The organism is Serratia symbiotica, assembly GCF_000821185.2.
Taxonomy (GTDB): Bacteria; Pseudomonadota; Gammaproteobacteria; order Enterobacterales; family Enterobacteriaceae; genus Serratia; species Serratia symbiotica.
Genome location: NZ_CP050855.1, coordinates 2,240,731 through 2,295,552, shown reverse-complemented (window position 1 = coordinate 2,295,552; position 54,822 = coordinate 2,240,731). Strand labels below are relative to the sequence as shown.

The window sequence follows — 54,822 nt, the reverse complement described above, 5'->3', positions numbered from 1 at the left end:
TAGGCCCCAGCAGACGCATGGCGTAACGCTGCGCACAGGCTTTCAGCTCGGCGAACTGTTCCGGTGATGAAGAGAGTATGATGGCGGTTTTACAGCCCCGTTGGCCTAATGCCTCCAGCAGGGGTAGATTGCGTTTGGCGTGGGTGCAGAGGATCGCCAGATCGGGGGGCAGTGGCAGGCTGGCGATGTCTGGATAGGCCATCACGCCGCACACTGCTATATAACGCGGCGTTACAGGCAGTACCGGGCCGTTGAAGCCGCCCGCCAGCAAGTTGCTCATCATCAGGTGGCCGGCACGGCCGGGCTGCTGTGAAGCGCCGAGAACGGCGATAGACTTGGGATGTAATAGCGCCTCTAACCCTCGCTGGCTCATGCATGGTTCCTTTTGGCAACGTTAGGCCTGATTTTAGCCGCTTTGCTGCGGCTTTACTGTGACCGCTACCTCCGAGCGAATAGGTTCCTCACCAGATATTGTTAATGGAAATGGCAGAAGTCTCGGACGTAGTTGCTGGGCCTCAGCGGATAAGCGCCTATCCCAGTGGGCGTACATTGTTGCTGCCAATTTGCTCACGGATAGCGCGTAACAAGCGGAGCGTACCGGTATTACGTGAGGATGGTGAGCATGGCCCAGGGTCAAAATGGCAAATAAAACAGTCTAATGGGATAGGTTCTTAGCCTCCCAGCCGCGCGTTAGACAAGGCCGACAGCGGCGATCATGGGTAATTGCGGGATACAAGCCTACATTTTCTGCGTTAAACTAACGCATTGAACCAAGGGTCAAACGGCACTTTCTGCATCGTGCCGTTGAGTATATCGGCCATTCTTCCCGCGCGGAACACCATAATGGTGGGGATGCTGCGGAAGTGAGCGTTCAGCTCTGGCTCGGCTTCGGTGTTGACGCTCACGAAGCGTACTTTGTTAACACACTAGTGGTGCAAAGCTGCGGCATGGTCTGCACCAGGGTGCCCAGAAGCCGACCACCACGGGCAGGTCGCCCTGTCTCAGTTGATCCAAGGTGGTAGCGGTGGCGTTTATCACGCCACCGCCGAAGAGTCCATGGCCGCAGCGGCCACACTTTGCGCCGTCCGCCAGGTGATCTTCAGGTACAGGGTTAGTGACATGGCAAAGTGCACAAATTGTATTCATGTTGGTCTTAAATATTAAAAGCGTATCACAGGCCGGCTGCATTCAGTAACGCAGAGGGTTTTTAATATGGCGGATTGTTGGCAAAAGCAATGGGCTGGACAACGAGGATTGTTCAATAGATATGACAGTTGGGAACTTTTGGCGCAAGTTGGTAGTTTCATGCAGTAACATCAGGTACTCTTCGCGCCCAGCGCGTAGGTGGAGAAGACAATGAACGACGCATTCAGTGGTAAGAACGGTAAAGTTAAAGTGATGTACGTCCGCAGCGATGATGGCCGTAACAAAAATAAACATTCGGCTGGCAAAGGTCGCTCGGTAAACAGCGCACGCTTAAGCCGTGAGGATCAAGCCAAAGTGCGTAATGGCCATGATCGTCGTGGAGCAGGTTTCCACCGCAGTGAAGGTGATCACTCTCGTCGTCCGGCGCTGTCTCGCTCCGCAGATCGAGGGAGTTATGATTCACCATGGAAAACCGTTTCACGCGCACCAGATGAAGAGCCTGCGTTTGATCATGGCGGCATCAGCGGCAAAAGCTTTATCGACCCGGAACAGTTGCGCCGGCAGCGTGCGGAAGAAACCCGCGTCTACGGTGAGAACGCCTGTCAGGCGCTGTTCGCCAGCCGTCCAGATGCCATCGTTCGCGCTTGGTTCATACAGTCGATCACTCCGCGTTTCCGTGAAGCGTTGCGCTGGATGGCGGCTAACCGCAAGGCTTACCATGTGGTGGATGAGGAAGAACTGGTCAAGGCTTCCGGTACTGAACACCACGGTGGCGTCTGTTTTTTGATTAAAAAGCGTCAGGGGTTGGATGCGCAGACCTATCTGAAAAACCCCCTGGCTACCGACTGCGTGTTGGCGCTGGAAGAGGTGGGCAACCCGCATAATCTGGGTGCTATCGTGCGCTCATGTGCCCATTTCGGTGTCAATGGCGTGTTGCTGCAAGATCCTGCAGTGTTGGAATCCGGGGCCGCAGTGCGCACCGCAGAAGGCGGTGCGGAGCATATAAAGGCGATCAATGCTGATGACTTTCTATCGGTGCTGGATATCTTTCGCCAGGCGGGTTATACCATCGTCACCACCTCCAGCCACAAAGGTACTGCGTTAGCACAGGCCAAGTTGCCGGCCAAAATAGTGTTGGTGTTGGGGCAAGAGCGTGATGGTTTGAGTGACAGCGCTTGGCAGCAGGGGGACATGAGTATTTCCATCGGCGGCACCGGTAAGGTGGACAGCCTGAACGTGTCGGTTGCCACTGGCATTTTGCTGGCTGACTGGTGGCGACAGAATCAGGCGTAATGCTCAACGCTGGATGAAAAGCGGGTGCCTCAGGGTACCCGTTTTGCTTGGATGTTCAGTGAACGCCTCCGCCCTCTGCGTTTCCGGGGCTGAATGGTGGTTTTGCCAGCCACACCAGTACCAACAGGATCATGAAAACCCCGGCAGACAGCCAGAAAATTTCATTGGCTGAGATGATAAGCCCCTGTGTGGTGATCTCTTTGGCAATATAGGCTGATGCCTGCTGCCTGCTTATGCCGATCTGTGCCAACCGTAGATATATTTCCTGCGATTGTGGGTTATAAGGGTTTACAAACTCCGTTAGCTGAGAATGGTGCTGAGATTCGCGCTGAGTCCACAACGTGGTGGTGATCGAAGTGCCGATAGAGCCTGCCAGAGTACGGGTAAAATTCGACAGGCTTGATGCCGACGCCATACGTTCTGCCGATAAGCCGGACAACGTAATGGTGATCAATGGCATAAAGAAGCAGGCGATAGCGAAGCCTTGGACAAACTGCGGCCAGGCTGAGGCACTAAAGTCCATTCCCGGTTCAAACGTATAGGCGCGCCAGTAGAAGCACACAGCATACATAATGAAGCTGAAGGTCACTAGCCGTCGCATGTCCAGCCGGTTGCCGAACTTACCGATAACCGGCGACAGCAACATCGGTATCAGCCCAACAGGTGCAGAAGCCAACCCCGCCCAGGTAGCGGTATAACCATAGACTTCTTGCAGCAACTGCGGCAACAACACGATAGTACCAAAGTACAGCATATAGGCCAGGCTGCTGCACAGACAGCCGATGGTAAAGTTGCGCGACTTGAACAGCGACAAATCCACTATCGGGTGATCGTCCGTTAGCTCCCAGATTATCAGGAACAGCAGCGCCACCACCGCAATCACGGCGAGGGTGATGATCTCGGTTGAGTTGAACCAGTCCAGATCCTTACCTTGATCGAGCATGACCTGTAGCGACCCTATGCCGACAATTAACAGCCCCAGGCCGACGGCATCAATGGGCATGATCGCGGTTTTGGTTTCCCTGCCGCGCAGCGTTGACAACGCCGCCATGATCACAAAGATGCCAAATGGAATGTTGATGAAGAAGATCCAACCCCAGTGGTAGTTATCGCTGATGTAACCGCCGAGGATCGGCCCGAATATCGGTGCGATGATTACCGTCATTGACCACAACGCCAAGGCCATTGCCCGTTTAGCGGGGGGATAGTTGTTTAGCAGCAGGCTTTGCGATAACGGGATCAATGGCCCCGCCATTAAGCCTTGGATCACGCGGAAGAAAATCAGCATCCCCAGGCTATTAGAAATACCACATAGCCAGGAAGCGAACACGAACAGCGTGGTGGACCAGAGGAACAATCGCACTTCACCGATGCGTTTCGCCAGCCAGCCAGTTATTGGAATGGAGATGGCATTCGCTACGCCAAACGAGGTGATCACCCAGGTGCCCTGAGCGTTGGAAGAACCCAGGTTACCCGCGATGGTGGGGATCGCTACATTGGCAATGGTGGAGTCCAGCACCTGCATGAAGGTCGCCATAGCGAGTGCGACCGTCATCCAGGCAAGTTGGGTGCCTTCAAGCGGTTTCCGTGGCAAGGTGGCCTCCCGCACGCTTAGCCAGCATTCGCATGGATCACCTTGGCAATCATTTGGTTAACCGGTACCAGATCCAACGCCAGCGCGTTGCTTTGGTACCGTGGCTTGTCGCGCACCACAGTGGACAGTACGTGGCCATCTAGATCACCGGTGTCAACTTTCACTCGTGTTGACAGGCCGATACGCAGCGGATGATCGGCGATTTGCTTCGCGTCTAATTCGATACGTACCGGCAGGCGCTGCACCACTTTGATCCAGTTACCGGTGGCGTTCTGTGCTGGCAACAGTGAGAAGGCGCTGCCAGTACCCATATCGATACCAGCCACTTTGCCGTTGTAGATTACATCGTCGCCATACACATCGCTGATCACGGTAACCGGTTGGCCGATACGCATATTAGCGATCTGGGTTTCTTTGAAGTTGGCATCCACCCAAATATGATCGGCAGGTACCACCGCCATCAGCGGAGCGCCTGCGGCGATTTGCGCGCCGATCTGTACGCTACGGCGTGAGACGTAACCGGTGATAGGGCTCAGCACTTTAGTTCGTTGCATTGCCAACCAAGCATCGCGCATCTGCGCGGCGGATTGCAGGATGGCCGGTTGCTGCTCCAATGGGGTGTCCAACACCATTGCTTGATTGGCGTTGTATTGCTCAGTCGCCACCTCCAGCGCTGCTTTGGCACTGTCCACTGCATCGCGAGCGTGTTGCAACTCTTCGCGGCCGATGGCATCAACGTTGCCCAATACGACACGGCGCTTCAGATCGTTCTCTGCCTTGCTCAGATCGGACTTTCGCAGGGCGATATTGGCCTGAAACTGCTTGCTGTTGATGATCAATTGGTGGGTTTGACGCACGCTGTTGGCTAGACCCGTTTTGGCACGTTCAAACGCCTGCTCGGCATCGGTCGGATCGAGCGTTAACAGCACATCACCCTGTTTTACGTAGTCGGTATTATCGACATTGACACTGTTCACGCTGCCGGATACCTGAGCCATGATCTGTACCTGGTTGCCGGAGACATAGGCGTCATCGGTTTCCTGATAATGACGAAACACCAGGAGCCAGTACATAAAATAAGCTATCCCAACAATAATGAAAATAACCGTTAGCAACAGCAGCCAAAATTTGCGTTGCTTCTTTTTGCCGTTCGCCTGCTGCGGGTTTTGAGTCTCCGCACTAACGCTCATGGTGTTCTCCCTATGGTGTTCTCCAAATTCTCTCTACCCGCCATAATTTGAAGTTACATCTGTATTGGTTGTGCTTATTCACCTAATATTGTGAGGTAATATTATCGGTAGGGGTGTATCTGTCCAGCAGTAATATGGTCAATAGTGGATGGGATTGCATAAATGAGTCCCTGAACAGCAATGATAAATTAGGATAATTGCTCTTTGATTTCCATTTTATCCAGATGTGCTAACAATTTACGTGTCAGTCAGTTGTTCCAACTATTTTTGCTCATGCTCATGCAAGGTGGACTACAGGAAATGCAGGCATTCATACTGTAGCGTCAACAGTTGACTGAGAAACTTTTCTCCCTGTGGTGTCAGGCTTAAATACAGGCAATGGCGGTCATTATTGCCTTCTCGGCGCTCAACCTAACCGCGTTTTTCCAACTCGCCGGCAATACGGGTGGCATGGGCGCGCGAAGAGCTCGAGGCAGAGCTTAGTTCAGAAGGTTGGATGCTGTGGTTTTTTTGCACATCCAACGTGATCAGCGCTATAAACAGCGTTTTATTAATCCCCTGTGCTTTCAGTATATTATTACGATTTTCCAGCAATTTTCCGTGTATGAGCATGCATAACCGAGTCAGCAGAATTTCCTAATGTGGGAAGTCTTTTTGTCGCTCGGCATGTAAATTCAACATGTGTTCAATGGGAGTAAATGAGCTTTCCATAATTTAGATCCTCATTAATTTCTTTCAAGATAATAACAATGGCTGATAATAATATAAATCGATACGATGGTGCAGTGCTGGTCCGTACAGTGAGTGGTGCGCATCCATCACCATCACCATCACCGTCAGTGCGCAGACCCATAGTGACATACCGGCGCTCAACAGGGCGGTAATAACGAACTGGCGAGCGCCTGCATAGATATAGATAATGCAGAAGAAGAAGAAGAAGAAGAAGAAGAGGCTTGCGAGCGGGCTAAATCCCAGCTTGACCGCGCTGAGGCCAAAAGCAAAGGCCACGGGTAGCTAGCCGATGACGAATGGCACACTGTCTACGATGCCGTTGGTGAAGCGGAAATGGCGACAGCGTGGTATAGCTTGGTTTTGTATTTTCATTAGGTCGCGGGTAGATAAAACGTTCATCATTCATGTATATACCCGTCATACTTTAGGTTACCTGTGCGTTAGCTTTCCTCGCTTACCCCAGTCACTGACGGGGGTATGTGCCTGGGAATTAATGGACCACATCCCCCAAGGTTTAGCCTGCGGCCTTGTGCAAGCGCTGTTCAAATCGGTTCCTGACCGATTTGTCACTGTGTTGCTGCTTTCCTGAAACTCGAATTATTTAAGGTATAGAACATGACCAAGTCGAGAGTCAGGATTATACCCTGGATTATCAATAAAATTATTAAGTTATTATTTACATAGTAATTAATAGCCTGGTTTGATAGGCGCTAAATTGTCGTTTGCCGGGGTAGGTGCTGTAGGTATAGGTATTGCGAAGATAGGGGCGCTGCTGCACCCCGGTTTGCTTAACTTTCTGTGGCTTCTGTGGCGGTTTTCAACCAACCGTCGAAGGTCGCTTGATGCGCTTTGATCCAGCCATTGACGTGGTTCAGGATATCAGCTTCTGAAGCCTGGCCCTGGTGCATACGCAGGTTCTGCGCGTTCACGTCGGCGATCGGTAACGTCATGATGGCAAATAGCTTGGCTGCCGCCGGGTTGGCTACCGCCCATTGCTTGTTGGCCACGATGCGCATGGTGTTGACTGGGAAACCGTAGTTGGCACCGTTAGGCAACTTGGTGTCGATGTTTTTTTGCTCGCTCGGCAGAGAAGAGAAGGGGACTTGTAGCCAGACTACGTCGCGGCCAGGCACCAGCTCATCACTTACCCAGTAAGGCGTCCAAGTGTAGTACAGCACTGACTTGCCTTCTTTGTAACGGGAGATGGTATCGGCAATCATCGCCGCATAGTTGCCTTGGTTATGCTCAACGGTGTTACTCAGGCCGTAGGCCACGATATGGTGGTTAATCACTGCTTCACAGCCCCAGCCAGGGGTGCAGCCGGTCAGATCGGCTTTACCGTCGCCGTTGGTGTCGAACAACTTGGCGATTTTGGGTTCCTTGAGCTGCTCGATGTTAGTGATGTGGTAGGTATCGGCGGTTTTCTTGTCGATCAGGTAACCTTGTGCAGCACCATTGACGTAGACGCCTTCGCGGTAGAATTTGTCGTTGCCGCCGGCTGCTTTGTATTGGTCGGCATGTAGTGGCTCCCAATTGACGGCGATAAAGGTGGCGTCACCGGAGGCGATGGAAGTATAGGCAACGTTGTAATCCACCTCACGAGGGGCTTTCACCTCGTAGCCCAGTTTTTCTAGCGCCTTGCTGACCAACAACGTCTGGAAGGTTTCTTCAGAAATGGTGCTTTGTACCGGTTGTACCGAAATACCTTTTCCTGGCAAATCAGCAGAAGCAGCAGCCTGTGAACCAATCAGTGTAGTAAGGGCGATCATCGCCCAGATCCCTGTGGTGCGCATAGTTTTTCCTCAGTTTTTAATGTTAGCACAGTGGCTCGCCGGGGCCGAACGCCGCCAGCGGCAAAAAAATCACGTTTTTTTAATAAATGGACGGGTAAGCAGCCCAACGGGGTTGTGGGCATACCAACGGCCAATACTTTTACTGCGACGATCGCGTCCCAGTGACTGGGTGAGACGGTCAAGAATGATCGCCAGGATCACGATGCCCACGCCACCCACGGCGGCCAGCCCCATATCCAGCCGGCCGATGCCACGCAATACCATCTGGCCCAGACCGCCGACGGCGATCATTGAGGCGATCACTACCATCGACAGCGCTAGCATCAGCGTTTGGTTAACGCCGGCCATAATGGTTGGCATCGCCAGCGGTAGCTGCACTTTGAACAGCAGTTGACGTGGACTGGCACCGAAGGATTGTGCAGCTTCGATCAGCTCTTCCGGCACCTGATTGATGCCGAGAATGGTCATGCGCACAATCGGCGGCAGCGCAAAGATAATGGTGACCACTACCCCCGGCACGTTGCCGATACCGAACAGCATGACGATCGGCACCAAGTAGACGAAGGCCGGGGTGGTTTGCATGGCGTCGAGCAGCGGTCTGATCACCTTGGCGGCGTGTTTGCTCCGCGACAGCCAAGTGCCGAGTGGCAAGCCGATGGCGATACAGAACAACAGCGCGGTCAGCACCAACGCCAGCGTGACCATTGCCTGTGACCAGGCACCGATAGCACCGATGGCGATCAGTGACACTAGGGTGAGGGCACCCATGCCGACGCTAGCGACCTGCCAGGCGATCAGTGAGAACAGCACAATGGCGATCGAGGCTGGCATGCCCAGCAGCAAGTGCTGAAAGCCATTGAGGATATAGTCCACTGGCACGCGGATGCCTTGGAACAGCGGACGAAAGTGCAACACCAGCCAGTCGATGCCTTGGGTCACCCAGGAGCCGAGTGGCAGCCAGGTGTTATGGAACGGATCAAGCAGGTTAAAGTGCTCAGGCTGAATCGGTGCACTGTTGAGCCAGTCAGAGCTTGGTGCGGCGAGGTCAGGCGCAGGTGTGGTGCCTGGATCGGTGGGTGCAGTAGCCCATGGATCTTGCGCTTGTAAGGTATCACTCATTCGTTGGGGTCTCCTTGTCCAAAGCCTGTAGCAGCATGGCCTTGGAAATGATGCCGAGATAGTTATGTGCGTCGCAGACTACCGGCACCGCACAAGGTGCCTGGGCCACCAGAGAGATCAGTTCGCTCAGCGGCATGTCGGCTGGTACCGGGGTAGGGGCTTCAAGCAAGGCATCGTCCAGCGTCTGGCTGGCGGCTAGCGCCTTCTTTAGCGAATCTATCGACACCACACCGATAAATTTATTCCCGCGTTCAACAACATAACCATAATCACGGTCTTCATCACGCAGCAGTTGCAGCGCAGAGCGTGGGCCAAAACCGGGGGTTTTGCGCATCAGTGTGACCGGACGGCGTTGGGCGATATCTTTGGCGCTGAATACATGGCTGATATCCACGCCACGGAAGAAGGTGCGGACATAATCGTTGGCTGGATTATTCAATATTTCATCCGGCGTGCCGACCTGAATAACCTCCCCATCCTGCATGATCGCAATACGATCGCCAATGCGCATTGCCTCGTCTAAATCGTGGGAAATAAATACGATAGTGCGTTGATGCTGAGCCTGTAATTTAATTAGCTCATCCTGCATTTCGGCGCGGATTAATGGGTCGAGCGCCGAGAAGGCTTCATCCATCAATAATATGTCTGGATTATTAGCCAGCGCACGGGCTAATCCTACGCGTTGACGCATGCCACCGGACAACTCATCTGGATAGGCATGGGCATAATTCTCTAACCCGACCTGACGTAGCGCTTCTAACGCTTTTTTCTGCCGTTCTTGTGGAGGAATATCAGCTAATTCCATACCGAAGGCAGTATTATTAAGCACGTTCATATGTGGCATCAACGCGAATGATTGAAATACCATGCTGATTTTATTACGTCGCACGGTGCGTAGCGCGGTGTCGGATATTTTCGAAATATCCTCATCATCGATTAGTACCTCGCCGCGAGTGGGTTCTATCAGACGATTGAGAAGGCGTACCAGAGTGGATTTCCCTGAACCGGATAGCCCCATGATGACAAATATTTCGCCTTCTTCAATGGCCAGACTGGCATTTTTTACGCCGAGCGATAATCCAGTTTTTTCAAGCAACTGATCCTTTGTCAGACCTTTGTCTAACAGTTTAAAAGCGCGCTCTGGGTATTCGCCAAATATTTTATATAGGTTCTTGACTTCTAGTTTAATTTTCATGCAATTTGCTGTGTCCTCCAGTGTAATTAAAGCGATATGAAATATCCTAATAAAAATAAGTGTGCCCTATACCCTAACACAGTGAGTTTCTGAAACAACCCTCAATGTCTAGATGAGAGAGATATAAGTGGTTTACATCAAGTTATCGATTGGTTATAGTAGTTTGGCCGATTGTTAGGCTATTGCTGTTTATTATTTGCGATAATGGATTGCTCCCAGTTAAAAATAATGTATCCGACCAAGTGGCATTATTTTCCCGTATTGGCTCGTTTTGATATGAGAGTGTGATGCGCATCGGCCAGGCTTCACCTGAAGAAATTCTAAGGTGCTACCCTACCATAGGCAGGGGGGATGTAATATTGCCCGTGATCAGCTTGTGATCGCCCACAGGTGTGGACATGGCTGTTCAATTGCTGCAATAAAATTGCTAAGCTTTAAAATTAAAGCCGCATTAATACCATTAAAACCACAATATATTTTACATAATTCTCTTAACATCATCGCAACCCCACCATCATTAAAAACTCCTTTCTAACTTTGAGCATAATCACAGCAGTTTATTTGCGGTAGCTGAAAAAACGAATAAAAGCCAGGTTATGAGCACAGCAGATGATCCTTACCTCGTCGCCAAAGCCAACGTTGCTTAAATTCCCCGGTGGGAGAAATGCTGGACAGTAATAAAGTAGGGATTATGCCATTACCGGCCTTTATTCTGGCCAGTATCCTCAAAACCTACCCCATTGGACTTTTACCGGCGGAGAGTATTGCCCCGATAGCCCCTCAGAAATCCCAGTCCTCATCCTCGGTATTGACTGCTTTACCAATCACATAGGATGAACCTGAACCGGAGAAGAAGTCGTGATTCTCATCGGCATTTGGCGACAGTGCCGACAGGATCGCCGGGCTGACCTCCACCATTCCTGGTGGGAACAGTGCCTCATAGCCGAGATTCATCAGCGCCTTGTTGGCGTTGTAATGCAGGAAGGTTTTGACGTCTTCCGTCCAGCCTACACCGTCATACAGATCTTGGGTGTAACACACCTCATTGTCATAAAGATCATGCAACAGGTCGAAGGCAACGTTTTTCACCTGTTGGCGGCGTATAACATCTACCCTCTCCAGCCCTTTCTGAAATTTATAGCCGATATAGTAGCCGTGCACCGCCTCATCGCGGATGATCAGGCGGATCAGATCGGCGGTATTGGTCAACTTGGCACGGCTAGACCAGTACATCGGCAGATAAAAGCCCGAATAGAACAGGAAAGATTCCAGGAATACGCTGGCGACTTTCATTAACAGCGGATCATCGGCGTGATAATGCGTCAAAATGAGGTTGGCCTTTTTCTGCAACGCGTGGTTTTCCTTGCTCCAACGGTAGGCATCGTCCACATCCGATGTTTGGCATAGCGTGGAGAAAATCGAACTGTAAGAACGCGCATGGACCGCTTCCATAAAGCTGATGTTGGAATACACCGCTTCTTCATGCGGCGTAAGCGCATCGGCCATCAATGCTGGCGCGCCTACGGTGTTCTGAATGGTGTCCAGCAACGTCAACCCGGTGAATACGCGGAGGGTCAGTTGCTGTTCCTTCGCTGTCAGCGTGGCCCAGGAGGGAATGTCGTTTGACAATGGCACCTTCTCTGGTAGCCAAAAATTGGCGGTGAGGCGGTTCCACACCTCCAGATCCTTGTCGTCTTCGATGAGGTTCCAGTTGATGGCGTGCACTGATGGTATCGGTTTAACGCTAGTCATAAGTTGCCTCACAGTGCGCAGGACACGCAGCCCTGCACCTCGGTGCCTTGTAGCGCCATCTGGCGCAGGCGAATGTAGTAAATAGTCTTGATACCCTTGCGCCAGGCGTAGATCTGCGCACGGTTGATATCGCGGGTGGTGGCGGTGTCGCGGAAGAACAGAGTCAACGACAGCCCCTGATCGACGTGTTGGGTGGCGGCGGCATAGGTATCGATGATCTTTTCCGGGCCGATGTCATAGGCATCCTGATAATACTCCTGGTTGTCGTTGGTCATGTAGGGTGCGGGGTAGTACACCCGGCCAATTTTGCCCTCCTTACGGATCTCAATGCGCGAGACGATCGGATGAATGCTGGAGGTAGCGTTATTGATATAGGAGATTGATCCAGTGGGCGGCACCGCCTGTAGGTTCTGGTTATACAGCCCGTACATCATCACTGACTGGCGTAGCGCCAGCCACGCGGCGCGGTTTGGAATCGCGATGTTGGCGGCGGCAAACAGCTCGCGCACTCGTTCGGTTTGCGGTTGCCATTCTCGCTCGGTGTATTTTCTGAAATATTCGCCACTGGCGTAGCGTGAGTTCTCAAAGCCGCCGAAGGTGCTGCCGCGCTCGATCGCCAGCCGATTAGAGGCACGCAGAGCGTAGTAAGCCACGGTATAAAAGTAGATATTGGTGAAGTCGATGCCTTCTTGCGAACCGTAGAAGATACGTTCACGTGCCAGATAGCCATGCAAGTTCATCTGGCCAAGACCGATAGCGTGCGAACTGTGGTTGCCTGCGGCGATCGATGGCACCGAACGGATGTCGCTCATGTCTGCCACCGCAGTCAGTGCACGGATGGCGGTCTCGACTGCTTTGCCGAAGTCCACTGCATCCATGGTTTTGGCGATGTTCAGTGAACCGAGGTTACAAGAAATATCCTTGCCGATGTGGTCATAATTTAGATCTTCATGGTAGGTACTGGCGCGATTGACCTGTAGGATCTCCGAACACAAATTGCTCATATTGATGCGCCCGGCTATCGGGTTCTCGCGGTTGACCGTATCTTCAAACATCATATACGGATAGCCGGATTCAAATTGGATCTCTGCCAACACTTGGAAAAACTCGCGCGCATTGATGCGCGATTTGCGGATGCGCTTGTTGTCCACCATCGCGCGGTATTTTTCGCTGACGCTGATCTCCGAGAACGCCACGCCGTACACCTGCTTGATATCGTAAGGTGAGAAAAGGAACATTTCTTCATTGTTTCTCGCCAGTTCAAAGGTGATATCCGGGATCACCACCCCCAGCGACAACGTTTTGATGCGGATCTTCTCATCGGCGTTTTCTCGCTTGGTGTCGAGGAAGCGCAGAATGTCCGGGTGGTGGGCGTGGAGATATACCGCCCCGGCTCCTTGGCGTGCGCCCAGTTGATTGGCATAGGAGAAGGTGTCCTCAAGTATTTTCATGATGGGGATAACGCCAGAGGACTGATTCTCGATACGTTTGATCGGTGCGCCCGCTTCGCGGATGTTCGTCAGCAGAAAGGCCACGCCGCCACCGCGTTTCGATAGTTGCAACGCAGAGTTCACCGCCCGGCCGATCGACTCCATATTATCTTCGATACGCAGCAGGAAGCAGGAAACCAACTCACCACGCTGCTGTTTGCCACAGTTGAGGAAGGTGGGTGTCGCTGGCTGGAAACGACCGGATATCATCTCCTCCACCAGATCCTGTGCTAGCATAGTGTCGCCCGCTGCCAGCGTCAGTGCCACCATGCACACTCGATCTTCGTAACGTTCGAGATAACGTTTACCGTCAAAGGTTTTCAGCGTGTAGCTGGTGTAGTACTTGAAGGCACCTAGAAAGGTCTCGAAACGAAACTTTTTGGCGTAGGCCAACTGGAACAGTTGCTTGATAACCGGGAAGTCGTACTGCGCCAGCACCTGCGGATCGTAATAGCCTTCCTCAACCAGATAGCACAACTTTTCCTTCAGATTATGGAAAAACACGGTGTTTTGATTGACGTGCTGCTGGAAGTATTGCCGGGCTGCTAGCCGATCCTTATCGAACTGGATCTGGCCTACGGCATCGTAAAGATTAAGCATCGCGTTGAGAGAGTGATAATCCAGCGCGCTTGCGGCGGGCGTGGTCAGTTGTGTCGTTGCCAAAATGCGGTTACTCCTTGTCGAACGTTTTCAACGTCTTGCACGGTGCCGAGCAGTTCAAAGCGGTAAAGAAAAGGCACCTGACACTTTTTAGCGATGATATCGCCAGCCATGCCGTATGCAGCGCCGAAATTGATGTTCCCGGCGGCGATAACGCCGCGCAGGTATGAGCGATTTTGCGGATCATTGAGAAAGCGGATCACCTGGATCGGCACAGCCCCTACGGCGCTGCCGCCGCCATAGCTGGGCACGATCAATATATAGGGGTGTTCCACCAGTAACTTGTGGCGGGTGCCAGCCATCGGAATGCGTATTGCTGGCAATCCCAGCTTCTCAACGAACCTATGGGTATTCCCCGAACTGCTGGAGAAATAAACCAGTGGATGCATGGCTGGCCTTAGGAGACGAGAGCCAAGGACTTGATCTTGTCTGGACGGAAACCGGACCAGTGGTCGTCACCGGCAATAATTACTGGAACCTGCTGATAACCTAAAGCGTTAACATGATCCAGCGCCTGTTGATCCTCGGTCAGGTCGATCACCTGATAATCTAACCCTTGTTTATCAAATGCGCGATAAGTGGCGTTGCATTGAACACAGTCTGGTTTGCTATAAATAGTAATACACATGATTCGTATTTACCTTTTGGCTAAAGGACAGGTATAGAAGTCTGATAACGGTGCATTGTTCGGCGTTTCTGGCGGTGTCACCAACCGAACCAAGGATCTCTACGCTTGATAAATTAAATACTATATGTGGATTTTTATTTTATCAACTTCACTATATGTGGTGTTTTTCGTGGGTGCTTGATTGAGCATGCCCCTTTCCAAGGGGGAGACGCACATCGATTATGCGTGAAAATGGGTGCTGCGCCAGGCGGTGTTCGATCATTGACCATGCCGGCATCGCAGCCCCAAAAGCCCGAAATCTAGGTGGCCTATATTCAAGCCCGACAACCTGGAGTTGCAGCTTTGGGTGCGATCCTCAGGACTGGGGCATTTGAACGCGTCTCTAGGTGACATGCCTCTTATTTTACCCCACCAAACCTCACAGCCCGTGCCTTGCTACGCGTTCCAATGACCGCCAATGGCGTTTGCCGGCAATTGCTGGACGCAGCCTAAAAAATTCTACGCCTGCACTGCCGTGGGCATAGACCTATGTACGGTGTTCACACGTGCTGTACATTTGGTTACTCAGTGAAACCAATCACTCACGGAACAGGGGTATTGATTCATCTATGCTTTGTTCAACGGCTCCACCGGGGCTTATCGAAACAACACAATGAGGAATCCAAGATGAAAAAAGTATTAGCGATGATCGTTGCTGCCACTATGGGTCTGTCGTCTGCTGCTTTCGCTGCTGATATCGCAGCTTCTGCTCCGGCAACTACTGCTCCAGTGGCTGAGCAAGCGCCAGCTCCTGTAAAGCATCACCATCATAAAGCTAAACACCACAAAAAAGCGCCAGTCCAGAAAGCTCAGGCAGCTAAAAAACACCACAAAAAATCCACCAAGAAAGCGACACCAGCCGCTTAATTGAGTGAAGCATGAGGAGCCGACTGGCCCGACATAATTTAGCCAGTCTTCAGACACCCGGTTCTCCGGGTGTCTTCTTTTGGGGTTATGTCGTGATGATCCATCGCTATCTGTTTGAAGTGATTTTCAGTGTTGTCACTCTTTGTGGGTTGATCGCTGGCTGGGAACTGTTTTTGGCTGGTAGCTTCCAGTGAATGTTACGCGATGGCGGTTTCATCCAGGTGCTGCCAAGCCAAAGCGGCTTGTCTTTCCCTGCAACTTATCATTACGCCCATCGGCCACTTAGCCACTCGCGTCATCTCTTCTATTATGGTTTTCAACCTAGATTTGGCGGCGGCGTATGTCGATGATTTTGAACAGTGATTCTGGTATTGGGCATCACCGGGTGATTAAATTTAAAGGTACGCTGATAAACCCTATGCGCGTGCTGTCGGCAATAGTTCCGGCTTATTCCGAAACCCAAGCAGATACCTAGAAAATTACTTTTTCATCAGATAACTACGGTAATGTTGCCCAGCGGTACAGAATGGGAGGAGGGATCGATGTATTTATGGCCAGATGAAGAGGCTAAGGGCCTATCCCATTAGGCTATTTTTATTTTATTTGCCATTTTGAACCTGGGCAGTGCTTACCCTCCTCACGGACTTCCTGTACGCGCCGGTTGTTGCGTGCTGTCGGTGTCTAAACTGGCTACGACTATGCACGCCTACTGGGATAGCCTCTTAGGCGGTGGGTTATCCAGGGGTAAACGTGAAATAAGATGAAATTTCATCATGTTACTCGCTGATTGGCGCTATAACCTAAAACGCCAACCGAGGAATGTTATCGCATGAGGGCTGGCTTTCACCAGCAGAACCAGCCAACTGCCAAAGGGCAGCGGCGCACGCCAAGCAATCTTGTGGCCCCACAAGGCGGGTGCCAACGTAGCGCATAGCCCCGCAGCCGCAGCAAGGCTCACCAGCAGTGGCAGTGCGCCCCAGCCAATCCAAGCCCCCCAGCGCCGCTAACAGCTTAAAATCACCCTGGCCAACTCCCGGCTGCTGCCGTGTTGATAGATAGCGTTGATCAGCCACAGCGACAGGTAGCCCAGGGTGGCCCCGATCACCGCATCATGCATCGGTGTGCAGCCCTGAACCAGGTTGAACAGCATCCCGCTCCACAGCAGCGGTTGGGTCAGGCGGTCTGGGATCCACTGATACTACCAGTCAATCAACACCAATGCGATAAGCAGCGTTGCGGCTGGCAACAAGCCCGGCCATTGCGCCAATGCGATGTCGAAAGGCAGTGCCGCTAACCCCGCTCCTATGGCTGTCACCATTGCTCCACTCCATGGCCAACCAGAGGGGGATGGCGCAAGTTTAGTCATCAGCCAGGCCGCGATCACCGCTGCTGGCCATAGGGTAGCGATAAACAGTAAAGGATGCAGATAAGGGTGATGCCTCAATTGGTTGAATCTGATGTACAATACGGGCTTTTGAGGGTGCATTGTCCCCGTTGTGATTCTGCTCTGGTCTACCGTCATGGTCAGAACCCTAAAGGCCAAAGCCGTTTCCGCTGTCGTGAATGTCGCTCCGTATTCCAGCTAACCTACACATATCAGGCCAGGATACCCGGTGTTAAAGAGAAATCGTTGATATGGCCTTCAACGGCTCCGGGGGTCGCGATACCGCAAGAACGCTGAAAATTGGTATCAACACCGTTATCCGCACTTTAAAAAACTCGCGCCAATGCGAATAACGTCCTCGTCAGTCACCCATGCTGATGTCGCTCTTATCTGCGAACTGGTATGCGGTGGGGGGACATGAAAAAGGCCGCAACCCTTGTGAGGTGGGGCCTTGATAGTCTTGAGTAGACTTTGCGCTGGCTGAAAGTGCCACCAAATACTAACTCTCTGATTCATTGGGCTGTGTAGCAAGAATCAATGTCGCAGAAGTATGGCACATATCCTATGAGTATTAAATCAAGAAATGGGCTTAACGACGTGTGTGCAATGTGGATGATCTGGAATTTTTGGTGATTTGTCCCACTTGCCATCCTCATATGAGGTGACTAGAAGTTTAAGCAAATGGCTAACGTCATGAGATCTTCCAGTGTAGTGGCACACTGAATTTGGCCACCTGAACAGAGGTGATATGCTCACCTCAGGACATTACAGGTGCTTCAATGAAAAAAAGAAATTTCAGTGCAGAGTTCAAACGCGAATCCGCTCAACTGGTCGTTGACCAGAACTACACCGTGGCAGATGCAGCCAGTGCTATGGATGTCGGCCTTTCCACAATGACGCGATGGGTGAAGCAGTTGCGTGATGAGCGGCAGGGAAAAATACCTAAAGCCTCTCCCATTACTCCTGAACAAATTGAAATACGTGAGCTGAGGAAAAAAATACAACGTATTGAAATGGAAAACGAAATATTAAAAAAGGCTACCGCGCTCTTGATGTCAGACTCCCTGAACAGTTCTCGATAATCGGGAAACTCAGAGCGCATTATCCGGTGGTCACACTCTGCCACGTGTTCGGGGTTCATCGCAGCAGCTACAAATACTGGAAAAACCGTCCTGAAAAACCAGATGGCAGACGAGCTGTATTACGCAGCCAGGTACTGGAACTGCATAGCGTCAGCCATGGCTCTGCTGGCGCAAGGAGTATCGCAACTATGGCAACCATGAAGGGCTTCAGGATGGGACGATGGCTCGCCGGCAGGCTCATGAAAGAGCTGGGGCTGGTCAGTTGTCAACAGCCCACTCATCGGTATAAATGCGGTGGCCTTGAACACATCGCTATCCCGAATCACCTTGAGCGGCAGTTCGCAGTGACAGAGCCTAATCAGGTGTGGTGTGGCGATGTGACCTATATCTGGACAGGCAGGCGCTGGGCCTACCTCGCCGTTGTTCTCGACCTGTTCGCGAGAAAACCGGTGGGCTGGGCAATGTCGTTCTCACCGGACAGCAGGCTGACCATCAAAGCGCTGGAGATGGCGTGGGAGGCCCGGGGAAAACCAGCCGGAGTGATGTTCCACAGCGATCAGGGCAGCCATTACACAAGCAGACAGTTCCGGCAGTCACTGTGGAGGTATCGGATCAGACAGAGTATGAGTCGGCGTGGAAACTGCTGGGATAATAGCCCAATGGAGCGCTTCTTCAGGAGTCTGAAGAACGAATGGGTACCGGTGACGGGTTACATAAACTTCAGCGATGCAGCCCACGCAATAACGGACTATATCGTTGGGTATTACAGCGCGCTCAGGCCGCATGAATATAACGGTGGGTTACCACCAAACGAATCGGAAAACCGATACTGGAAAAACTCTAACGCGGTGGCCAGTTTTAGTTGACCACTACAGTCGCAGCCCAACGGAAGATTTCATTTAGACGTGAAATGATACGGCGTAGGGTTTCCAATACGCCTCGTTGTTCTATGGGGTCAAGATGTTGTTTTAAGAGCTTGGGACGGATCTCTTTGATAGGAACGTTGCCTAAACCGGGGAAAATATTTCGTTCAAGGCTCCGCCAGATGTCTTCTGCGTGGTCTGGAGAGATACCAGAGGTCTTAACCTTTTCATCTAACCATTTCCTAGCAACCGCTTGTAGCGTGTGCTCAGTGGCATCCTTAAGAGCATTAGCTTTATCGTTGTTGTGGATCTGCGGATCGATACCATTTGCCAGCAGCGACAAGTATTCATCACGTAAAGCCCGTGCCTTGGCAAGTGTGAGATGAGGATAGGTTCCTAAGCTCATTTTTGTTCGCTTTTTAGTTACTGGCACTGCATACCTGAAATACCAATTTTTCTTACCACCCTTTGATAGGGGAGCGATTCGTAGCATCAGGCCGTCACCATCAAAAAGGTTGATCTCCTTTTCTGCTGGCTTGGTATTTTTGATTTCAGTGTCAGTGAGTTTCTTAGCGATCTTTGCCATTTTAGGACCCTCGATTTTGGGACCCTTTGCATTGGGTCCCAAAAAGGGTGCCATAACGAGTAGCTTCTAGCAAATCTCAGTAGACTTCTGTAGACGTAAAAAAGCCCGCAAGGCTGGTTCCAAGCGGGCTTAGTAGACTTCAGTATACGTCAGTATACGTCATAAGACTAAAAAGTGGTGGAGCTGGGGGGATTTGAACCCCCGTCCGAAATTACTACACCGTCGGCACTACATGCTTAGTCCAATCTTTACATTCGCCTGTGAGCTGCGGATGGACACGCTACTCACAAACTAGCCTGATTGGATTTAACGCTTCAGCCCCAGGCAGGACATTCACGCGATCTCTTTTAGGTTTGACCTCTCTTGATCCCCGTCCTAAGAGCGGAGGCTAGGGAGAAAGGGCTCTGAGCAGGTTATTAAGCTGCTAGTGCGTAGTTTTCGTCGTTTGCGACTATTTTTTTGCGGCTTTTAACGAGGCCAACCGCCCCTCGGCATGCTCCTAGGGCTTCGCAAATCCCGTCGAATCCAGAATCAGCCCCAAGTAACTTTACGCAGTATACCAGAAGCTTACCCCGTTAAGCCAGAGGCTTAACGGTTGGCATGTTTCATGATACGGGCTTTCGCCTTCTGCCATTCACGATCTTTGATATCATCACGCTTATCGTGGTCTTTCTTGCCTTTGGCTATGCCAATTTTGACTTTGCACCAGGCATTTTTCCAATACATGGAAAGTGCGACAACGGTATAGCCTTCGCGATTTACACGGCCAATCAGAGAGTCCAACTCGCGCTTGTTCAGCAGTAGTTTGCGGGTACGTATCGGATCGCATACTACATGCGATGAAGCGACGCTGAGTGGAGTTAGGGTGGCACCAAACAAATAGGCTTCACCATCACGAAATGTTACGTAACTGTCGCTGAGGTTGGCTTTACCGGCACGCAGCGATTTCACTTCCCATCCTTGCAGCGATAGGCCAGCTTCGATCTCTTCTTCAATGAAATATTCGAAACGCGCTCGCTTGTTTTGTGCAATGGTGGCAGAACCGGGTTTGTGTGCTTTTTTCTTTGTCATAGTGTGTTCATTATACTGGATGTGCTAGCGAAAGAAATCCTTTACCGTTAGCACCCGCGTAATTTTCGCATTTTTGATCTATCTATGTGCATTGCAGATTTTTTGTTTGCAGATAGATAAATGGTATTATCCGCACGTTTTGTGTCTTATAGGAAATGATATGCCCCAGATAAATCGGTCTGCGTTAGTGCCATTCAGCGCCGAGCAGATGTATCAGTTGGTTAACGATGTTGATTCTTACCCCGATTTTCTGCCAGGTTGTATCGGTAGCCGGGTGATTGACGCGTCCAATAACGAAATGACCGCCGCAGTAGATGTCGCCAAAGCGGGTATCAGTAAAACCTTTACCACACGTAATACGCTGCTGGATAACCAGAGCATCAATATGCAGTTGGTTGATGGCCCGTTCCGCAAGCTGATGGGCGGCTGGCAGTTTACGCCGTTGAGTGCGAAAGCCTGCAAGGTAGAGCTGCACCTGGATTTTGAGTTCACCAACACGCTGATTGAGCTGGCATTCGGCAAGGTTTTCAAAGAGCTGGCAGGTAGTATGGTGCAAGCTTTCACCCAACGAGCGAAACAAGTTTACAGTGTCTGAGATCCAGGTCGAGGTAGTTTACGCCTTGCCGGAACGTCAGTATCTTCGTAAGGTGAGGCTGGCTGCGGGCAGCAACGTTGAGCAGGCGATTCAGGACTCCGGCTTGCTGGAGCTACGCCGGGATATCGATCTGCAAAGCAATAAGCTGGGAATATACAGCCGTCCGGCCAAGCTGGGCGATCTGCTGAATGATGGTGATCGGGTGGAAATTTATCGGCCGCTGATTGCTGATCCCAAAGAACTTCGCCGCCAACGAGCAGAAAAGGCAAGAAAATAAGGCGCTAAGTGCGCCTTATTTGTTATCAGTGAGCCGGAGTTTACCTCATTAGCCGAAAGTGATAGTTCCTGCGTTGATTATCTGGTCAGCTCAGGTTTGTTCTGAATATCTGTCAATACGCCCGCGCTGTTGAAGGTCAACGTCAGCGTTTGCTGAGTAATACCTTCATGACCAGGTTGTTGGCGGAATACATAGAACCACGTTTGAGTACCGAATGGGTCTTGTAGCATCGGAGTACCCAATGTGTAAGCGACCTGCTGCTGGGTCATACCTTTTTGAATTTTTGCCACATCGGTCGGTGTTAGGTAGTTCCCCTGGTTGATGTCAGGCCGATAAACCACTTTCTCAAAAGTAGAACAGCCAGCAGACAGCATCATAAGAACCACAGCGGCGGCAGTCAGCGTTTTACAGCGCATAGTAATCACATTCCTTAAGGGCATAGTGTGCCGATGATAATAGACCTTGCTGCAATTGGAAACCTTTATACCTTTCATCTTTCACGTGGCTACCACGTTGGCTTCCCGCTCCTATTCTAGGCGCTTGGTTGACTAAGAGCCTATCCCATTAGGCTATTTTATTTGCCATTTGGGATCTATGCAGTGCTCACCCTCCTCACGTACTCCATGTACGCTCTGGTGGTTGCGTGCTGCCCGTATCCAAACTGACTGCAATAATGTGCGCCCAATGGGATAGGCTCGAAGTATTGTAGGGTTGCGTTCACTTGCCGTTTTTAAATCTATTAGTTAAATAGCGGCAACGTCAGATTTATGCGGCAAGCAATTCTTTTGCATTTGCCAAGGTATTTCGGGTGATTTCACTGCCGCCGAGCAAACGCGCCAATTCTTGTAAACGGGCGCGTTTATCCAGTAGTGCAATCTGTGTTTCGGTTGCGGTGCCATCAGTCTGTTTGCTGACAAACAGATGCTGATGTCCGCATCCCGCTACTTGCGGCAGGTGCGTAACGCACATTACCTGAGTGGATTCGCCCAGTTGACGCAGCAGGCGGCCGACAATGGCTGCGGTTGGCCCACTGATGCCCACGTCTACTTCGTCGAAAATCAACGCTGGGGTTTCCATCTTACGAGCGGTGATTACCTGGATGGCCAGTGCAATGCGCGATAGTTCACCGCCGGAAGCCACTTTTGTCAACGGTTGTAGCAGTTGGCCCGGATTGGTAGAAACATAAAACTCGGTGTGGCTGGCACCTTCTGCGTTCAGGTTCTGTGGCTCGAAGCGCATGTCAATACTGAATTTGCCGTGCGGCATGGAAAGTGCCTGCATGCTATCGGTGATGAGTGTAGTCAGTTCAGCCGCATGCTGTAGACGTTTCAGGTGCAGTTGTTCCGCCAGGTTCAGTGCCTGCTGATGGTGTAAAGTGACCGCCTTGCTGAGATGCTCATGATCATTTTCCTGCTGCGACAGAAGCTGTTGTTCGTCCTGCAACTGCTGATGCAGTTGTGGTAGCTCTTCCGGTATCACATGGTACTTGCGTGCCAGGTTGATCTGTCGTGATAGGTGTTGCTCCAGTTCGTGCAGGCGGTTGGGGTCCAGATCCATATGATCGACGTAATGGCGCAGATCATCGCTGGCTTCGGTGATCTGAATAGAGGCTTCTTCGAGCATCTCCAGCAGGCCGCTAAGTTTCTTGTCCATGGCGACCAGATCAATCAACAGGTGTTTGGCGCTGTAAAGTTGGCTGAGTATGTTGTGCTCTTCATCTTCAGCCAACAGCAACAGGGCTTGCTGGCTGATGGTCAGCCGCTGGCCGCTGTTGGCTAGGCTTTTGTATTCGGCTTCGGTTTGCTCAAACGCCCCGGCCTGTGGCGCAAATTCGTTTAGCTCTCTCAACTGGTATTGAAGCAACTGCATGCGACCTTTGCGTTCGGCGGATTGCTGCTGAAAGTGTGCCAACTCGCGGCAGCTTTGGTGCCAGCGTTGGTAGGCCTGGCGCATTTCCGCCAGCAAGGTAGGTTCATCGGCATAAGCATCGAGCAGTTCTTTCTGATGGTCGGGCTTGAGCAGCAACTGATGGGCGTGTTGACCATGGATTTGAATCAGGCGTTGGCCCAGTTCGCGTAATTGCGACAGGGGTACGGCGGTGCCGTTGATAAAGCCGCGCGAGCGTCCATCGGCGTTGATAACTCGGCGTAGCAGACATTCGTTGCTGTCGTCGAGCTGGTTCTGCTCTAGCCATATACGCGCTGAAGGGGTATCCGCCAGCGAGAAGCGGGCACAGATGTCGGCGCGGGTGGCTCCCAGGCGTACTACGTTGCCATCGGCGCGGTTACCGAGGCACAGCCCCAACGCGTCAATGGCAATGGATTTGCCAGCGCCGGTTTCACCGGTAATCGCTGTCATGCCTGATTGAAGATCGATTTCCAACTCACGAACGATCGCAAAATTGCTGATGGTCAATTGCGCCAGCATAAGTACCTTCCTGTGCATGGATAAACTACTGTGATTTAATACAGTATAGACTGGTTTTATATACAGTAAAGTGGTTGGCGAGATTTTTAGAACAATTTTTTTGACCAGCCCAGTTTTGAGCTTAACGTGTTGAAATAGCTGTAGTCATTTGGATGAATAAGATTCAGGTGAAAATTACTGCGGCGTATCAATACTTCTTCGCCTTCTTGGATAGGCAGGGAGATTTGGCTGTCGCAACTGATTTCAAGATCGTTGCCCATCTGCGAAAACTTCAGCCGGATGGTGCTGTCGCTGTTGATCACCAGCGGGCGGGCGGAGAGGGTGTGCGGGAACATTGGCACCAGCACGATGGCCTCTAGAGATGGAGTGAGGATTGGCCCGCCGGCTGAGAGCGAATAGGCGGTGGAGCCGGTCGGGGTAGCGATGATTAGACCATCGGAGCGCTGGGAGAAAGCAAAGCGGTCATCAATATACACTTCGAACTCGATCATGTGCGCTACTTTACCGGGGTGCAGTATAACTTCGTTGATGGCGGTGCTGATACGGCACTGTTGTTGTTCCTTGTGCACACTGGTTTCTAACAAGAAGCGCTGTTCATCGATGTATTCGCCTTCCAACACATCCGCCAACTGTTGTAATGCATTATCGGGATCGAGGTCGGTGAGGAAACCCAGGTTGCCGCGATTCACTCCGATCACTTTGACGTCGTGGCGCGCCAGCACACGTGCGGCACCGAGCATGTTGCCATCACCGCCCACTACCACCGCCAAATCGGCCTGTTGACCGATATCGGCCAGACTGCCGGTAATGGCGTCTTTCAGCCGCAAGTCCTGAGCGATTTGCCGTTCGATCATCACGCAATAGCCACGAGCGATCAGCCAGTGGTACAGCATCTCATGCGTTGCTAGTGCCGAGGGGTGACGCGGGTGACCAACAATACCGATACAGGTGAATTTTTTATTCATTGTTATCATGTTCCTCACCGGAGCCAGTTTATGCCCCGCATTATGACCGATTGACTTGAAACCCCAGTTTTGATCCCCATAATAAGCCAAGTTGCGGGATTAATGCTAAAACGCGGAGATATTACATGAGTAGTAGAGAACACAAGACGCCAAACGAGCAAGTCTCAGGAGAAATGGAACAGCAGGCCCGATACGAGGATGTGTTACCGGAGGCGGCGGAGGACGTTGATTTGCGTGATGCGCGTATTACCGAGCTGGAGGCTCAGTTACTTGAAGCTCAGCAACATGAACGTGATGGACGTGATAGCCTGCTGCGCGCCAAAGCTGAAATGGAGAACGTGCGTCGGCGTACCGAGCTGGATATTGAAAAAGCACACAAATTCGCATTGGAGAGATTCTCTGGTGACTTGCTGCCAGTGCTCGATAATCTGGAGCGTGCATTGGAACTGGCGGATAAGAATAATCCTGAGTTGACAGCGATGATCGAAGGCATCGAACTGACGCTGAAGTCCTTACTGGATGTGGTGCACAAGTACGGCATTGAGATCGTCAGCGATGTCGACGTGCCCTTTAACCCGGATGTGCATCAGGCAATGAGCCTGATTGAATCTGCCGATCGCCAGCCGAACCATGTGATGATGGTGATGCAGAAAGGCTATACGCTGAATGGCCGATTGCTGCGCCCCGCGATGGTTGCGGTTTCTAAAGCTAAGGCATAAGCGCGTTGGTGTGGTAAAAAATTCACCTTAGGTACATACCCGTCAGTTTAAGGATCATTGAATCGATCTCGCTCGTGGGGCCATGGTACAGATCCGGAAACGTTCCTCGCTTCCGGATTTTTATGCACGCGGTAACCAGTCGATCGGCTGCAAGCCCTGTTGCTTCAGCAGTTGATTGGTTTGTGAGAAGTGGCGGCAACCGAAGAAGCCACGGTGAGCGGAGAGCGGCGACGGATGTGGCGCTTTCAGCACATGATGGCGTTTACGGTCAATAAAGTTGCCTTTCTTCTGCGCATGCGATCCCCACAGCAGGAACACCACGCCATTGCAGTTCTCGTTTAGCGCAGCGATCACTTTATCGGTGAAAGTTTCCCAGCCCAAATTGGCGTGCGAATGCGCTCGACCACCTTCGACGGTCAGCACTGTGTTGAGCAATAACACGCCTTGTTCGGCCCAGCTCTGTAGGTAACCGTGGTTCGGGTATTCAAAACCAGGAATATCGGTTGCCAGTTCCTTGTACATATTCATCAGCGAAGGCGGTGCAGGTACGCCGGGGCGCACGGAGAAAGACAAGCCGTGGGCCTGATTGGGGCCATGATAGGGATCCTGACCGAGGATCACCACTTTGACGTCCGCCAGGTCGGTGAAACGGAAAGCATTGAATACATCTCTCTGCGGTGGATAAATAGTTTTACCAGCCCGACGTTCAGCGGCAACAAAGGCGAGTGTTTCAACAAAATAGGGCTGCTCTTTTTCTTTGCCGATAACGTCATGCCAGGTGAGGGAGGTGGACATAAACGCTCTCCTTTGTTTTCGTTAGCAATTCATTGGCTATAGCTTACCCTGTCGTTTAACACGGCGAAACCCACTTATTTGTTTTCTTCTGGTCTGCGTCATGCAATTATTTTTGATAATTTACAAAAATAATTGCTACAGGCTGGTCAGGGAAATTGATATAAAACATAAACATGTTCATAAATCTACAGTATCTGACAAGAATAAATTTATATTAATCAAAGAATTGATCTGGCTAGGCAGTTATACAGGACGATAAGGCAACAATGGTCTTGCCACCTGGTTGAAACCAGCATTGGGTTTTCTCATGAAGTAAAATTTTCGTCCTTGTATGGCAGCAACAAAATGATTACTGATATTCAAATTACCAAAGCCAAAGACCAGACGCTGGTGAATTCTTTCTGGCTACTGAATAGTCAGCGAGCATGTTTTGGCCCCTTTTTTATTGGCGGCAATCAGGGGATCGGGTCTGGATCATATTCTGCGCAACGACAATCGCCCGAGTTACGAATCCTTCTGACAACTACAGTAGCCATTTAGCTGCTAAACGAAAGGGCTTACGCACCACGCATAGCCGTTAATGCCATAAAGAAGCGCCTAAAAATAGGACGCTATATTTGATGACTGGCACGGCCTGGGTTCGGTAGTACACTGGACGCCAGGCTGGCGTTATTCCGCGTCGTTTTCACGTTTAGCCTTGGCTTGGCGGCGTTTGCCTACGTTTTTGGTATCACGATGGCGTACTTTCACCTTAGCTTTTTCTTTGTTTTTCGCTTTGTCTTGCATACGTTTGGCCAGCACCTTCTTTGAAGGTTTACCGTTGCTTTTCTCGTTTGGCACTTTGGTTTTTGGCCGCAGTTCGTCGATCACCCGTGGCTTCAATGGTTCATTCAGGTAACGACCCACTTTGCCCAATAGCCGGTGGTCGTGTGCCTCAACCAGTGAAATGGCGGTGCCTTTGCGCCCGGCACGGCCGGTGCGGCCAATGCGGTGCAGGTAGGTATCGGCGGTGCGCGGCATGTCGAAATTAAATACGTGAGTAATATCAATGATATCCAGACCACGTGCGGCGACATCGGTGGCGACTAGCACATCAATCCTGCCGTCCATCATGCGTTTTACCGCTTCGTTGCGCTTGGCTTGCACCATTTCGCCTTCGAGGTAGCAGGTATTGATACCCGCTTCACGCAGCCAGGTGGCCAGCTCATGCACTCGCTCGCGCTTGCGCACGAAGATCACTGATTTTTGCACGTCCGGCTGCTTCAGCAGGTGCACCAGCAGCGCTGTTTTGTGCTGCACGTCATCGGCGCGGTAATACCATTGCAGGATTTTTTTGCGTTCGCGACGCGACGGATCAGCTTCCACTTTCACCGGCTCTTTCAGAATGCGTTCAGCGAATTCGTGGATCGCCTCGCCTTCCAGCGTGGCGGAGAACAGCAACGTCTGGTTGCGCCAGCGGGTTTCAGCGGAGATGATTTCGATGTCCTGTGCAAAGCCCATGTCGAGCATGCGGTCGGCTTCGTCGAGGATCAGGGTTTCCACCGCGCGGCAATCGAAGTTCTCTTCTTTGATATATTGCAGTAGACGGCCAGTGGTAGCGACCACCATATCTTGGTTTTCGCTGAACACTTCTGCGTGGTTCATATAGGCTACACCGCCGGTGATGGTGGCGATATCCAACGAGGTATGTGCCGCCAATTCACGCGCTTGATCGGCCACTTGCATTGCTAACTCACGTGTTGGGGTAAGGATCAGAACGCGTGGTGGGCCAGACTTCTTACGCGGAAAATCCAGCAGATGCTGCAAAACGGGCAGCAAAAATGCGGCGGTTTTGCCGGTGCCGGTCGGAGCCGAGCCTAATACGTCGCGCCCGTTCATCGCGGGTGGGATCGCTTCAGCTTGGATAGCAGTGGGGCGATCGTAGCCTTTATCATGCAGTGCGATGATCAGGCATTCATCGAGTTCGAGTTCGGAAAAATGGGTTACTGTCATGGTCTACCTCTACTTGGGGTGCCGATTATAGACGGGTTGGCAGTGTTCTTCACCTATTAAGCGGAAAGCAACTCTTTTCCCATAAATCAGGTTGCCTTATGCTACGTCAGTTTTGTATCTAGGTGGTTATTGTGAGCAATCAGTCGAAAGCAAATTTTACCCCGCGCTGCGGCGGTTTTACTTTTAAGCAATTCTTTGTTGCTCACGATCGCTGTGCGATGAAAGTGGGGACTGATGGCGTGTTGCTTGGTGCTTGGGCACCGTTGGCACAGGCGCAGCGGGTGCTGGACATCGGTAGCGGTAGCGGACTGATTGCGTTGATGCTGGCGCAGCGTTCGGCTGCTGAGGTGATGATCGATGCGGTGGAACTGGACGAAGCCGCCGCTGAGCAGGCGCGCGATAATGTGCAGAAATCCCCTTGGCCGCAGCGCATTAAGGTTTACGCGCAGGATATTTATTATTACGCCGAACATCACGCCGCGCAATATGATCTGATCGTCAGCAATCCGCCTTATTTTGAACCGGCTGTGGCCTGCCGTGACCAAGCGCGGCATAACGCGCGTTGCACCGAGACCTTGACTCACGTCACGCTGCTCAAGTGTGCCGAACAGTTGATTAATGAGCAGGGCGTTTTCTGCGTGGTGTTGCCCTATAACATTGGCACAGCCTTTGAAATTCAGGCGCATCAGCGTGGCTGGAATACCGCAACAAAGCTGAACGTCAGTGATCGCGTCGATACGCCGCTACACAGGATGCTGTTGGCGCTGACACGATGGCCAATGCTGCCTCAGCAGCAAGCGCTGGCAATCAAACTGGCCGACGGCAGCTATACCGAGGACTTCCGCCGGCTGATAACCGAATTTTACCTATTTTACTGAGTTCAAAAAGAACACTGTTGTGGCACCCCCTCGGCATTCATTCAAGGATGCAGGATGGTTGGTAATGCCTCCGATAGCCGCTCTGGGTAATCCAGCGTATAGTGCAGGCCCCGGCTCTCCTTGCGCGCCATGGCGCAGCGCACGATCAGTGCGGCTACCTGCACCAGATTGCGCAGTTCGAGCAAGTCGTTGGAGATACGGAAGTTGGCGTAGTACTCGTCGATTTCCGTTTGCAGGGTATTGATGCGTCGCAGCGCGCGTTCCAGCCGTTTGGTGGTGCGTACGATGCCGACGTAGTCCCACATGAATAGCCGCAGTTCGTGCCAGTTATGCTGGATCACTACTTGTTCATCCGCGTCGTCAACCCTGCTCTCATCCCATGGCGGCAGCGGTTTGGTTGACTGAATAAACGGCAGGCGCTTCAAGATGTCTTCCGCCGCTGACCAACCGTAAACCAGACACTCCAACAATGAGTTCGAAGCCATGCGGTTGGCTCCGTGCAGGCCGGTGTAGCTGACCTCACCGATAGCATACAACCCGTCGAGATCGGTGCGGCCATGTTGATCGACTATCACACCGCCGCAGGTGTAGTGTGCAGCTGGCACGATCGGGATCGGCTGCTGCGTCAAGTCGAATCCCAGCGCCAGCAACTTTTCATGGATCATCGGGAAATGCTGGCTAATGAATTCCGCTGGCATGTGGCTGATGTCCAGGTACATGCAATCTGCGCCTAGTCGCTTCATTTCATGGTCGATAGCACGGGCGACGATGTCGCGCGGAGCCAGTTCGCCACGTGGATCGAAGTCTGGCATAAAGCGGCTACCGTCTGGCCGCTTGAGGTAAGCGCCTTCACCGCGTAGCGCCTCAGTCAGTAAGAAGTTGCGCGCCTGCGGATGGAACAGGCAGGTTGGGTGGAATTGGTTAAATTCGAGGTTGGCGACTCGGCAACCGGCGCGCCAAGCCATGGCTATGCCATCGCCTGAGGAGATGTCCGGGTTAGTGGTGTATTGATACACTTTGGCTGCGCCGCCAGTGGCCAGTACCACCGTTCTGGCACGGTAGGTTTCCACCTGTTCCCGCTCGCGGTTCCAGACATAGGCACCGACTACCCTACGGGTACCTGGTAGGCCGATTTTATTCGAGATGATCAGATCGACCGCATTGCGGCGCTCCATCACACAAATATTAGGATGGGTGCTTGCTTTCCCCACCAGTGTGGTCTCTACTTCCTTACCAGTAGCATCGGCAGCATGCAAAATGCGGCGGTGGCTGTGACCCCCCTCGCGCGTCAGATGATAATGTTCTTCACCTTGGGGATTGACCTCAGTATCGAACAATACGCCTTGATCGATCAGCCACTGCACGCAATGGCGCGCGTTGCTAGTGATAAACTCGACGGCTTCTTTGTCGCACAGGCCGGCTCCGGCAATCAAAGTGTCATTAACGTGTGAGGCAATGCTGTCCGTTTCATCATAAACTGCGGCGATCCCGCCTTGGGCATAAAATGTGGCCCCTTCGCTGAGTGGCCCCTTGCTGAGTACGGTAACTTTGCAATGCTGTGCTAAACGCAGGGCCAGTGACAGGCCCGCAGCGCCGCTGCCGACAATCAGTACATCGCTGATATGTTCAGATGGTGGTTGCATAACGTATGATGTGTGCAGAAGAAGAGTGAAATTCATGTTAGCCTAATTGCCCGGGCAAAAGCCACGGATGGAACGACATTGATAGAAAAAACTATGGTGATATGGAATTCATGTTCTATATGACCCTCAAACGAATGCTTGCTCAGGAAAATAGTGTATGGCTGGCAGTACAATTTCACGCAGGGAGATAAATTTGGGGAGAATTTACCTCGGATGAGCGAGCAGTTAACGGATCAAGTTCTGATAGAGCGGATCCAAAAGGGTGATCAGAAATCGTTTAACTTACTGGTAGTGCGTTACCAGCATAAGGTGGCGAGTATCGTTTCTCGCTATGTGCAGCAGGGCGACATACCTGATGTGGTGCAGGAATCCTTTATTAAGGCCTATCGTGCACTGGAGTCATTCCGGGGCGATAGCGCTTTTTATACTTGGCTGTATCGAATCGCTGTGAATACAGCAAAGAATTATCTGGTCGCGCAGAGGCGTCGCCCGCCATCCAGTGATGTGGATGTCAAAGATGCGGAAAATTACGAAAGCGCAGGGCCACTGAAAGAAATTTCGAACCCTGAGAATTTAATGTTGTCAGAAGAGCTAAGGCAGATAGTTTTCCGTGCCATTGAGTCTCTCCCTGAGGAGCTTCGTATGGCGATTACTTTGCGGGAGTTGGATGGTCTAAGCTATGAAGAGATTGCTGCCATCATGGAATGCCCGATCGGAACCGTACGTTCGCGTATTTTCCGTGCGCGGGAAGCTATCGATAATAAAATCCAACCGCAGATCCAGCGTTAGCAATGGCGGGCACAGGAAGGGTATTTAGGCATGCAGAAAGAAAAGCTTTCCGCTTTGATCGATGGGGAGTTGTTCGATAGCGAACTGTTGAGTTCACTGTCGCAAGATCGGGTGCTCCAACAAAGCTGGCAGAGCTATCACCTGATACGTGACACACTACGGGGGGATGTCGGACAAGCAGTCATACATCTTGATATCGCCGATCGTGTTGCAGCTTCACTTGAGAAAGAACCTACAGTGGGTGTTTCTTCTGCAATCCTGGAATCTCAGCCGCAATCTTACATCTGGCAGAAGATACCATTCTGGAAAAAAGTGCGCCCCTGGGTGAGTCAGATTGCTCAGGTTGCTATGGCGGCCTGTGTTTCGCTGGCGGTGATTGTTGGCGTACAACATCACAACCAGTCGGACAGGCAACTGGGGGCAGCCGAGTCACCGGCGTTCAATACATTGCCGATCATGGGGCAGGCGTCACCGGTTAGCCTGGGTGTACCGGCTGACAGTTTCTCCATCGGCAGTCACCAACAACAGCAGGTGCAGGAACAGCGCAAACGTATTAACGCAATGTTGCAGGATTATGAGCTGCAACGCCGTCTGCATTCAGAGCAGCAGTTTGAACAAGACAACCATCAACAGGCCGCCGGAACTCAGTCTTTAGGAATGCAACAGCAGTAATGAAGCAAATTTGGGTCTTCGTTTGCCTATTGACGGGCAGCCTACTCTACTCAAACATCGCCCCGGCGCAGAAAGCTGCATCTGGGGCGATGCTGCAACAGATGAGCAACGCTAGCCGTTCTCTCAATTACGAACTTGCCTATATCGGCATCAGCAAACAGGACATTGAGTCGCTGCGCTATCGTCATGCGGTGATTGGCAAGCTGCCGCTTGAACAATTGCTGCACATGGATGGGCCACGACGTGAAGTGTTGCTGCGTGGTGGCGAGATCAGTTACTTCGAATCCGGTTTTGAGCCATTTACGCTGTCCGGCAATCATATCGTCGATGCGCTACCGGCGATCGTTTACGCTGATTTTGAACATTTGGCAAAGTACTACGATTTCATCGCCGTGGGTAGCACCCGCATCTCCGATCGTCCCTGTGAAGTGATCCGCGTGGTGGCGCGTGACGGCTCACGCTACAGCTATATTGTCTGGATAGATGAAGACACCAAGCTGCCGTTACGCGTAGATTTACTTGATCGCGATGGCGAAACGCTAGAACAGTACCGAGTGATATCCTTTGTGGTGGGCGCGGGTGTGCAAACCGCGATGCAGGGGCTGCTCAAAGCCAATTTGCCGCCACTGCTGTCGCTCCCGGTCACGGATGATGTCAAACTGAGTTGGCGTGCTGGTTGGTTACCTGACGGGGTGAATGAAGTGGCGTGCAATCGCCGTAAATTGCCTAATGTCTTCGAGCCGGTCGAAACGCGATTCTACAGCGATGGATTGTTCAGCTTCTCGGTTAACATCAGCCCTGCGGGCAGCGGTGTCGGGCAGCAGTATTATCGTCAGGGGCGGCGTACTATCCAAACTGCGGTGCGCAACGGCAGAGAAATCATCATCGTTGGCGAGTTGCCGCCTACCACGGCCAAGCGCATCGCAGACAATATTTCCTTTAGGGTGTCACCTCAATGATGAAAGAGTGGGCCACGGTGGTCTCGTGGCAACAGGGCGTAGCGCTACTGCGCTGTGACCGCAAAACCGGCTGCGGTAATTGCAATGCGCGTTCCGGTTGCGGTGTGCCTGCGTTGAATGAGCTAGTGCCTGAAACTGAACACCCATTGCAGGTGCGCATTGATCAGCCGCTTGAGCCTGGGCAACGTGTCGAGGTAGGTATTGCAGAAGGCAGCTTGCTGCGTTCTGCGATGCTGGTTTACCTGATGCCGTTGCTGGGAATGATGCTCGGTGGTAGCCTGCTGCAATACTGGCTGGGTACTGATGCCTTTGCGGCACTCGGCGCATTGCTGGGTGGTGGCGTGGCTTTTATGCTGGTACGCAGCTTGGCCCACCGCTTGGGTAAACAGGCTGACTACCAACCGATCGTTTTGCAGATAGGCATACCGCCCGGTGCCATGGACGTGCGGGCGGAAAACTCTCCACTAATTTAAAGCTGCTGCCGCATCATTGCAGGATTTTCGGTTGCCCAGCCCTAGACGGTTAGAGGGCAACATCTTCCCCTGATGCAGCGTATTCAACGCCAGCGGGTCGCATTGCTGAATTTGCCTGTTGATGAGGGTTAGTCGTACACCTAGGCTGCTCCGCGCTGGTGCGGAATGCCGTCACATCGAACCGTCCGCCAGACCATCGGCCTTTGCAAAAGGGCTAAAACGTGTTGGTTGTGGTCATCGAATACCCGCACAGCATGTTCATACAGACGATAGCCTACAATGAATTTTCGACCCATTTATTGTTGCGAGCAGCGGTCTGTGGCTTGGCAAACATCTTCTTTCATCACCTTAAATACCCTGTAACAGCAAAGTGCGCATAATAGAATGCCTTCACTGCACCGATCGCTAGGTTTTCAGTGTTGTGGCATGTAGAATGCAGCAATTCAGGCGGAAGACGGCCAAGCCCACTTTAGGTTAATACGGGTTTCCATAGGTGAGTAATTCAGAAATACCAAGGCAGAAAAATTCGATAAAATGAAACACATAAGAAACTTTTCTATCATTGCCCATATCGACCACGGTAAGTCGACGCTATCTGACCGTATTATCCAAATTTGTGGCGGTTTGACTGAACGTGAGATGGCCGCGCAGGTGCTTGATTCGATGGATCTGGAGCGTGAGCGCGGTATTACCATCAAAGCGCAAAGCGTGACGTTGGATTACCAGGCACCAGACGGCCAAACTTACCAGCTTAATTTTATCGACACCCCAGGCCACGTTGACTTCTCATATGAAGTTTCCCGCTCGCTTGCGGCCTGCGAAGGCGCATTGCTGGTGGTGGATGCAGGGCAGGGCGTAGAAGCCCAAACGCTGGCCAACTGTTACACTGCGTTAGAGATGGATCTGGAAGTGGTGCCGGTGTTGAACAAGATTGATCTACCGGCTGCCGATCCCGATCGCGTTGCGCAAGAAATTGAAGACATCGTCGGTATCGATGCCACCGATGCGGTGCGTTGCTCGGCCAAAACCGGGGTAGGTGTTCCTGAAGTGCTAGAGCGTCTAGTACGTGATATCCCACCACCGGCAGGTGATCCAGAAGCATCGTTGCAGGCACTGATTATTGACTCCTGGTTTGATAACTACCTGGGCGTAGTTTCTTTGGTGCGTATCAAGAATGGTACGTTGCGCAAGGGTGACAAGATCAAGGTGATGAGCACCGGTCAAACCTATAATGCCGATCGCCTAGGTATCTTCACACCGAAACGTGTCGATCGCGATATGCTGAACTGTGGCGAAGTAGGCTGGTTGGTTTGCGCGATTAAAGACATCCTCGGTGCCCCGGTGGGCGATACCTTGACGTTGGCGCGTCAGCCTGCGGACAATGCTTTGCCAGGCTTTAAAAAAGTGAAGCCGCAGGTTTATGCCGGTTTGTTCCCCATCAGTTCCGACGACTATGAAGCTTTCCGCGATGCGCTGGGTAAGCTAAGCCTCAATGATGCCTCATTATTCTATGAACCGGAGAGTTCGAGCGCACTGGGCTTCGGCTTCCGCTGTGGCTTCCTTGGCCTGCTGCACATGGAAATTATTCAGGAGCGTCTGGAGCGTGAATACGATCTGGAACTGATCACTACGGCACCGACGGTAGTGTACCAAGTGGAAACCGCTGGCAAAGAGATCCTCTACGTTGACAGCCCGTCCAAGTTGCCGCCGCTGAATAACATTCAGGAACTGCGTGAGCCGATAGCCGAGTGTCACATGCTGATGCCGCAGGAATTTTTGGGCAACGTAATCACCTTATGTATCGAAAAACGCGGCGTGCAGACTAACATGGTTTATCATGGTAATCAGGTGGCGTTGACCTACGAGATCCCTATGGCGGAAGTGGTGCTCGATTTCTTTGACCGTCTGAAGTCCACTTCACGCGGCTATGCATCGCTGGATTACAATTTCAAACGCTTTCAGGCTTCTGACATGGTGCGCGTCGATGTGCTGATCAACAATGAGCGCGTGGATGCATTGGCGCTGATCACCCACCGTGACAACGCTCAGTACCGTGGCCGAGAATTGGTGGAGAAGATGAAAGAGCTAATCCCACGTCAGCAGTTCGATATTGCGATCCAGGCGGCGATCGGTACACATATCATTGCACGTTCCACCGTGAAGCAACTGCGTAAAAACGTGCTGGCGAAATGCTATGGCGGCGACGTGAGTCGTAAGAAGAAACTGCTACAGAAACAAAAAGACGGTAAGAAACGCATGAAGCAGGTGGGCAATGTCGAACTGCCACAAGAGGCGTTCCTGGCCATTTTGCATGTCGGTAAAGATAGCAAGTAAGAGCGATAAGCACACGTAACGAGGTAATTTGCATGGCGAATATGTTTGCCCTGATCCTGGCATTGGCAACGCTAATAACCGGGATCATCTGGTGCTTTGAGCGCTTCAAATGGGCACCAGCCCGCCGGGAGAAAACTGCTGCGGGCAATGTAGACGATAATGAGTTAGTCAATGTGGCTAAGCCGCCACCGGGCTGGGTGGAAAACGGCGCATCGGTTTTCCCGGTATTGCTGTTGGTCTTTGTGGTGCGATCGTTTATCTACGAACCCTTCCAGATCCCATCTGGTTCAATGATGCCAACGCTGCTGATTGGCGATTTTATTCTGGTGGAGAAATATGCCTATGGCATTAAGGATCCTATTACTCAAACCACGCTGATTAAAACCGGCCATCCGAAACGCGGTGATATTGCAGTATTTAAATATCCGCTGAATCCGAAACTGGATTATATCAAGCGTGTTATCGGCTTGCCGGGTGACCGCATCACATATGATCCGATGAATAAGCGTGTGGCCGTGCAGCCGTCCTGCGATGGCGGCCAGTCTTGTGACAAAATGTTGGCAGTCACTTACAACGATGTGCAGCCAAGTGATTTTGTGCAACTGTTTAGCCGTAGCGGCGTGAGCGAGGCCAGCAACGGTTTTTATCAGATCCCGCTGAGTGATAATGTGCCGCAGAACGGCATCCGTCTACGCGGGGGCCAGGAAACGCTGGGCAACGTGACCCACTCTATTTTAAGCGTACCAGGTACACGGGATCAGGTGGTGGCTTACTACCAACAGCCTGGTAAACCGCTAGCAGAATGGGTAGTGCCGGCTGGTCATTATTTCATGATGGGCGATAACCGTGACAACAGCGCTGACAGCCGTTATTGGGGTTTTGTGCCGGAGAAAAATTTGGTGGGTAAAGCCACAGCTATCTGGATGAGTTTTGAAAAGCAGGAAGGTGAATGGCCTACCGGCGTAAGATTAAGTCGGATTGGTGCAATTCATTAATTGCCGATTTATCCCCTCCACCATAGATATGTGGCGGGGACGTAAACACAGCATTATGTTCCTACGTGATGTAGAATATCTTGTCGAGCGAAAAAGTGGGTTCCTTGTCGGGAGTCACTATAAACGAAAGGGCTTTGGATTGGCTTTTGGCAAAGCAGGCGTGTTCTCTATGCTGCAAGTTTCTGACGCATTCTTGATCTATTGGTAACGCATGAACCCCATTGTAAGAAACAGGCTCCAGCGGAAGCTAGGTTACACTTTTCAACAGCAAGAGCTATTACTGCTCGCTTTGACTCATCGCAGCGCCAGTAGTAAGCACAATGAACGCCTTGAGTTTCTGGGTGACTCCATTCTTAGCTTTGTCATCGCTAACGCGCTCTATCAGCGTTTTCCTCATATAGACGAGGGCGATATGAGCCGCATGCGGGCCACATTGGTGCGTGGTCACACGCTGGCGGAGATGGCCCGCGAGTTTGATTTGGGCGAATGCCTGCGCCTTGGGCCGGGCGAATTGAAAAGTGGTGGTTCCCGCCGCGAGTCAATCTTGGCAGATACGGTGGAGGCATTGATTGGCGGCGTGTTCCTGGATAGCGATATGCAGCGCGTCGAACGCCTAATCTTGGACTGGTATCGCAGCCGATTGGACGAAATTAGCCCCGGTGATAAGCAGAAAGATCCGAAAACTCGCTTACAGGAGCTTTTACAGGGGCGCCATCTGCCGTTGCCTTCTTATCTGGTGGTGCAAGTTCGCGGTGAGGCGCACGATCAGGAGTTTACCATCCACTGTCAGGTGAGTGGCTTGAACGAGCCTGTAATGGGTATCGGTTCAAGCCGCCGTAAAGCTGAGCAGGCGGCAGCGGAACAAACGTTGAAAAAGCTGGAGCTTGAATGAGCGAAGAAAAACAACACTGTGGTTTCATTGCGATAGTCGGCCGTCCTAACGTAGGCAAATCCACGTTGCTAAACCAGTTACTGGGGCAAAAAGTTTCTATCACCTCGCGTAAACCACAGACCACCCGTCACCGCATTATGGGTATTGATACCGAAGGCGTTTATCAGGCTATCTATGTCGATACCCCCGGTTTGCACATTGAAGAAAAGCGCGCCATCAATCGTTTGATGAACCGCGCAGCCAGCAGTTCGATCGGTGATGTTGAACTGGTGATATTTGTAGTAGAAGGTACTCACTGGACTGCCGACGACGAAATGGTGCTCAACAAGCTGAGCAGCCTGAAATGTCCGGTATTGCTGGCGATCAACAAAGTTGACAACGTTACCGACAAATCCAAGCTGCTACCGCATATCGCATTTCTCAGCCAGCAGATGAACTTTCTTGATGTGGTGCCGATTTCTGCTGAAAAGGGGATAAACATCGATACTATCGCCGGTATCGTGCGCAAACTATTGCCTGAAGCGGAACACCATTTCCCGGACGATTACATTACCGATCGCTCCCAGCGCTTTATGGCATCGGAAATCATCCGTGAGAAGCTGATGCGTTTTTTGGGCGAAGAGCTGCCGTACTCGGTGACGGTTGAGATCGAACAGTTTGTGCCGAACGAGCGCGGCGGTTACAACGTACACGGCCTGATACTGGTTGAACGCGAAGGCCAGAAGAAAATGGTCATCGGCAACAAGGGGGCGAAAATCAAAACCATCGGCATTGAAGCCCGCCAAGATATGGAAAAGATGTTTGACGCTAAAGTGCATCTGGAACTGTGGGTGAAAGTGAAATCCGGCTGGGCGGACGACGAGCGTGCGCTGCGTAGTCTGGGCTATGTTGACGATCTGAAGTAACTCAGCCGATGGATGGCTGGGAGCGTGCTTTCGTCCTGCATGGGTGGCCGTACAGTGAAACCAGCTTAATGGTGGATCTGTTTACCGAAGGTCATGGGCGGGTGCGTCTGTTGGCTAAAGGTGTACGCAGCCGCCGTTCCAATTTAAAGGGTTGCTTACAGCCCTTTACCCCCCTGTTAGTGCGCTGGGGCGGGCGCGGTGAAGTAAAAACGCTGCGTAACGCCGAAGCGGTTTCCCTCGGTTTACCGCTCAGCGGCATGATGCTGTACAGCGGTCTGTATGTGAACGAACTGCTGTCACGGGTACTGGAACAGGAAACCAATTATGCCGTGCTGTTCTTCGATTATCTGAAGTGTTTGCAGACGCTGGCGGCGGAAGAGCATTCGCCGGAGTATGCGCTGCGCCAGTTTGAACTAGCTTTGCTCAATCACCTGGGATACGGATTGGATTTCCTGCATTGCGCTGGCAGCGGCCAGCCAGTAGATGACGGCATGACCTACCGCTACCGTGAAGAAAAGGGTTTTATCGCTAGCCTGGTGGTGGACCACTACAGCTTTACCGGCCGTGAATTGCGGGCGCTGGCGGAACGCCAATTCCCCGATATGGCTACGCTGCGTGCTGCTAAGCGTTTCACCCGTCTAGCGCTGAAACCCTACCTCGGCGGCAAGCCGCTGAAAAGCCGCGAGCTGTTTTGCCAGCTTGTGCGCAAACAACCGGATACCCCGCCTGACGATGTCTAATCTTTTCTCCTTTTGCCGCTTTGCGCCCGCGTGTAAACTGCTGATACTGAAAATTGTCTTTAGAGGTTGTTATGGCTAATTTACTGCTAGGTGTCAATATCGATCATATTGCCACGCTGCGCAACGCGCGTGGAACCCCATATCCAGATCCAGTTCAGGCGGCATTTATTGCTGAACAGGCAGGAGCCGATGGCATTACCGTCCATCTGCGTGAGGATCGCCGCCATATCACTGATCGCGATGTACGCATCTTGCGTCAGACCATCCAAACGCGCATGAATTTGGAAATGGCAGTGACCGATGAAATGCTGGATATTGCTATCGAACTGAAGCCACATTTTTGCTGCCTGGTACCGGAAAAGCGTACAGAGGTGACCACCGAAGGCGGCTTGGATGTTGCCGGCCAATTGGACAAAATGGGGGTGGCGGTTGAGCGCTTGGCGCAAGCTGGGATCTTGGTGTCACTGTTTATCGACCCAAGCCATCGCCAGATTGACGCGGCGGTAGCGGTTGGCGCGCCCTATATCGAAATCCATACCGGTGCTTATGCCGATGCCGCAGGCGAGCTGGCGGTAAAAGCCGAGTTACACCGCATCTCGGTGGCGGCGACCTACGCTGCGCAGAAAGGGCTAAAGGTCAATGCCGGTCATGGTTTGACCTATCACAATGTACAACCAATCGCTGCGCTGCCGGAAATATACGAGCTGAATATCGGCCATGCAATTATCGGCCAGGCAGTGATGAGTGGTTTGCCTACAGCGGTAGCTGATATGAAACTGCTGATGCGGGAAGCGCGCCGTTAATGGCGGTACTTGGGCTAGGCACCGACATCGTTGAGATGGTGCGTATTGAAGCGGTGGTGGAACGCAGCGGCGACCGTCTGGCACGGCGAGTGCTGAGTGCTGCCGAATGGGAACTGTACCAGCAACATCAGCAGCCAGTGCGTTTTCTTGCCAAGCGTTTTGCGGTAAAAGAAGCGGCCGCCAAAGCGTTTGGCACCGGTATTCGTAATGGTTTGGCGTTCAACCAGTTCGAAGTATTCAATGATGGGTTGGGCAAGCCGAATATCCGCTTGCACGATCATGCTGCCAAGATGGCACAGGAGATGGGGGTTACCGCGATCCATGTTTCATTGGCTGACGAACGCCGCTACGCCTGTGCGACAGTAATCATCGAGAGCTAAGAAAAAAGGGGATTCTACAGCCGATCGGCATGATGCAGCACCACAAATTTATCCCACAACTGCTCGTTGCTTTCAGGGTACTGCGGATCGACGAGAATGGTGTTGTCTATCGGGCAAACCTGCTGGCAGGTGGGTTTATCATAGTGGCCGATGCATTCGGTGCAGCGCCCGGTATCGATCTGATAAATCTCATCACCCATCGAAATCGCCTGATTTGGGCATTCCGGTTCGCACATATCGCAGTTGATGCATTTTTTGGTAATTAACAACGCCATTTCAATAAATTACTCATCTTATCTTTAAAAATCATTGAAATACGCTGATATCGTATTCCGCACCGTGACGCACAATCTGTAATTTTACACAGTATAGCCCACGTTGAAAAACCCTGTTGTGTAACGCAAAATAGCAACGCAGCACCATTTTCTTACTATAAAAATACCCCATGTGTGAGCTTTCCTTTTAATTCCATAAATTTTAAGGAATTACTATGCCTTTGACGACAACGCATAAGAGAAAATGTACCCATAATGATGATTTTTTAAGCGCAACTGAACGCTGGGACTCATGTAAACCGCCGTACACAAGTACTCACATGAGGATCTGCGTTACGGCAGCAAAAGTTATCCTTAATCACCAAAACCAGACGCGACGATCAAAGTACGAAAAGGACAGTTATCTGCGTATTGAGTTTAGCAGGTCGGGCAAAACGGTTCTCTATGCAGAGTTTCCTAAAAAAATGGGACTCAAGGGCCGCAAGCTGGGTGAGTGGCCGGAAATGACGCTGGAACTGGCGCGTGAAAAAGCGTCACTTGTGGCGGCAGGAGGGCTACGTGCAGAGTCTGTTCATCTGGTTTTGAGGGCCTATAAAGATGACCTCGAAGCAAAAGTACTGCGTAAAAAATTAGGAGAGCATAGTTTCAGTACCTACTGTTGTCGCATCAGTCAGTTAGAAAAGGTGTTTAACCCAAATGATGTTTTTAGCGATGTAGCTTACAGTCAGCTTATTGATGTATTGGATCAATGGATCATCACTAAATCAAACAATCAGGCCATTGAACTGTTTGCCGAACTGCGTCGTTTCTGGAAGTCAGCGGCACCGTTATTCAGCAATGGTCAAAATATTGCGGCAAGTCTACCGGATGATTATGTTTCTTCGCGCGTTCAGCGGCCCACCCCGACACGCCTGTTTACCGATATAGAGTCTATCGCCGCGCTTTGGATGAATGTAGCAGGCTGCACATCGTTACACCAAAAAAACGCCATGCGCTTTATGATATTAACGGGCGTCAGGCCAATTAACATCAACAATTTGAAATGGGATTATATTGATCAAAATATGCAGGAAATAGTCTATCCCACTGGCCTGATTGGTATGCGTGGCGCCATGAAAACGCAAAAAGAATTTCGTATTCCGGTGACGTCTGCCATCAAAAACATTCTTGAGGAACAAAAAGCATGGCGGGATGCGGTCAACGGTTGCATTAAGGTGTATTAGCTCAGACCTGATCTGACAGTTACCGGTTATTTATACAGGTGTCTGTCAGATTACATCTGGTTTAAATTTTTCTCAGCCCAGATGCGTTCTCCATCAAGTAACGTTTCCATTGGCGTCCGGCCACAGCACATTTTCCCCTGATGGGTTCGCTCATTATTATAGTGAGCCAGCCATTCATCAAGATCCGATTGTAATGTGTCGAGTTCGCCATACAGCTTTTTGCGGAACGCCACCTGATAAAATTCCTGCAATATCGTCCTGTGGAACCGCTCGCAGATGCCGTTCGTCTGCGGTGACATCGCTTTGGTTTTCGTGTGGTCGATATCATTTATCGCCAGATAAAGCTGGTAATCATGCTGCTCCACTTTGCCACAGTACTCTGTGCCTCTGTCGGTCAGTATTCTCAGCACTGGCAGGCCCTGAGACGCGTAAAATGGCAGCACACGGTCATTTAGCAGCTCTGCCGCTGTAATCGGCGTTTTGGTGACATACAGCTTGCAGTGTGCGACTTTTGAGTAGGTATCAACGAACGTCTGCTGATAAATGCGTCCGACACCTTTCAGACTACCCATGTAGAACGTGTCCTGAGAGCCCAGATAACCCGGATGAGCGGTTTCAATTTCTCCACAGACCTCGTCATCGCTGGCTTTACGTTCCAGTGCTGCGATCTGGCTGTCAGTCAGTTCGATACCGTCACGGGCCACTTTCTCTTCCAGTGCTTTCAGACGCTTTTTGAAGTTTTCAAGATTGTGGCGCAGCCAGACAGAACGAACGCCACTTCCTGAGATAAAAACACCCTGTTTACGCAGCTCGTTGCTGGTCCGGTGCTGACCGTGAGCCGGGAAATCAACGGCATAATTAACCACAGCGCACTCGGTGGCATCGTCTGTGCGGTTCTTGAGATTAGGAGCCAGACGACTACGATTTATCAGCGAATCCACTCCACCTTCATCAGCCAGCTCGCGATAGCGGTAAAACGTATCACGGGAGACGCCCATGATTTTACAGGCTTTAGAGACGTTGCTAAGTTCTTCGGCCAGATTGAGCAAACCTGTTTTGTGTTTGATGACGGGATTGGTAGTATGAAGCATGAGAGTTACCTCGTGTTTTGTATAAGGATTTGACACCCATATCAAAACCGGTAACTCTCAACCTTTCAAGGTTATGTGTCAGATCAAGTCGCGACTAATACATCTAATGTGTGTACACATCTGGTCACGATCCATTCTGTACCATCAATCTCCGCCTTAAACCCCTTCACCTGCACTGGCAGTTCAGGAAATAAATCAGGTCGCCCACGCGCCAGATTCAGGCTGAACGTCGCTGCACCGCGCTGTAGTTGTTCCCATGCGCTTTTGGCCGCCCGGTATGCATTATCTTTTGTGGCATAGGTATGACGCAGGATTTTGACGTTACCTTCTTTTCCGACCATCACGTTATCGTTGCTAAACGTGGCGTCAAAAGGTGACTCCGCTGTCTGCGTTTTCTTCTGCTTTTTCCTCTGACGCTTCACGTCAGTAGATTGCTTTTTCGCTTTCCGTATATCCAGCCAGTAGGCTGTAACGCCGGTATAGGCTTCCCTGTCCGCCATGCTGAACCGATGGCTGTCGCCGTTTGCGCGGGTGATGGTTGCCACCGGTAGCGGCTGGCCGCCGACACTTTTTCCTGAGCCAAGCGGCATCAGCAGCAGCGTGTCGTTTTTCACGCAAGCGATAGCTCCATGCATCTGCACCAGCCGGGTAAGGAATGAGGCGTCGGATTCATTAGTCTGGTCAACATGCTCAATAGCGATCCCGGCCAGTTCGCCGCTGACCGTAGACTTCAGCGTATGGCGTGCCGCGATGGTTTGCACAATCACTTCCAGCGTCACGTCATGGTAACTTTGTTCCCGCTTTATGTTCAGCGTATCGCGGAAATCGGCGCTGCGGGCGCGGATACTGAGTACGTCAGGCGCGCCGCTGTGCTCTAGTTCGTCAACGATAAAGACGTTCTGGTGCATCATACCGTCGCCTTTCCAGCCCAGAGAAACCGAGAGTTTTTCTCCTTTTGCCGGAAACGCCAGCAGGCCGTCGCTGTCGTCCAGCTCAAGCTGAAGCTCGTCGGCCTCAAAGCTTCGGTTATCGGTAATACGAAGACTAATCAGGCGGGGGGTCAGATTCTGCGTAATGTCCTTACCGTTCAGTACCACACTATATGTAGGCTGCGGCTGGGCGTTTAATGGCACGTTCGGTAACGTCATAGCCCATCCACCATTGTGACAATATCGCCCAATAGACCGCCCAATTTGGGCGGGTCTACACGTTTTAGTGTTAGCGTAAACTCAATGCGCCGGGCCGCGCCATCACGGAAGAAAACGCTTTTAGTGACGTTCAGGCTGTCAATTACAAACCAGCCAAACAGAGAACCGGTGCCTTCAATTAGCGGCCACGCCATCCCTTGATCGGCCATCTTACGTAAAAAGAACAGGGTAAAGCGCCCGCCGATGAGTTCCGGCAGCAGCACGCCGTTTAAGGTGATGGTTTCGTTATCCACGCCGATAAACTGGCTGGCCGGACGCTGGCCTACGCGCGAACTGGTGGGATGCCGCCATGAAACGGATTGCTGCATATCCTGATAGGGCAGGGTTTTCAGGCTGAAAACAAACAGCCCCAAAGCCATCATCATAAGCGTCTCCTTAATCAATATCGCGCAGGCTGCTGCGCCTTCTGGCGGCGTTCTGCCGTTCGCGCCTGTCCAGTTCCTGCGCCACCAGTTTCGCCAGTTGCTGTTCGTTCATGCCGGGGGCGGCGTGAATATGGATGGTGATCGGTCCGCTGCTGGTCGCTGGTGCAGCAACGGATGACGGGGAGAGCGGGACGCGGTTATCCGGTATGGCGGCAATCAGCGGCATGGCGACAGCCGCCGCGCTGAGCGTTAGTCCGGCACCGGCAGCGGTTAACCGTTTAGCCAGTTGTCCGACGCTGGCCAGCGCGGTTTGCGTGTTGTCCGCAATCCCCACCGCCAACCCGTCCACGGTATAGCGGCCCATTTCGGCGAACACCTGTGACGGGGAGTGGATGCCGAGTTTGTCTTTTAACCCGTTGGGCAGGCAGTCGGCCATTTCCATGATGCGGTTTTTAATCGCTTCCCATTTGGCGTCAATCCCCTGTTTCAGCCCGTCCATAATGTTGCTGCCGATGGCCATAAACATTGCAGGCAGGCCGCTGACGCTGCTAATCACGTTATCCCAGACGGCGGTAAACACCGTGAACAGATTCCAGTTGGTGAAGAAATTAACGATAGCCGCCAGCGCGTTGCTGATGGTGGTCTTTATCCCTTCCCATACGCCGGAAACGGTGGTCGTGATACCGTTCCACAGTGCGGCAAACTTCGGTCCCAGCCACTCCCAGTTGCTCCATATCCAGATAGCGGCCCCGGCGATTAAGGCGATCACTGCCAGAATCGGGTTAGCCATCATTGCGCGACCTAACCAGACAACTGCTTTCCCTACTCTCTTAAAGGCGTTCGCCAGCAGCCCCAGCGCGCTACCGCCTTTAATGCCGAGCACCGACAGGCTGAGTTTTAGCGCCGCCATCGGGCCGAGGAGCGCCGCCAGCATCAGCGTAATGCCGCCGAGCGCCACGGAGAACGCGCCCACCGCTGCGCCAATTTTCACCAGCGTGGCGGTCAGTTTCGGATTATCCTTCATCCACTGGCCGACAGATTGCAGCATGCCAGTGATACGCCGGGTAATATCGCGCAGTGGGCTGTCTACCGATTCGAACATCTCGATGCCGAGATCTTCCCACGCCGAATCAAGATTCTGAAGGTCGCCCTTCATATTATCGGCCATCGTTTTGGCGACCTTGCCTGCGGTGCCGAGGGAATCCTTCACCTGTTCGGCGTAGGCTTCAATGCGCTGCGACGGATCGAGCGACGCCTGCTTGTCGAGCAATTCCGCCAGCACAGAGGTTGATTCAGTGCCAAATATCTGGCTAATAAACGCCAGTTTTCGCGCATTGCCCACCCCGTCGCAGCGTGTCGGTTTCTGGTATGTAGGGGGTCAGATTGATTAATTTCATGATGATTAACCTTTAAATGGATGCGACGGTGTACCAGTTTCCGGCGATATACTTTTGTAACGGACGGCGTGCGATGGTATCTATCAGGTCGTCCCGGTTATTGTTAACGACGCCGGTAATCACGTACCCCCACTCATCACCAAATCCGCCACCGCGCCATGCTGGAGTCCATTGAACCGCGCCCAGCCGAACATCCCGGACGGTGTTATGATGAAGCCAGTTTGATAGCCAACCGCCCCATATTGATCCGTGAAGGTTGCCATCGCCTGCGAGTACGCCGGAAGCACCAGCACCTACGCTCGCTGGTGCTCTAAAATCACCGTTTGTCGCGAAGGTGTAATTCATGTCATGTCCTGCAGAGCCTTTCATATGGAGATGAAAAGATAAATTTGTGCCGTTTACCAGCGCTCCAAATGAAAATGCATAGGATGTTTTACCAGCGATGGTCGCTTTTTGTTTTAAAACAGGGTGATATTCACTTGCCTGAGTTGTCGTGAAATCATTATGAAAAGCTGCGGTGGATCCGTACTGGTCTGCCCAGGCAAATGGGCCAGCGTATGCCGCACTGATGGGTTTTTGAAACGATCCGCCATTTTGGGCGGAAACTGCGTCAACATCGGCGGCAGTTAACGTAATGATTTCACCGGTTTTGTTATTAACCTTTAAGATTTTACTTTTTGCTAAATCATAAGCCGCTTTTACCGCGCTGGGGGTTGCCGCTTCAGTCGTGCTGGTACTGTTGGTTGCGTTGTTAAGTTTCACCACGCCTTTTTGCGCAGTAGTGCCGTCAGGAATGGCGGTGATTTGATTCCACGGATGGTTATGTGACGCCGGAGCTGCGGCATTAGCCTTATCCATCGCGGCTTTCACCGCCTTTGGCGTTGCTGCCATCGTTTCGCTACCGCTATTGGTCGCACTGGACAACTGTGTAAAGCCCTTGGCAGTTAAGGTCGCATCAGGGTGATTATGTGACTGTGCATGAATCGTAATCGCATCATCTACATACTGCCTTGTTGCCAGCACCACAGCAGGGTCGATTTTTAACTCCACGCTGGCGATGCTGGAAACAATCAACACCATGCGAATAATCTGCGTGCGTCCGCTGCCCTCGCTTAACTGCGGCTTGTAGGTCGGCGGGCAGTTGCCTACGGCAATCAGCCGGTTATGCTCATCGTACAGGCCGATTTCCCTGATCCACCATCCGCCTACGTCCTCCGGCAGCACCTGTTCGGCAATAATCTGGTTGGGGTTATTAGGGTCAATACTGAGCGTATTCAGCGGCGCACGTCGGCGTTCGTTGACTAACCGGGTTTGGCTGGTCTCCGGTGTCGGCAGGTTACCGTTTCCGTCGCCCACGGCCATTTGCGTCAGGTGAAGAGTCGAGCCCTGTGCGGTGGCGGTCGCCAGCACGGATTCGCCGGTAGTGGTTAAAAGCGTGAAATAGGTAGCGCTCATGGGGCGATCCTTAGCGTATCAATCAGATGCAGTGCAGCCCCAAGGTAGTCACGGCCCACACTGTATACATGTTCAGGAATAAAGGGATAAACGGTGAGCGTATCGCCGGTATAGCTCGTCGCGGTGAACCAGACGTATCCGTTGCTTTTCAGGCTGATCGCCAGTCCGATTAAGTGGCGTGAGCAGGGTTTTGCGTCATCGATCAGGCGCTCCAGCTCCACATACATCTGCTCGGTGATACCCTGTTCGCGCACGCCGACTTCCAGCGCGAAGGTGCCGGGAATACCTTCCGGGCGCAGTTGCCACCATTCGGTTACCCGGATAAGGAAACCGAGCGGCTCCACCGCACGCTGCAGTGCGCCGATGGTGCCTTTGTGCTGATGGAGGTAGAAAGAGGCAGCAATCACCTGCCGCTTGGTATCGACTGGCCAGTTTTCATCCCAGCGGTCAACGGAAAACGCCCATGCCAGATAAGGCAACAACGCGGCGGGGCAGCTATCCGGTTGCCACAGGCTACGCAGCGGAACCGGCACTTGTTCAGTCAGGCTACCGGTTTGCGCCAGATTCTGCTCCAGCGGGCTGGCATTGTTGGGGAGCAGGGAACTATTCATCGCTTCCCCCGATGGCAATTTGCCATCCGGTACAGTAGCTGGCCTGCGTTTTGCTGATGATGACGTCAACGGCAGGGGAGAGTAGTTCTACGCGCTGAACGCCGGTGACATGCAGTGCGGCGTAAATCGCGCTGCGGCGAATATCGCGCCCGATCCGATGCTGGTCATTGACGTAGCTTTTCAGTCGCTGCTCGGCGGCCTGTCGGATGGGTTCCTGCTCCGGGCCGGGATAGCAATAAAGTACGGCATCAATCTGATATGGGATTACTTCGGCGGACTGAATGGTTGGACGATCGCCTACCGGACGAATATCAATATCGTTCAGGGCAGCATCGACGATCGCCAGCAGTTCTGCGCTGGCCAGTCCGTTGCCTTCGCGGGAGAGTACCGACACGGTGACGTGACAGGGATAGGGGCTGATAGCGGAGACGTCGGCGATACGCCCATCTGCGCTGCGGGCGTGATATTCGTAGGCGGCGGTCGGGCCTGCGACAGACAGACCTTCAAACGCCTGCTGCGCGCGCATTCGTAAATCGCTGTCGGATTCATAAACCGGATCAACGGGCGGTATCGCCGTACTGTCTCCGGGCGAGATTTGCAGGCGAAAAACCTTAAAGTTAGCGACCAGATTATCCAGATCGCTCCCGGCGGCATGGGCCAGCATATTGGCGACAGCGGCTTCATTGATGCGTACCCGCAGCGCCATCTCTAAGTAAGTATTTTCCTGCAACAGCTTGACGAAGGGTTCTGATTCATAGCCCAGTGTGCGGGCAACTTCTGCCTGTAGTTCTGCGGGGTACAGGCTGATAAAACGCTGCTTGCGAGTGGTGAACAGGGTTTCAAAATCGAGTGTTTCCACTACATCGGGGATGGGTAACTGGCTTAAATCGGTCAGCGCGCTCATGGGCGTCTCCTGTCGATCGGAATGGAGAATGTCCACGGCTGGCCGGGGATATCGGTACGTTCGGCTTCAATGGTGACGCTGAGATCGGCATTTTCCGCAGCAAAGTCCACGCCGATAATCTCGATGCGGGGTTCCCAGCGCGTCAGCGCCATGACCACCGCCGACATCACCCGTAGCCGGGTGCCGCCATCGTTGGGCTGGTCGATCAGGTTGCCGACCAGTGAGCCATAATCGCGGCGCATCACGCGCGTACCTACCGGCGTGGTCAGAATGTCTTTTACGGATTGCTTAATGTGCAGCTCATCGCTTAATGCTCTGCCAGTTTCGGCGTTCATACCAAGGTACATTACTGCGGCCCTCCGGTATTACTACCTCCGCGCTCTACGCCTGTGTGCGTGTGGGTATGGACGGTGATGCCGTTGGAGGTAAAACTGCCGCCGCTGTGGGTGTAAGCGCCTTTAAGCGTGCCGCCTTTTTTAACCGACAGCGTAGCGGTTTCCAGATGTTGAGTGCAGACGACGAGCGGTGTATCCAGCGTGACGCGGGTGCTGGCTTCGACCAGAGCGGTCTTGATGCCGGTGGCTTTTAACGCGCTGGATCGCGGATCGTATTCAATCACCGCACCATCGGGATAAACGCTATGGTGAACCTGTTCATCCAGCAGCGGGGCAGGGTTGGCGTCAGAATAAATGGCCGGGAGCGCCACGGCGGTGGTTAATTCTCCACTTAAACAGAGCAGTAACACCTGTTCGCCTGTTGATGGCCTCCACCACGTCCGGGCATCACCAGCGCGTAGCGTTAGCCACGGTATCCAGTTAGTGGTCAGTTCACCGGTGTGAATGCGTACTCGATCGCCCTTCACCTCTTCAACGGTGCCGGTGCGGATCAGGTTTTCAATGCGCCGGTGTAGCTCGGCGAGGTTGGCTGGGTGGTTTGCGTCGCTCATGCTGGAATCATTGGCATGGGCGGGAGAAGAGGGAAGAAATCAGGCTTGTAAAAGGGACGCTACAAGTAAAACGCCCCGTAGTCGGGGCGCTGGATAAAGGATTTAGCCGTGGGCGGCTTTCATCAGCGTGTCATTGATCCACTGGTTAACGCTTTTACCAGCCACTTCCGCCGCGACATTAATGGCAGAGTGAATTTCTGGTGGCACACGCAGGCTGATTTTACCGCTGGCTGGACGCAGAGGTTCCCGCCCCCGTTCGGCGCAGTAGGCCAGATAATCGTCTACAGCCTCTTCAAACGCTTTGCGCAGTTCGGCCACATTATCGGCATGGAAGCCAATGACGTCCCGAATACCTGCAACGTGACCAACAATGCATTGATCTTCGTCGCTGTATTCAATTTTTGCGGCGTAGCCTTTGTATGTCATGGTATTCATCATGGTGTTACTCCTACAGCGATAAGAAAAGCCATCGCATCGCGAACCTGATAGGTTTTGGCTTCTTTTTCAGGATGTGGACGGTGAAATGAGGCCACAACCTGATTAATTTCAAACCTGACGCGGGAGCCGTTCCCTTCGGTAACCATTGCACCCAGCGCGATAAACAGGGCTTCAATTTTACGCCATTCCAGAGTAGCGGGCGTTGGCGAGGAAAAGATAGCCTGTAAGGTTTTTTTATGTCTGGCGTTTAACGTATTCATACAAAGTATTTTCCATAAGTTATTTTATTCTTTCGCCAAGTCATAATAATGATATCATTATTTGATATCATTTCAAGCTGGAAAGTGAACAATCAACGCCTCTACTTTGCGCACATCTTCCGCCGAAAAGCCCAGCAATTGACGCTGGGTATAGTCCACTTCCAGCCCGTAGCGATTCACACGGTCACGCAGGCCGTACTGGTGGACGTTTGCTATGCGCTGCACTCTGTCGGTGAAGGCTACCGTCGCGCTCTGTTTATCGCTCTTGCCTTTCATATAGCGCGCAGTGCGCAGCTTGCGGAACATCTGGCGGCGGATCTTTCCTTTTTTACTGCGTAGCTGGGGTCTACGGGGGGCGAATGGTGAGCCGTCCGGGTTTTTCTGCGCGGTTATCCGCTGGCTTTGCGACTGGCGCAGGCTGCGGGCGATTTCCCGCGCCAGTTAAGTTCGGCTTGCTGGGGAGAGCTTTGCGAGCAGGCCATCGGCCCAGCGGTGGAGTTGTTGCAGGTCATCGCTCATCAGGTGCTCACAATCGTTTCACTGCGACAGGCGATTTCCCAGCCGTTGTAACCGCTTTCCGGCGGCTGGTCGTTGCAGTGCTTTGCTTCCAGACCACTGTCGCGCTGGCGCACGATGACGCGCTCGGTCAGCGCCAGCTTGATGCTGATATCGTAACTTTGGTGGTCGATGGCTTCGGCTTCAAACTGAAACGCCTGATCGCGCAGATCGCTGTTGGCGAAGGCTTCCTGCTGGTGAAGCGACATCCAGCCGACCAGTGGCACCATCAGAGTGTCAGGGGAGTCGGCGTAATCGGTGATTAACAGCTCCAGCGTGTACTGGTATTCAAAACTGGTACTACGCCCTGCGGTGGCGACGATCCGGCCCTTATTGATAAAGACTCGCAGCGCGTCCGGGTTTTGTCGCAAATGCGGGACGCTGGCGACCAGCAGTTCACGGATGAGCTGCGCTTTGTGCATCGATACGCTCCTGACAGCTAATCGTCATATCCACCTGTGCGGCGCACTGATGCCACGCGTTTTCAGTTTCCAGCAGCGCGCGGCTTAAATCTTCATTACTCTGCGGTTGAAGCGCCGGAAGCTGGCAGGGCATCAGCTTCGGGCAGGCGGCGGTAAGCCGCACTGCCGGTAATGGAGGCGTGCTGGTGCAGGCGGATAATATCAGCGGGCAAAGCAGTATCAGCCCATTCACGAAGCAGTTGATTTTCACGTTTCAGTTTCTCCAGTTGCTGATTGCGCTGCCGTAGCTGGTCATGGGCGGCGACGGTTTGCTGTTGCAGCGTCAGGTATGCCTGCTGGTTGGCGTCGGCCTGTTGCTGGAGTTCGTCCAGTTCCTGCACCTTCGTCATCAGGGATTCGGTCAGGCTGGCAATCTCAGTGTCGGCCAGTCTGATGTGCTGCTGTTGTTCAATAAGCTGTTCCTGCTGCGTCATACGCTGCCAGTTCGTCCAGAGCAGCATCACGCCGAGCAACAGCAGCGGCGCGGTTTTCATCCAGCCCATCATGCTGCCGCCTTACTGAATTTTTCGAAGGCGACCGCCAGCTTCGTATCGTACTGGTTGCGCTTGTACTGCGGCCCGTTATAGCGGCGGGAGAATTCCGGCCAGTTCTGCGCTTTCAGCGCTTCATGGATCTTCGGGTTGGCTTCGACGAAGCGCACGAAGGCGTCAAGCTGCATCTGTTCGCTTTCCCCCATCTGGAGTTCAAAATCGACGGCGGAGCGGTAGTCCAGCGCTTTCCAGTGGAAGCCCATAATCTGGAACAGCCCCCAGCTTGCGCTTTCAATGGCGGAGTTGATGTGTAACTGTTTTGCCATCGTCAGGCGATAGTGCTCACGGCTCCCACCCTGATAGCCGCCAGCGGACTTATTGACTAAATCGGGGTGCCTTTCCTGTAAGCGTCTGGCATCCAGTCCGTGGCTGGTCAACTGGCGATACATGATATGGCGCTCAAACAGGATCACCGGGCGGCCATCGGGCAGAAAACCGTGGCGACGCGCTTCGATTTCCTGCACAGCCTGTAATGCCGCCAGCGGGATACCGAGATACAGCGCGGCGGCCTGCTGCTGGTCATGGGTGAGTGTACGTGTCATGGGGAGGGTTCTCCTTCTGATGGTGGCGCAGTGGTTTAATCAGGCTGGCGACGTTGCCGCGTGCGGCGAGCAGGCAGAGCAGCAGCACAGCATTGATCGCGGCTTCGGCGATAAAGACATAGCGGTACAGGCTGAAGCAGATCAGCACGGTTACCGACGCGGTGCAGCACATCAGCAGCCACGCCAGCCAGTTATACAGTGGGCGGTAGCGGGTATCGTGGGTGCGGCGGTAGCAGAACAGGCGAACGGCAATCAGCAGGCAGATAATGGCGTTGAAAATCAGGACAGGTTTCATCTTCGCCCCCTTAGAAAGTCGAGCAGTTGGCCGGGGTTATCCAGTTGTCGGATAGCCCATAACAACGCCTTAACGGTGAGCGCCGAGGAGAGCAGCGCGCCAAAGCCGGGTGAAACTTTTTCCGTCAGATGTTGCGGCAGATATCCGGCGACCAGTGCGGTGGACAGGTCGGCGGTCAGCAGGCCAATAATGAACGCCACGCAGAAAAACGTGAGGCGCAGAACTAAGCCGATTTCTTTTTGCGAAATCACCAGCAGCAGCGCGCCGCACAAAGCGCCGAGCACTACCGGTGCCTGTAGCGTCGGGAACAGAGTGGCGATGGAGAACGCGCCTACCGAGGCGGCGGCGACAGTGCCGGTTACGGGTTCGTTCATAGTCAGTCCCACAGGTTGATTCGTAGACGCGCGGCGGCGGGAGCCTGCTCCGGTACGTTCACCGCCGTACCGTGCGGCAGGTGCAGCGGCAGTTCGCACAGGTGCGGGTTGTTCTGGTAAAGCCGTTCGACAATCCCGGCAGTGCGCCCGAAGATACGCCAGCAGAGCTGGTCGAGCGTTTCGTTTTGCAGGCTATAGACAATCATGGTGTTTCCCGCGCGGCGTCAGGTGATGCGGGGATGGTGGCACAGGGAAGGAAGGTCGGGGAAAGCTTCCGCTTGTAAGCATGGGCAGTACAAGCGGAAGGGATTGGTGTGGGATTACGCCTCGTCGGTTTTGGTATTAAAAATTTTAAATTCAGCGGCTTTCTGTAGTCGAAGCAGCGCTGGAAGTAAGATCGCGCTGGCCGTTAGAAAATGACCTAACTGACAAAGGGTTTCTGCTGAGAATTCGAGTTGGTCGCTGTCGGTGAGGGAGACGAAGGTCTTACCCAGAAAATGAAAGCCGTGACATAGCCCGAAATAGCAATCTTCACTACTGTTGGCAAGTTGCAGGGCATCATCAAGATCCAGTTTGCAAAACACGTCTGCCAGTTCGGAAGACAGCATATTAGCTTCAGGCAACATGGCGCACCTCCAGCGGTTTGCAGGAGACAAACACCAGCGGGAACCCGGCCAGCAGGTCGCGAGCCTCGGCCTCCGTTGTTGCCAGCACGGACATCAGACGAAGCGGCTGGATCTCGCGCAGCAGGCGGTTGGAACGGGCGTTCAGGAAGGTGTAGAGCTTTGAATGTGCGTGTATGGTACTATTAGCGGTAGCCATAGCATTAGCTTCTTTAATGTTGTGGTCAGAGGCCCGTTGGTGTTGGTAGCACCTGCGGGCTTCGTTGTTTTTGTATGACTGTTGTCATACACTTGCTTTACTAACTATAGAAAAATATAGCAGGAGTATAGCAAGTGTCAACCATTTCTATTCAAGGCAAAGGCAGTAAGCAAATCGCGTTACGAGTAGATCCTGCTCTTGAGGCCGGAATTCAGCAGGCACTTAAAGCGGATGGTGACGCTTCTGTTTCTGCATGGATTAAGCGGATCATCAGAAAAGAACTTCAGTCACGGGGTATTGAAACAAAAGATTAGCGGATAGATATATACTCT

60 protein-coding genes, 1 other RNA gene and 7 pseudogenes (1 of these 68 only partly in view) are annotated in these 54,822 nt (G+C 52.4%); 22 read left to right on the top strand and 46 right to left on the bottom strand.

Annotation, left to right across the window (positions count from 1 at the left end):
• Positions 1-373: the beginning of a bifunctional acetate--CoA ligase family protein/GNAT family N-acetyltransferase gene (locus SYMBAF_RS11550; RefSeq protein ID WP_040266671.1), read on the bottom strand. It extends 2,276 nt beyond the left edge of the window; only the first 373 of its 2,649 coding nucleotides appear in the window; its start codon is at positions 371-373; its stop codon lies off the left edge, out of view.
• Positions 374-752: 379 nt separating this feature from the next.
• Positions 753-1,146: pseudogene (trxC, locus tag SYMBAF_RS11545) on the bottom strand (thioredoxin TrxC).
• 210 nt (positions 1,147-1,356) lie between these two features.
• Between trxC and SYMBAF_RS11540 the strand changes: the two are divergent.
• Positions 1,357-2,439 carry a tRNA/rRNA methyltransferase gene (locus SYMBAF_RS11540; RefSeq protein ID WP_040266669.1) on the top strand — a complete coding sequence of 361 codons (1,083 nt, stop codon included), beginning with the start codon at positions 1,357-1,359 and terminating at the stop codon, positions 2,437-2,439.
• 55 nt (positions 2,440-2,494) lie between these two features.
• On the opposite strand, the gene emrB is transcribed toward SYMBAF_RS11540, so the two are convergent.
• From emrB to SYMBAF_RS11485, 11 genes and pseudogenes are all read right to left on the bottom strand, one after another.
• Entirely contained in the window at positions 2,495-4,033 is a 1,539-nt protein-coding gene (emrB, locus tag SYMBAF_RS11535; RefSeq protein ID WP_040266707.1) for a multidrug efflux MFS transporter permease subunit EmrB, read from the bottom strand.
• Positions 4,034-4,050: 17 nt separating this feature from the next.
• Positions 4,051-5,223, bottom strand: coding sequence for a multidrug efflux MFS transporter periplasmic adaptor subunit EmrA (gene emrA, locus SYMBAF_RS11530; protein WP_040266665.1), 1,173 nt, complete (start codon positions 5,221-5,223; stop codon positions 4,051-4,053).
• Between the two features lie 294 nt (positions 5,224-5,517).
• A pseudogene (gene mprA / locus SYMBAF_RS11525) lies at positions 5,518-5,934 on the bottom strand (transcriptional repressor MprA); the annotation flags it as partial.
• A gap of 60 nt (positions 5,935-5,994) precedes the next feature.
• Positions 5,995-6,327 (bottom strand): annotated as a pseudogene (locus tag SYMBAF_RS11520) (AzlC family ABC transporter permease); the annotation flags it as partial.
• Between the two features lie 416 nt (positions 6,328-6,743).
• Positions 6,744-7,748, bottom strand: a complete 1,005-nt coding sequence (gene proX, locus SYMBAF_RS11515) for a glycine betaine/L-proline ABC transporter substrate-binding protein ProX (RefSeq protein WP_040266663.1) — start codon at positions 7,746-7,748, stop codon at positions 6,744-6,746.
• 69 nt (positions 7,749-7,817) lie between these two features.
• Positions 7,818-8,867, bottom strand: a complete 1,050-nt coding sequence (gene proW, locus SYMBAF_RS11510; protein WP_040266661.1) for a glycine betaine/L-proline ABC transporter permease ProW — start codon at positions 8,865-8,867, stop codon at positions 7,818-7,820.
• Positions 8,860-10,062 carry a glycine betaine/L-proline ABC transporter ATP-binding protein ProV gene (proV, locus tag SYMBAF_RS11505; RefSeq protein WP_040266659.1) on the bottom strand — a complete coding sequence of 401 codons (1,203 nt, stop codon included), beginning with the start codon at positions 10,060-10,062 and terminating at the stop codon, positions 8,860-8,862. Before proV ends, proW begins: the two co-directional genes overlap by 8 nt.
• Positions 10,063-10,842: 780 nt before the next feature.
• Positions 10,843-11,814 carry a class 1b ribonucleoside-diphosphate reductase subunit beta gene (gene nrdF / locus SYMBAF_RS11500; protein ID WP_040266658.1) on the bottom strand — a complete coding sequence of 324 codons (972 nt, stop codon included), beginning with the start codon at positions 11,812-11,814 and terminating at the stop codon, positions 10,843-10,845.
• A gap of 8 nt (positions 11,815-11,822) precedes the next feature.
• Positions 11,823-13,967 carry a class 1b ribonucleoside-diphosphate reductase subunit alpha gene (gene nrdE / locus SYMBAF_RS11495; protein ID WP_082027029.1) on the bottom strand — a complete coding sequence of 715 codons (2,145 nt, stop codon included), beginning with the start codon at positions 13,965-13,967 and terminating at the stop codon, positions 11,823-11,825.
• Positions 13,949-14,353 (bottom strand): class Ib ribonucleoside-diphosphate reductase assembly flavoprotein NrdI, encoded by a 405-nt coding sequence (gene nrdI, locus SYMBAF_RS11490; RefSeq protein ID WP_040266656.1) that lies wholly within the window; start codon positions 14,351-14,353, stop codon positions 13,949-13,951. Before nrdI ends, nrdE begins: the two co-directional genes overlap by 19 nt.
• Before the next feature lie 8 nt (positions 14,354-14,361).
• Positions 14,362-14,592, bottom strand: a complete 231-nt coding sequence (locus SYMBAF_RS11485; protein ID WP_006708684.1) for a redoxin NrdH — start codon at positions 14,590-14,592, stop codon at positions 14,362-14,364.
• Between the two features lie 666 nt (positions 14,593-15,258).
• Between SYMBAF_RS11485 and asr the strand changes: the two are divergent.
• Positions 15,259-15,483, top strand: a pseudogene (asr, locus tag SYMBAF_RS11480) (acid resistance repetitive basic protein Asr); the annotation flags it as partial.
• 1,018 nt (positions 15,484-16,501) lie between these two features.
• Here the strand turns inward: asr and SYMBAF_RS17805 are convergent.
• The gene (locus tag SYMBAF_RS17805; protein WP_272876760.1) at positions 16,502-16,687 is read right to left on the bottom strand and encodes a prepilin peptidase; all 186 of its coding nucleotides are present in this window, start codon (positions 16,685-16,687) and stop codon (positions 16,502-16,504) included.
• A gap of 9 nt (positions 16,688-16,696) precedes the next feature.
• Positions 16,697-16,864 (bottom strand): hypothetical protein, encoded by a 168-nt coding sequence (locus SYMBAF_RS17800; RefSeq protein WP_237162868.1) that lies wholly within the window; start codon positions 16,862-16,864, stop codon positions 16,697-16,699.
• A gap of 69 nt (positions 16,865-16,933) precedes the next feature.
• Between SYMBAF_RS17800 and SYMBAF_RS11470 the strand changes: the two are divergent.
• Together SYMBAF_RS11470 and SYMBAF_RS11465 are read left to right on the top strand one after the other, a co-directional pair.
• Positions 16,934-17,282: pseudogene (locus tag SYMBAF_RS11470) on the top strand (IS1-like element transposase); the annotation flags it as partial.
• Between the two features lie 379 nt (positions 17,283-17,661).
• Positions 17,662-18,830, top strand: a protein-coding gene (locus SYMBAF_RS11465) for an IS3 family transposase (RefSeq protein WP_152609001.1) whose coding sequence is annotated in 2 segments (ribosomal slippage) — positions 17,662-17,911 and positions 17,911-18,830 — 1,170 coding nt in all. Because the reading frame shifts where the segments join, the coding sequence is not laid out codon by codon here.
• Here the strand turns inward: SYMBAF_RS11465 and SYMBAF_RS11460 are convergent.
• The 3 genes from SYMBAF_RS11460 to smpB all read right to left on the bottom strand — a co-directional run bounded on the left by SYMBAF_RS11460 (position 18,823) and on the right by smpB (position 20,484).
• A complete protein-coding gene (locus SYMBAF_RS11460; protein WP_177323590.1) occupies positions 18,823-19,413 on the bottom strand; it encodes an integrase arm-type DNA-binding domain-containing protein in 591 nt (196 codons plus the stop codon). The two genes, SYMBAF_RS11465 and SYMBAF_RS11460, sit on opposite strands and share 8 nt — an antisense overlap.
• A gap of 175 nt (positions 19,414-19,588) precedes the next feature.
• Positions 19,589-19,952: a transfer-messenger RNA gene (gene ssrA, locus SYMBAF_RS11455) on the bottom strand.
• Between the two features lie 49 nt (positions 19,953-20,001).
• Complete coding sequence (gene smpB / locus SYMBAF_RS11450) at positions 20,002-20,484, bottom strand: SsrA-binding protein SmpB (protein ID WP_040266649.1); 483 nt, start codon at positions 20,482-20,484, stop codon at positions 20,002-20,004.
• Positions 20,485-20,644: 160 nt separating this feature from the next.
• On the opposite strand from smpB, the gene SYMBAF_RS11445 reads away from it, so the two are divergent.
• Together SYMBAF_RS11445 and SYMBAF_RS11440 are read left to right on the top strand one after the other, a co-directional pair.
• On the top strand, positions 20,645-21,079 hold the full coding sequence (locus SYMBAF_RS11445) for a type II toxin-antitoxin system RatA family toxin (protein ID WP_040266647.1): 435 nt from the start codon (positions 20,645-20,647) through the stop codon (positions 21,077-21,079).
• Positions 21,072-21,356, top strand: a complete 285-nt coding sequence (locus tag SYMBAF_RS11440) for an RnfH family protein (RefSeq protein ID WP_006708395.1) — start codon at positions 21,072-21,074, stop codon at positions 21,354-21,356. Before SYMBAF_RS11445 ends, SYMBAF_RS11440 begins: the two co-directional genes overlap by 8 nt.
• A 77-nt stretch (positions 21,357-21,433) precedes the next feature.
• Here the strand turns inward: SYMBAF_RS11440 and bamE are convergent, their stop codons facing one another.
• From bamE to nadK, 3 genes are all read right to left on the bottom strand, one after another.
• Positions 21,434-21,772 carry an outer membrane protein assembly factor BamE gene (gene bamE, locus SYMBAF_RS11435; RefSeq protein ID WP_040266646.1) on the bottom strand — a complete coding sequence of 113 codons (339 nt, stop codon included), beginning with the start codon at positions 21,770-21,772 and terminating at the stop codon, positions 21,434-21,436.
• Between the two features lie 349 nt (positions 21,773-22,121).
• A complete protein-coding gene (recN, locus tag SYMBAF_RS11430; protein ID WP_040266639.1) occupies positions 22,122-23,783 on the bottom strand; it encodes a DNA repair protein RecN in 1,662 nt (553 codons plus the stop codon).
• 86 nt (positions 23,784-23,869) lie between these two features.
• A complete protein-coding gene (gene nadK, locus SYMBAF_RS11425; protein ID WP_040266637.1) occupies positions 23,870-24,748 on the bottom strand; it encodes an NAD(+) kinase in 879 nt (292 codons plus the stop codon).
• Positions 24,749-24,873: 125 nt separating this feature from the next.
• Here nadK and grpE point away from each other — a divergent pair, with 125 nt between their 5' ends.
• The gene (grpE, locus tag SYMBAF_RS11420; protein WP_040266635.1) at positions 24,874-25,467 is read left to right on the top strand and encodes a nucleotide exchange factor GrpE; all 594 of its coding nucleotides are present in this window, start codon (positions 24,874-24,876) and stop codon (positions 25,465-25,467) included.
• 120 nt (positions 25,468-25,587) lie between these two features.
• On the opposite strand, the gene ung is transcribed toward grpE, so the two are convergent.
• The gene (ung, locus tag SYMBAF_RS11415) at positions 25,588-26,262 is read right to left on the bottom strand and encodes a uracil-DNA glycosylase (RefSeq protein WP_040266633.1); all 675 of its coding nucleotides are present in this window, start codon (positions 26,260-26,262) and stop codon (positions 25,588-25,590) included.
• A 345-nt stretch (positions 26,263-26,607) separates the two neighbouring features.
• Between ung and SYMBAF_RS11410 the strand changes: the two are divergent.
• Positions 26,608-26,688: pseudogene (locus SYMBAF_RS11410) on the top strand (autonomous glycyl radical cofactor GrcA); the annotation flags it as partial.
• A gap of 243 nt (positions 26,689-26,931) precedes the next feature.
• Here SYMBAF_RS11410 and srmB read toward each other — a convergent pair.
• A complete protein-coding gene (gene srmB / locus SYMBAF_RS11405) occupies positions 26,932-28,254 on the bottom strand; it encodes an ATP-dependent RNA helicase SrmB (RefSeq protein WP_040266631.1) in 1,323 nt (440 codons plus the stop codon).
• A gap of 122 nt (positions 28,255-28,376) precedes the next feature.
• Here srmB and trmN point away from each other — a divergent pair, with 122 nt between their 5' ends.
• Positions 28,377-29,132: a tRNA(1)(Val) (adenine(37)-N(6))-methyltransferase TrmN gene (gene trmN, locus SYMBAF_RS11400; protein WP_318839287.1), complete on the top strand. Its 756-nt coding sequence runs from the start codon at positions 28,377-28,379 to the stop codon at positions 29,130-29,132.
• Between the two features lie 41 nt (positions 29,133-29,173).
• Here the strand turns inward: trmN and nadB are convergent, their stop codons facing one another.
• The gene (gene nadB, locus SYMBAF_RS11395; protein ID WP_173424354.1) at positions 29,174-30,775 is read right to left on the bottom strand and encodes an L-aspartate oxidase; all 1,602 of its coding nucleotides are present in this window, start codon (positions 30,773-30,775) and stop codon (positions 29,174-29,176) included.
• Positions 30,776-30,988: 213 nt separating this feature from the next.
• On the opposite strand from nadB, the gene rpoE reads away from it, so the two are divergent.
• From rpoE to acpS, 11 genes are all read left to right on the top strand, one after another.
• Positions 30,989-31,564 carry an RNA polymerase sigma factor RpoE gene (rpoE, locus tag SYMBAF_RS11390; protein WP_040266626.1) on the top strand — a complete coding sequence of 192 codons (576 nt, stop codon included), beginning with the start codon at positions 30,989-30,991 and terminating at the stop codon, positions 31,562-31,564.
• A gap of 30 nt (positions 31,565-31,594) precedes the next feature.
• Positions 31,595-32,236, top strand: coding sequence for an anti-sigma-E factor RseA (gene rseA / locus SYMBAF_RS11385; RefSeq protein ID WP_040266625.1), 642 nt, complete (start codon positions 31,595-31,597; stop codon positions 32,234-32,236).
• On the top strand, positions 32,236-33,195 hold the full coding sequence (gene rseB, locus SYMBAF_RS11380; protein WP_040266623.1) for a sigma-E factor regulatory protein RseB: 960 nt from the start codon (positions 32,236-32,238) through the stop codon (positions 33,193-33,195). The genes rseA and rseB overlap by 1 nt, the downstream gene beginning before the upstream one ends.
• Positions 33,192-33,668 carry a SoxR-reducing system protein RseC gene (gene rseC / locus SYMBAF_RS11375; protein WP_040266621.1) on the top strand — a complete coding sequence of 159 codons (477 nt, stop codon included), beginning with the start codon at positions 33,192-33,194 and terminating at the stop codon, positions 33,666-33,668. The genes rseB and rseC overlap by 4 nt, the downstream gene beginning before the upstream one ends.
• Before the next feature lie 534 nt (positions 33,669-34,202).
• On the top strand, positions 34,203-36,002 hold the full coding sequence (gene lepA / locus SYMBAF_RS11370) for a translation elongation factor 4 (protein ID WP_040266620.1): 1,800 nt from the start codon (positions 34,203-34,205) through the stop codon (positions 36,000-36,002).
• Between the two features lie 32 nt (positions 36,003-36,034).
• Positions 36,035-36,997, top strand: coding sequence for a signal peptidase I (gene lepB / locus SYMBAF_RS11365; protein ID WP_040266619.1), 963 nt, complete (start codon positions 36,035-36,037; stop codon positions 36,995-36,997).
• A gap of 211 nt (positions 36,998-37,208) precedes the next feature.
• A complete protein-coding gene (gene rnc, locus SYMBAF_RS11360) occupies positions 37,209-37,889 on the top strand; it encodes a ribonuclease III (RefSeq protein ID WP_040266617.1) in 681 nt (226 codons plus the stop codon).
• Complete coding sequence (gene era, locus SYMBAF_RS11355; RefSeq protein ID WP_040266616.1) at positions 37,886-38,794, top strand: GTPase Era; 909 nt, start codon at positions 37,886-37,888, stop codon at positions 38,792-38,794. The genes rnc and era overlap by 4 nt, the downstream gene beginning before the upstream one ends.
• 8 nt (positions 38,795-38,802) lie before the next feature.
• Positions 38,803-39,534, top strand: coding sequence for a DNA repair protein RecO (recO, locus tag SYMBAF_RS11350; protein WP_040266615.1), 732 nt, complete (start codon positions 38,803-38,805; stop codon positions 39,532-39,534).
• Between the two features lie 71 nt (positions 39,535-39,605).
• Entirely contained in the window at positions 39,606-40,337 is a 732-nt protein-coding gene (gene pdxJ, locus SYMBAF_RS11345) for a pyridoxine 5'-phosphate synthase (protein ID WP_040266614.1), read from the top strand.
• A complete protein-coding gene (gene acpS / locus SYMBAF_RS11340; RefSeq protein WP_040266613.1) occupies positions 40,337-40,717 on the top strand; it encodes a holo-ACP synthase in 381 nt (126 codons plus the stop codon). The genes pdxJ and acpS overlap by 1 nt, the downstream gene beginning before the upstream one ends.
• Positions 40,718-40,731: 14 nt before the next feature.
• Here acpS and SYMBAF_RS11335 read toward each other — a convergent pair whose 3' ends face one another.
• Positions 40,732-40,992: a YfhL family 4Fe-4S dicluster ferredoxin gene (locus SYMBAF_RS11335; RefSeq protein WP_040266612.1), complete on the bottom strand. Its 261-nt coding sequence runs from the start codon at positions 40,990-40,992 to the stop codon at positions 40,732-40,734.
• Between the two features lie 215 nt (positions 40,993-41,207).
• On the opposite strand from SYMBAF_RS11335, the pseudogene SYMBAF_RS11330 reads away from it, so the two are divergent.
• A pseudogene (locus tag SYMBAF_RS11330) lies at positions 41,208-42,212 on the top strand (integrase family protein); the annotation flags it as partial.
• A 53-nt stretch (positions 42,213-42,265) separates the two neighbouring features.
• Here SYMBAF_RS11330 and SYMBAF_RS11325 read toward each other — a convergent pair.
• The 21 genes from SYMBAF_RS11325 to SYMBAF_RS11230 all read right to left on the bottom strand — a co-directional run bounded on the left by SYMBAF_RS11325 (position 42,266) and on the right by SYMBAF_RS11230 (position 54,490).
• Complete coding sequence (locus SYMBAF_RS11325; RefSeq protein WP_040266611.1) at positions 42,266-43,306, bottom strand: IS481 family transposase; 1,041 nt, start codon at positions 43,304-43,306, stop codon at positions 42,266-42,268.
• A gap of 83 nt (positions 43,307-43,389) precedes the next feature.
• Positions 43,390-44,454: a phage late control D family protein gene (locus SYMBAF_RS11320; RefSeq protein ID WP_040266610.1), complete on the bottom strand. Its 1,065-nt coding sequence runs from the start codon at positions 44,452-44,454 to the stop codon at positions 43,390-43,392.
• Positions 44,451-44,879, bottom strand: a complete 429-nt coding sequence (locus SYMBAF_RS11315) for a phage tail protein (protein WP_040266609.1) — start codon at positions 44,877-44,879, stop codon at positions 44,451-44,453. Before SYMBAF_RS11315 ends, SYMBAF_RS11320 begins: the two co-directional genes overlap by 4 nt.
• A gap of 10 nt (positions 44,880-44,889) precedes the next feature.
• A complete protein-coding gene (locus SYMBAF_RS11310) occupies positions 44,890-46,221 on the bottom strand; it encodes a phage tail tape measure protein (protein WP_052447848.1) in 1,332 nt (443 codons plus the stop codon).
• Between the two features lie 67 nt (positions 46,222-46,288).
• Positions 46,289-47,731: a phage tail protein gene (locus SYMBAF_RS18710; protein ID WP_237162866.1), complete on the bottom strand. Its 1,443-nt coding sequence runs from the start codon at positions 47,729-47,731 to the stop codon at positions 46,289-46,291.
• Entirely contained in the window at positions 47,728-48,342 is a 615-nt protein-coding gene (locus tag SYMBAF_RS11300; RefSeq protein WP_040266607.1) for a phage tail protein I, read from the bottom strand. Before SYMBAF_RS11300 ends, SYMBAF_RS18710 begins: the two co-directional genes overlap by 4 nt.
• Complete coding sequence (locus SYMBAF_RS11295) at positions 48,335-49,246, bottom strand: baseplate assembly protein (protein ID WP_040266605.1); 912 nt, start codon at positions 49,244-49,246, stop codon at positions 48,335-48,337. The genes SYMBAF_RS11300 and SYMBAF_RS11295 overlap by 8 nt, the downstream gene beginning before the upstream one ends.
• Positions 49,243-49,593, bottom strand: coding sequence for a GPW/gp25 family protein (locus tag SYMBAF_RS11290; protein WP_040266603.1), 351 nt, complete (start codon positions 49,591-49,593; stop codon positions 49,243-49,245). Before SYMBAF_RS11290 ends, SYMBAF_RS11295 begins: the two co-directional genes overlap by 4 nt.
• Positions 49,593-50,192, bottom strand: coding sequence for a phage baseplate assembly protein V (locus SYMBAF_RS11285; RefSeq protein WP_040266602.1), 600 nt, complete (start codon positions 50,190-50,192; stop codon positions 49,593-49,595). The genes SYMBAF_RS11290 and SYMBAF_RS11285 overlap by 1 nt, the downstream gene beginning before the upstream one ends.
• A 102-nt stretch (positions 50,193-50,294) precedes the next feature.
• Complete coding sequence (locus SYMBAF_RS11280) at positions 50,295-50,630, bottom strand: type II toxin-antitoxin system HicB family antitoxin (RefSeq protein ID WP_237162864.1); 336 nt, start codon at positions 50,628-50,630, stop codon at positions 50,295-50,297.
• Positions 50,627-50,890, bottom strand: coding sequence for a type II toxin-antitoxin system HicA family toxin (locus SYMBAF_RS11275; protein WP_040266600.1), 264 nt, complete (start codon positions 50,888-50,890; stop codon positions 50,627-50,629). Before SYMBAF_RS11275 ends, SYMBAF_RS11280 begins: the two co-directional genes overlap by 4 nt.
• 72 nt (positions 50,891-50,962) lie before the next feature.
• On the bottom strand, positions 50,963-51,319 hold the full coding sequence (locus tag SYMBAF_RS11270) for a phage virion morphogenesis protein (RefSeq protein ID WP_419789505.1): 357 nt from the start codon (positions 51,317-51,319) through the stop codon (positions 50,963-50,965).
• Between the two features lie 89 nt (positions 51,320-51,408).
• On the bottom strand, positions 51,409-51,867 hold the full coding sequence (locus SYMBAF_RS11265; RefSeq protein ID WP_040266599.1) for a phage tail protein: 459 nt from the start codon (positions 51,865-51,867) through the stop codon (positions 51,409-51,411).
• On the bottom strand, positions 51,842-52,069 hold the full coding sequence (gene lysC / locus SYMBAF_RS17790; protein WP_419789504.1) for an Rz1-like lysis system protein LysC: 228 nt from the start codon (positions 52,067-52,069) through the stop codon (positions 51,842-51,844). Before lysC ends, SYMBAF_RS11265 begins: the two co-directional genes overlap by 26 nt.
• A complete protein-coding gene (gene lysB / locus SYMBAF_RS11260; RefSeq protein ID WP_040266598.1) occupies positions 51,963-52,412 on the bottom strand; it encodes an Rz-like lysis system protein LysB in 450 nt (149 codons plus the stop codon). The genes lysC and lysB overlap by 107 nt, the downstream gene beginning before the upstream one ends.
• A complete protein-coding gene (locus tag SYMBAF_RS11255; RefSeq protein WP_040266597.1) occupies positions 52,409-52,999 on the bottom strand; it encodes an N-acetylmuramidase family protein in 591 nt (196 codons plus the stop codon). The genes lysB and SYMBAF_RS11255 overlap by 4 nt, the downstream gene beginning before the upstream one ends.
• Positions 52,977-53,294 carry a phage holin family protein gene (locus tag SYMBAF_RS11250; protein WP_040266595.1) on the bottom strand — a complete coding sequence of 106 codons (318 nt, stop codon included), beginning with the start codon at positions 53,292-53,294 and terminating at the stop codon, positions 52,977-52,979. The genes SYMBAF_RS11255 and SYMBAF_RS11250 overlap by 23 nt, the downstream gene beginning before the upstream one ends.
• Positions 53,291-53,668, bottom strand: coding sequence for a putative holin (locus tag SYMBAF_RS11245; RefSeq protein WP_040266594.1), 378 nt, complete (start codon positions 53,666-53,668; stop codon positions 53,291-53,293). Before SYMBAF_RS11245 ends, SYMBAF_RS11250 begins: the two co-directional genes overlap by 4 nt.
• Positions 53,669-53,670: 2 nt before the next feature.
• The gene (locus tag SYMBAF_RS11240; protein WP_040266592.1) at positions 53,671-53,874 is read right to left on the bottom strand and encodes a tail protein X; all 204 of its coding nucleotides are present in this window, start codon (positions 53,872-53,874) and stop codon (positions 53,671-53,673) included.
• A 114-nt stretch (positions 53,875-53,988) separates the two neighbouring features.
• Positions 53,989-54,294, bottom strand: a complete 306-nt coding sequence (locus tag SYMBAF_RS11235; RefSeq protein WP_040266591.1) for a hypothetical protein — start codon at positions 54,292-54,294, stop codon at positions 53,989-53,991.
• Positions 54,284-54,490 carry a hypothetical protein gene (locus tag SYMBAF_RS11230; RefSeq protein ID WP_040266588.1) on the bottom strand — a complete coding sequence of 69 codons (207 nt, stop codon included), beginning with the start codon at positions 54,488-54,490 and terminating at the stop codon, positions 54,284-54,286. Before SYMBAF_RS11230 ends, SYMBAF_RS11235 begins: the two co-directional genes overlap by 11 nt.
• A gap of 134 nt (positions 54,491-54,624) precedes the next feature.
• Here SYMBAF_RS11230 and SYMBAF_RS11225 point away from each other — a divergent pair, with 134 nt between their 5' ends.
• Positions 54,625-54,804, top strand: coding sequence for a phage protein (locus SYMBAF_RS11225; RefSeq protein ID WP_040266586.1), 180 nt, complete (start codon positions 54,625-54,627; stop codon positions 54,802-54,804).
• Positions 54,805-54,822: the final 18 nt, after the last annotated feature.

What these genes read in the sequence shown, in the direction of transcription:
- SYMBAF_RS11540 (WP_040266669.1), top strand. Translation starts at nt 1,357, where the DNA reads ATGAACGACGCATTCAGTGGTAAGAACGGTAAAGTTAAAGTGATGTAC.
- emrA (WP_040266665.1), bottom strand. Translation starts at nt 5,223, where the DNA reads ATGAGCGTTAGTGCGGAGACTCAAAACCCGCAGCAGGCGAACGGCAAA.
- proX (WP_040266663.1), bottom strand. Translation starts at nt 7,748, where the DNA reads ATGCGCACCACAGGGATCTGGGCGATGATCGCCCTTACTACACTGATT.
- proW (WP_040266661.1), bottom strand. Translation starts at nt 8,867, where the DNA reads ATGAGTGATACCTTACAAGCGCAAGATCCATGGGCTACTGCACCCACC.
- proV (WP_040266659.1), bottom strand. Translation starts at nt 10,062, where the DNA reads ATGAAAATTAAACTAGAAGTCAAGAACCTATATAAAATATTTGGCGAA.
- nrdF (WP_040266658.1), bottom strand. Translation starts at nt 11,814, where the DNA reads ATGACTAGCGTTAAACCGATACCATCAGTGCACGCCATCAACTGGAAC.
- nrdI (WP_040266656.1), bottom strand. Translation starts at nt 14,353, where the DNA reads ATGCATCCACTGGTTTATTTCTCCAGCAGTTCGGGGAATACCCATAGG.
- SYMBAF_RS11485 (WP_006708684.1), bottom strand. Translation starts at nt 14,592, where the DNA reads ATGTGTATTACTATTTATAGCAAACCAGACTGTGTTCAATGCAACGCC.
- SYMBAF_RS17800 (WP_237162868.1), bottom strand. Translation starts at nt 16,864, where the DNA reads ATGACTAAACTTGCGCCATCCCCCTCTGGTTGGCCATGGAGTGGAGCA.
- SYMBAF_RS11460 (WP_177323590.1), bottom strand. Translation starts at nt 19,413, where the DNA reads ATGGCAAAGATCGCTAAGAAACTCACTGACACTGAAATCAAAAATACC.
- smpB (WP_040266649.1), bottom strand. Translation starts at nt 20,484, where the DNA reads ATGACAAAGAAAAAAGCACACAAACCCGGTTCTGCCACCATTGCACAA.
- SYMBAF_RS11445 (WP_040266647.1), top strand. Translation starts at nt 20,645, where the DNA reads ATGCCCCAGATAAATCGGTCTGCGTTAGTGCCATTCAGCGCCGAGCAG.
- bamE (WP_040266646.1), bottom strand. Translation starts at nt 21,772, where the DNA reads ATGCGCTGTAAAACGCTGACTGCCGCCGCTGTGGTTCTTATGATGCTG.
- recN (WP_040266639.1), bottom strand. Translation starts at nt 23,783, where the DNA reads ATGCTGGCGCAATTGACCATCAGCAATTTTGCGATCGTTCGTGAGTTG.
- nadK (WP_040266637.1), bottom strand. Translation starts at nt 24,748, where the DNA reads ATGAATAAAAAATTCACCTGTATCGGTATTGTTGGTCACCCGCGTCAC.
- grpE (WP_040266635.1), top strand. Translation starts at nt 24,874, where the DNA reads ATGAGTAGTAGAGAACACAAGACGCCAAACGAGCAAGTCTCAGGAGAA.
- ung (WP_040266633.1), bottom strand. Translation starts at nt 26,262, where the DNA reads ATGTCCACCTCCCTCACCTGGCATGACGTTATCGGCAAAGAAAAAGAG.
- srmB (WP_040266631.1), bottom strand. Translation starts at nt 28,254, where the DNA reads ATGACAGTAACCCATTTTTCCGAACTCGAACTCGATGAATGCCTGATC.
- nadB (WP_173424354.1), bottom strand. Translation starts at nt 30,775, where the DNA reads ATGCAACCACCATCTGAACATATCAGCGATGTACTGATTGTCGGCAGC.
- rpoE (WP_040266626.1), top strand. Translation starts at nt 30,989, where the DNA reads ATGAGCGAGCAGTTAACGGATCAAGTTCTGATAGAGCGGATCCAAAAG.
- rseA (WP_040266625.1), top strand. Translation starts at nt 31,595, where the DNA reads ATGCAGAAAGAAAAGCTTTCCGCTTTGATCGATGGGGAGTTGTTCGAT.
- rseB (WP_040266623.1), top strand. Translation starts at nt 32,236, where the DNA reads ATGAAGCAAATTTGGGTCTTCGTTTGCCTATTGACGGGCAGCCTACTC.
- rseC (WP_040266621.1), top strand. Translation starts at nt 33,192, where the DNA reads ATGATGAAAGAGTGGGCCACGGTGGTCTCGTGGCAACAGGGCGTAGCG.
- lepA (WP_040266620.1), top strand. Translation starts at nt 34,203, where the DNA reads ATGAAACACATAAGAAACTTTTCTATCATTGCCCATATCGACCACGGT.
- lepB (WP_040266619.1), top strand. Translation starts at nt 36,035, where the DNA reads ATGGCGAATATGTTTGCCCTGATCCTGGCATTGGCAACGCTAATAACC.
- rnc (WP_040266617.1), top strand. Translation starts at nt 37,209, where the DNA reads ATGAACCCCATTGTAAGAAACAGGCTCCAGCGGAAGCTAGGTTACACT.
- era (WP_040266616.1), top strand. Translation starts at nt 37,886, where the DNA reads ATGAGCGAAGAAAAACAACACTGTGGTTTCATTGCGATAGTCGGCCGT.
- recO (WP_040266615.1), top strand. Translation starts at nt 38,803, where the DNA reads ATGGATGGCTGGGAGCGTGCTTTCGTCCTGCATGGGTGGCCGTACAGT.
- pdxJ (WP_040266614.1), top strand. Translation starts at nt 39,606, where the DNA reads ATGGCTAATTTACTGCTAGGTGTCAATATCGATCATATTGCCACGCTG.
- acpS (WP_040266613.1), top strand. Translation starts at nt 40,337, where the DNA reads ATGGCGGTACTTGGGCTAGGCACCGACATCGTTGAGATGGTGCGTATT.
- SYMBAF_RS11335 (WP_040266612.1), bottom strand. Translation starts at nt 40,992, where the DNA reads ATGGCGTTGTTAATTACCAAAAAATGCATCAACTGCGATATGTGCGAA.
- SYMBAF_RS11325 (WP_040266611.1), bottom strand. Translation starts at nt 43,306, where the DNA reads ATGCTTCATACTACCAATCCCGTCATCAAACACAAAACAGGTTTGCTC.
- SYMBAF_RS11320 (WP_040266610.1), bottom strand. Translation starts at nt 44,454, where the DNA reads ATGACGTTACCGAACGTGCCATTAAACGCCCAGCCGCAGCCTACATAT.
- SYMBAF_RS11315 (WP_040266609.1), bottom strand. Translation starts at nt 44,879, where the DNA reads ATGATGATGGCTTTGGGGCTGTTTGTTTTCAGCCTGAAAACCCTGCCC.
- SYMBAF_RS18710 (WP_237162866.1), bottom strand. Translation starts at nt 47,731, where the DNA reads ATGAGCGCTACCTATTTCACGCTTTTAACCACTACCGGCGAATCCGTG.
- SYMBAF_RS11300 (WP_040266607.1), bottom strand. Translation starts at nt 48,342, where the DNA reads ATGAATAGTTCCCTGCTCCCCAACAATGCCAGCCCGCTGGAGCAGAAT.
- SYMBAF_RS11295 (WP_040266605.1), bottom strand. Translation starts at nt 49,246, where the DNA reads ATGAGCGCGCTGACCGATTTAAGCCAGTTACCCATCCCCGATGTAGTG.
- SYMBAF_RS11290 (WP_040266603.1), bottom strand. Translation starts at nt 49,593, where the DNA reads ATGTACCTTGGTATGAACGCCGAAACTGGCAGAGCATTAAGCGATGAG.
- SYMBAF_RS11285 (WP_040266602.1), bottom strand. Translation starts at nt 50,192, where the DNA reads ATGAGCGACGCAAACCACCCAGCCAACCTCGCCGAGCTACACCGGCGC.
- SYMBAF_RS11280 (WP_237162864.1), bottom strand. Translation starts at nt 50,630, where the DNA reads ATGATGAATACCATGACATACAAAGGCTACGCCGCAAAAATTGAATAC.
- SYMBAF_RS11275 (WP_040266600.1), bottom strand. Translation starts at nt 50,890, where the DNA reads ATGAATACGTTAAACGCCAGACATAAAAAAACCTTACAGGCTATCTTT.
- SYMBAF_RS11265 (WP_040266599.1), bottom strand. Translation starts at nt 51,867, where the DNA reads ATGCACAAAGCGCAGCTCATCCGTGAACTGCTGGTCGCCAGCGTCCCG.
- lysB (WP_040266598.1), bottom strand. Translation starts at nt 52,412, where the DNA reads ATGATGGGCTGGATGAAAACCGCGCCGCTGCTGTTGCTCGGCGTGATG.
- SYMBAF_RS11255 (WP_040266597.1), bottom strand. Translation starts at nt 52,999, where the DNA reads ATGACACGTACACTCACCCATGACCAGCAGCAGGCCGCCGCGCTGTAT.
- SYMBAF_RS11250 (WP_040266595.1), bottom strand. Translation starts at nt 53,294, where the DNA reads ATGAAACCTGTCCTGATTTTCAACGCCATTATCTGCCTGCTGATTGCC.
- SYMBAF_RS11245 (WP_040266594.1), bottom strand. Translation starts at nt 53,668, where the DNA reads ATGAACGAACCCGTAACCGGCACTGTCGCCGCCGCCTCGGTAGGCGCG.
- SYMBAF_RS11240 (WP_040266592.1), bottom strand. Translation starts at nt 53,874, where the DNA reads ATGATTGTCTATAGCCTGCAAAACGAAACGCTCGACCAGCTCTGCTGG.
- SYMBAF_RS11235 (WP_040266591.1), bottom strand. Translation starts at nt 54,294, where the DNA reads ATGTTGCCTGAAGCTAATATGCTGTCTTCCGAACTGGCAGACGTGTTT.
- SYMBAF_RS11230 (WP_040266588.1), bottom strand. Translation starts at nt 54,490, where the DNA reads ATGGCTACCGCTAATAGTACCATACACGCACATTCAAAGCTCTACACC.